This window comes from Citrobacter sp. S46_ASV_140 (genome assembly GCF_018919545.1).
GTDB classification, from domain to species: Bacteria; Pseudomonadota; Gammaproteobacteria; order Enterobacterales; family Enterobacteriaceae; genus Citrobacter; species Citrobacter braakii.
This window is the reverse complement of sequence record NZ_JAHLRC010000020.1, coordinates 1-57523: the sequence shown is the minus strand read 5'-3', so window position 1 is coordinate 57523 and position 57523 is coordinate 1. Positions and strand designations below refer to the sequence as shown.

The window sequence follows — 57523 nt, the reverse complement described above, 5'->3', positions numbered from 1 at the left end:
ACGACGCTACCCGCTGCGTAGAAAACGCCTACTTTATCAAAGAGCAAGAGCAGGGCTTTGAGAACAAGAGCATCGCCGAGATCGTGCATGAGATGTTCAGCTACGCCGACGGTTGCACCATGAGTGGTAAAAAAGACTGTCTGGTGAACATCGGCGGCTTCCTGTGCATGAACGATGACGAAATGTTCTCTTCTGCCAAAGAGTTAGTCGTTGTCTACGAAGGCATGCCATCTTACGGCGGCCTGGCCGGACGCGACATGGAAGCTATGGCGATTGGTCTGCGCGAAGCCATGCAGTATGAGTACATCGAGCACCGCGTGAAGCAGGTTCGCTATCTGGGCGATAAACTGAAAGCCGCTGGTGTACCGATTGTTGAACCGGTGGGCGGTCACGCGGTATTCCTTGATGCGCGTCGCTTCTGTGAGCATCTGACGCAGGACGAGTTCCCGGCACAAAGCCTGGCTGCCAGTATCTATGTGGAAACCGGCGTACGTAGTATGGAGCGCGGAATTATCTCTGCGGGCCGTAATAACGTGACCGGTGAACACCACAGGCCGAAACTGGAAACCGTGCGTCTGACTATTCCGCGCCGCGTTTATACTTACGCGCATATGGATGTAGTGGCTGACGGTATTATTAAACTTTACCAGCACAAAGAAGATATTCGCGGGCTGAAGTTTATTTACGAGCCGAAGCAGCTCCGTTTCTTTACTGCACGCTTTGACTATATCTAAATAATAATTATGGCCCCATCTCAGGATGGGGCTTTTTTGTATTTCTTTTCCATGAACAGGAAGCCTTTGCGGTGCCCGTTACCGTGACATAACTACAAAAGTAAACCCTGACTCCGACATTTTTATTATCCGCATGATGTACAAATGACAGCTGTAATTATAACGAATAGTCTACAGGAACATTTATCATGGATATTAATGCCATTGAGCGACAGAGTAGTACCCCCGGACTGATTAGCGGAACCATGTTGGTTATCGCGACCGTAGTGGGTGGAGGGATGTTTTCCCTGCCGATTGCGATGGCTGGCGTATGGTTCCCCGGTGCGTCAGTTATTCTTCTGTTTATCGCCATCATGATGTTATTAACCGGTCTGATGCTGGTCGAAGTTAACCTGCATTATGGCGCTGGTGCCAGTTTTAATACTTTTACTCAGGATTTATTAGGCCGAAAGTGGAATATTGTGGTCGGTATCGCTTTCGGCTTTGTGCTGTATATTCTGACCTATGCCTATATCTCTGGTTCGTCGGCGGTGATGGCGCAAACCGTGTTCAAATACAGCGGCGTGCGCTTTCCGGCGAATATCTCGGTGGTGATCGTCAGTATGCTGGTCGGGGCGATTGCCTGGTACAGCTCCTTGTTGGTTGGACGTATTACTACCGTGTTGATTATCGGTAAGTTTATAGCGTTCTTTGCCACCTTCTCTGGCCTGGTGGGGCATATCGAAGTGGCGAAACTTGTCGACAGCGTGGCGGTGGCGCTGCCCAATTCGCAGTACCTGCCATATATCCTGATGACGCTGCCGTTCTGCATTATCTCGTTTGGTTTTCACGGTAACGTGCCGAGCCTGGTGAAGCTGTATGGCACGAGCGGGATCTCGAATATTACGCGTTCGATTATCATCGGCACGCTGTTTGCCCTGCTGCTGTATATCTTCTGGCTGGGTGTCACGATGGGCAACATCAGTCGTTCCTCATTCCCGCCAATTATCGCCAAAGGCGGCAATATCGACGTGTTTGTCGAGGCCATCAGCGGGCTGTTCACCAGCCGTTATATGGATCTGATCCTGACCTTCTTCGGCAACTTTGCGGTAGCCAGTTCCCTGCTGGCGGCGACGCTTGGCCTGTTCGATTACATCGCCGACCTGTTTCACTTCCCGGATGACGGCATGGGTCGCCTGAAAACCGCGCTGGTGACCTACTTCCCGCCAGCCGCTGTGTGCTTCTTCTTCCCGAACGGGTTTGTCCACGCCATTGGTTACGCCGGTCTGGCCTTTACCATCTGGAGCGTGATCCTGCCGCCGTTCCTGGTGAAAGCGGCGCGGAAACGTTTTCCGACCGCCAGCTATACCGCGCCGTGTAATAACACCGTGCTCAATCTGGTCATTGTCTGTGGGGCGGTTGTCTATCTGACGGTTGTTCTGGACGTATTTGGTCTGCTGCCAACGTTTCGCTAGACGGAGTCAAAATGAAAAACGTGTTGTCTGTTCAGTCGTCAGTCGTTTATGGCTATGCCGGAAATAAAGCCGCCGTGTTGCCGATGCAGCTCTCGGGGATCGATGTCTGGCCGTTTTACACCGTACAGTTTTCCAACCACACCCAGTACGGGATGTGGCAGGGCATGGCGATGCCGCATGGCGAGCTGAGCGCCATCATCTGCGGGCTGGATGACCTGCAAAAACTGGCGCAATGCGATGCCGTGCTGTCCGGGTATCTCGGGGACAAACGCCATTGCGAAGAGGTGAAGCTCGCGGTCACCACCATTCGCCAGCGTAATCCCCAGGCGCTCTATTTTTGCGATCCGGTGATGGGCGACCCGCAAAAAGGCTGCATCGTCGCGCAGGGCGTGGAGTCCTTTTTTGTCGATGACGCCATTCAACTGGCTGATGTGATGGGGCCGAATCTCTATGAGCTGGGCGTGCTGACGGGCAGACAACTACGTAGTTTTGACGAGGTGGTGGCAGCGGCGCAGCAGCTGGTGGCGTGGGGCGTGAAGAAGGTGCTGGTGAAACATCTCGGCGACTGCTCGCGCGACAAAAAGGCGTTTGAAATGCTGCTGGTGACGGCGGAACAGACGTTACACATCGCCCGGCCGCTGTATACCTTTGCCAAAATGCCAGTGGGCGTTGGGGATCTGATTTGCAGCGTGATGCTGGCCTCACTGCTCAACGGTTATGAGGACAAGCAGGCGCTGGAGCGGACCACCAGTGTCGTCGACGCGGTGATGCGGCTGACGAAAGAGCACGACTCGTATGAACTGCGGCTGATAGACGCGCGTCACCAGATAATGGAGCCGCAAATTCGCTATCAGGCAACGGTGCTGTAGCGCCGCAAGGAGGCTCTATGTTTCTGACACTGCTACGATTTCAGCATCCGCTGATCTACCGTTTTGCATGGCTTCGTCTGTGGGTCAGGGTGTTAAGAGCGTGCGGGCTGCGTAAGTGAAAGGGGAGAACATTTTTCTCTGCTGCCGGATGCGGCGCTTGCGCCTTATCCGGCCTACAAATGAGCGTGAAACGTAGGCCCGATAAGCGAAGCGCCATCAGGCATTAGCGCCAGGCATTACACGCGGAAGTAGCGTGGTGGGATCAACGCGGAAAAGGCGTCGAACTTCTTCACCATCTTTTTCCAGAACAACATAACAACAATCCTCGATTTGAAACATCGGCGCTATTTTAGTCAGCGCCGACAAATCGTAAAGCCAGTCGCTTCGTTTCGATCCTGAAGCGGTGTAAACCTTTTTGGTCACCACGTCGTCAAATACGGTTGCCGTGAATTTGACGGGGTTGACAATGGATTACGCCATAAACCAGTAATAAAAGAGACCGACTTTCAGGCCGAGGATCACAATATAGGCGCAGCAGTATTTCATGGTGCCAGACATTATCTGGTTGGCCTGTCCGTCCATTTTGGTGGCTGAAACCGCAATGGCGATACTCTGCGGCGAAATCATTTTCCCCCCCGTTGCACCAGAAGTATTCGCCGCCGCGAGCCAGTTGGGATCGATATGCAGTTTACTGGCGGCAATGGTTTGCAGTTTGCCGAACAAAATATTCGAGTTGGTATCGCTGCCGGTAACAAACGTGCCCAGCGCGCCAATCACCGGGGCGAGGAAGACGTAGGAACTGCCGGTCAGATCGACAATCGACTGGGCCAGCGTGGAGATAATCCCGCTGAGATCCATCACCGTGGCCAGCGCGACAATCGCCATAATCGCCACAATGGAATTTTTAAGCTGGAAAATGGTTTTGATAAACACTTCCAGCATCCCGCGCGCGGACGCTCCCTGAATAAAACCGCCGATAAGGGTCGCAAAGATGATCAGCATCCCCGGCGTGGTCACCCATTCAACTTTCAGCGCCAGCGTGTTGCCGTCGGCGAGCGTGAAATGCAGCACCGAGGCCAGTTGGGACGCCGCGCCTTTGATCGTCGGGAACAGCGGTGAGCACAGTAGGATAAAAACAAAAATAAACAGATAGATAGAGCCTACGCGGAACAACACTTTTGCCGAGCGCGGCGTGGTTTCGCGGGTATGGCTGACCTCAATGCGCCACTCGGGATCGGTTTTCCCTTTGCGCAGGCGGCTGACCATCGCCACGGCAAACAGGCTGACCAGGCTACCGGCAAAGGCGGGCAATTCCGCGCCAAGATGAATGGCGACAAAATATTGCGGAACCAGCGTGGTGATGCCGCAAATCAGCGTGATCAGAAATACGCCACGAATGGCTTTCAGGCCGCCGCCAATAATGCAGACAATGACAAACGGCAGCAGGATATTAAACAGCGCGAGCTGCAGAATAATGGTTCCGCCTAAGGTATACACCGGCAGATTAACCTGTTCCGCCAGAATAGAAACCGGGATCCCGACCGCGCCGAACGCGGTGGGAACGGTATTCGCCACGAGAGAAGCGATCGCCGCCTTCAGCGGGTTGAATCCCAGCGCAATAAGAATGCCGATCGGAATGGCGACCGCCGTGCCATAACCTGCCGCGGCTTCAAGGAATCCGCCGAAGCACCATGAAATCAGTAGCACCTGAATACGCTTATCTTCGCTAATGCTGGCGAGAATATCGCGCAGAATATCCAGCGCTTTGGTTGCCTGCATGACGTTATAACTGAAGATGGCGCCGAGGATCACAATCACAATCGGCCATAACCCCTTCAGGGCGCCATAGCCTATCGCGGCTTTCAGATTCTGTACGGGCATTTCCCAGAATATGGCCGACAGCGCGGCAGTGAATACCAAAGAGATCAACACGGAATAATGGATGGGCATTTTCAATTTCAATATTAAAAATACCATCAGTAGTAAAGGAGAGAGTGCCAGGGCAAACATAAAATATTCGTTCATTGCTATTCCTGATTGGTTCATTAAACCTGATTTATATTTATGGTGGGGAGGCTACATTGCTGGGTTAATAAAGTATGTAAACTGAATCGCTTCAGTGAATAAAGTAATTATGATTTGTAGTTTTGTAACTATTGTAATCTTTTAATTAAAATCCAATGCCAGGTAAATATACTTAAGAGTAAGCTGAATACCTATAAATAGTTATTTGATAACCTTTTTAATAATGCTGGTGATGAGAATAGTAAGCACCTGAAACTGTTTTTAAGGTGTTCATAACGCTGTGGTTTTAAATATAAAAATGTGAGCGAGACCGAAAGAAATAAACCTGGTTGTTGCATATGGGGGTTGATTAGGGGATTATTTGGTTTTGTCATACAAATGAAAATACAGACATATGCGACTGTCCTGACTTAAGAAGCGGAGAGTCGGTATCAAAGGAAAACGACCCGAGCATCACCATGAACCCAGGCATTAGTAAAAACAGCAAACAGAAAACTGGGCGTGAAATACGGCTGAACCTTTGCTTGATATCGCGATATCAAGCGCAATAAACAGAAATGAAGCAATGGAGTAGTTATTGTGAATGTAAATTTCTTTGTTACCTGCATTGGTGACGCACTGAAATCACGGATGGCACGAGACTCCGTATTGCTGCTGGAAAAACTCGGTTGCCGCGTTAATTTCCCCGAGAAGCAAGGGTGTTGCGGTCAGCCAGCCATCAACAGCGGTTACATCAAAGAGGCGATCCCTGGGATGAAAAACCTGATCGCCGCCCTGGAAGATAACGACGATCCGATTATCTCGCCAGCAGGCTCCTGTACCTACGCGGTAAAAAGCTATCCGACGTATCTGGCCGATGAACCGGAATGGGCGCTGCGTGCCGAAAAGGTTGCCGCGCGTATGCAGGATCTCACCTCCTTTATCGTCAACAAGCTGGGCGTGGTGGACGTCGGCGCCAGCCTGCAGGGCCGCGCTGTCTATCATCCCTCTTGTAGCCTGACTCGGAAGCTGGGGGTGAAGGAAGAGCCGCTCACGCTGCTGAAAAACGTGCGCGGGTTGGAGCTGCTGACGTTTGCCGATCAGGATACCTGCTGCGGCTTTGGCGGGACGTTTTCGGTCAAAATGGCCGAGATATCCGGCGAGATGGTGAAAGAGAAAGTCTTACATTTGATGGATGCGCAGCCGGAATATTTGATTGGCGCAGACGTCAGTTGCCTGCTGAACATTGGCGGTCGACTGCAACGGGAAGGCCAGCCGGTCAAAGTGATGCATATTGCTGAAGTGCTGATGAGCCGCTGAGGGGAAAGAGATGTCGATAAAAACCAGCGATGTAGAATTTAAACTGCGCATTCGTCAGCAGATAGAAGATCCGATCATGCGCAAAGCCGTGGCCAATGCGCAGGAACGTATTGGCGCAAATCGACAAAAAATGGTCGATGAGTTAGGCCACTGGGAAGACTGGCGCGATCGTGCCAGCCAGATCCGCGATCACGTGCTGAGCAACCTCGACGCTTACCTGTATCAACTCTCCGAGAAAGTGACGCAAAACGGCGGCCACGTCTATTTCGCCAAAACCAAAGAAGAGGCCACCGCTTACATTCTGCAGGTCGCGCGAAGCAAAAACGCGAAGAAGGTGGTGAAGTCCAAGTCGATGGTGACCGAGGAGATCGGCGTCAACCATGTCCTGCAGGATGCGGGAATTCAGGTGATCGAAACCGATCTCGGGGAATACATCCTGCAATTGGATCAGGATCCACCTTCGCACGTCGTGGTCCCGGCTATTCATAAAGATCGCTATCAGATCCGCCGCGTGCTGAACGAGCGTCTGGGGTATGACGGCCCGGAAACCCCGGAAGCCATGACCTTGTTCATTCGCCAGAAGATCCGCGAGGATTTCCTGAGTGCCGAAATCGGTATTACCGGCTGTAACTTTGCCGTGGCGGAAACCGGTTCAGTATGCCTGGTGACCAACGAAGGCAACGCGCGCATGTGCACCACGCTGCCGAAAACACACATTGCGGTGATGGGCATGGAGCGTATCGCGCCAACCTTTGCTGATGTGGATGTGCTGATCACCATGCTGGCGCGCAGCGCCGTGGGCGCTCGTCTGACGGGCTATAACACCTGGCTGACCGGCCCGCGTGAGGCGGATAACGTGGACGGACCGGAAGAGTTCCATCTGGTGATTGTCGATAACGGTCGCTCGCAGGTGCTGGGCTCTGAGTTTCGCGATGTGCTGCGCTGCATCCGCTGCGGGGCCTGTATGAACACCTGCCCGGCGTACCGCCACATCGGCGGGCACGGCTATGGCTCTATCTATCCTGGACCTATCGGCGCGGTGATTTCTCCGCTGCTCGGCGGCTATAAAGATTTTAAAGACCTGCCGTACGCCTGTTCTTTATGCACGGCCTGTGACAGCGTCTGCCCGGTGCGTATTCCGCTGTCAAAACTGATCCTGCGTCATCGTCGGGTGATGGCCGAGGAGGGCATTACCCCGAAAGCCGAGCGACGGGCGATCAAAATGTTCGCTTATGCCAATAGCCATCCGGGGCTGTGGAAAGTGGGGATGATGGCGGGCGCGCATGCGGCAAGCTGGTTTATCAATGGCGGGAAAACCCCGCTCAAGGTTGGCGCGATTGGTGACTGGATGGAGGCGCGCGATCTGCCTGATGCTGACGGCGAGAGCTTCCGCAGCTGGTTTAAGAAACATCAGGCGCAGGAGAAAAAGAATGGATAACCGTACCGCGTTTTTAAACACCATCGCCCAGGCGCTGGGTCGCCCGCCGCGTTTCGAACCGCAAGCGGATGCCGCGCCGGTTAACAATTATGCCAACGAGCGCCTGACCGAACTTAGCCCGCAGCAGCGCTGCGATGCGTTTATCCAGTTCGCCAGCGAAGTGATGCTGGCCCGCTGTGAACTGACTCGCGAGGACCAGGCCGCAGAAGCAGCGCTACGCCTGTGTGAAGAATTGGGTCAGCCGGTAGTGCTGAGCGGCGACAGCCGACTGGTGGCGCTGGGCATCACCGAACGTTTGCAGCAGGAATGCAACGCCGTGGTCTGGGATCCGGCGCGAGGCAGCGAAAATATTACCGAGGCCGAGCAGGCGAAAGTCGGCGTAGTGTATGCCGAGTATGGCCTGACTGAGTCCGGCGGTGTGGTGCTGTTTTCCGCGCCGGAGCGCGGGCGTTCTTTGAGCCTGTTGCCGGAGTCCTCGATTTTCGTGCTGCGTAAAAGCACCATCCTGCCGCGCGTGGCGCAACTGGCAGAAAAACTGCATCAGAAAGCGCAGACCGGTGAGCGTATGCCGTCGTGCATTAATATTATCAGTGGACCCAGCTCGACGGCGGATATTGAGCTTATCAAGGTGGTTGGGGTGCATGGCCCGGTGAAGGCGGTGTATCTGATTATTGAGGATTGTTAAGGCAGGAGAAAGAACCGCTCTGGGCTGTGGGCCAGAGCGGTATCGACGTTATGCAATCATGCTGATGATCAACACGATAATCAGACCAACCACGGAGTTCACCAGCTCCAGCAGACCCCAGGTTTTCAGCGTATCCTTCACCGACAGGTCGAAGTAGCCTTTGAACAGCCAGAACGAGGCATCGTTGATATGGGTCAGGGTGTTGGAGCCAGCCGCCGTCGCCAGTACCAGCAACGCCGGATCGACGCCCACCAGTTGACCGGTTGCCGGGTCGAGAATGGCTGCGCTGATAATCCCCGCCGCCGTCATGGCTGAGACCACGCCCTGACCGGTTGCCAGACGAATAAGCACGGTTATCAACCACGCCATGATGTATGGCGAAATATTGCCGTGCGACATCAGCATACCGATGGTATCGCCAATGCCGGTATCGATAATGGTCTGCTTCAGTACGCCGCCCGCGCCGATGATCAGGATCACCATGGCGATGCTTTTCACCGCGTTTTCAAAGGCGTTCATCACCCACTGCATGTCGTGACCACGCGCGGTACCAAACAGCACGAAGGCGACAATCATGGCGATAAACATCGCAATTGGCGAGGAGCCTAAGAAGTTGACCACTTCCCACGCCTGCGTTCCTTTCACCAGCCAGATGTTGGCGATGGTGGTGGAGATCATGATGATCGCCGGGATCAGCGGAACCAGAATAGAGATGCCGAAAGACGGTAGATTGTTCTGGTCAACCGGTACGTCGGCCTTCATGAATGACGGCGTCGGGCGATCGAGGTTGCCGAGGAACTTCGGCAGGATAATCCCGGCGCAGATCACGCTCGGAATAGTCACCAGTATACCGTAGATGTAGACCATACCCATGTCAGCGCCGTAGGCGTTAACCAGCGCGACCGGGCCTGGCTGCGGCGGGAACAGAGAGTGGGCGGTGGTGGCGGCGGCAACGGCAGGAATCGCCAGCTTGAGGAACGGGATCTTCGCTTCTGCGGCAATGACGATCACCAGCGGCGCCAGCATAATAAACGCCACTTCATAGAACATCGCCAGGCCGAAAATCAGACCAATAATGATCACCGACAGTTGCACATAGCGCAGCCCGAGTCGCGCCAGCAGCGTATGAGCAATCTGATGCGCCGCGCCGGAATCGACCATCAGCTTACCGATGACTGCCCCGAATACCACGATAATCGCCAACTCCCCCAGCGTGCTGCCAAAGCCGGATTTCATGGTGTGCAGCAGCGCCATTAAGTCCATACCCGCCAGCATGCCGACCGAGAGCGCCGCCAGCAGCAGGGCGACCATCGAGTTTATTTTGAATCTTAGATTGAGCACCAGCATCAGACCGATGCCGAATACGACCCACAGAATATTGAGAACATGCATATAACGTCTACCTTTATTGGTTGAACTATTATGATTTTGGTTGAGATGTTATCCGTATTGGTTAACCATTGATGCGATGAATGTCACATTGCGTTACATGTTTACATCTTTACTGCGCTTCCTGGCCGCAAAATGGCGATCTAATCAGCAAAAATCGTGATTTGGTTAACCAATTCACTCCTTCAGGTTGACATGTCATACCAAAAGGAGGAATTTATGTGCCATATCGTCGAGTCCATAACGTAAATGAGGAATAAAAGATGGAACAGACATGGCGCTGGTATGGTCCTAACGATCCGGTCACCTTAGCGGATGTACGTCAGGCGGGTGCCACGGGCGTGGTCACCGCCTTGCACCATATCCCGAACGGGGAAGTGTGGACGGTTGATGAGATCCTAAAACGCAAAGCCATTATTGAGCAGGCGGGCCTGGTCTGGTCGGTCGTCGAAAGCGTACCGATCCACGAAGACATTAAAACCCGTTCTGGTAACTATCAGCAGTGGATCGCCAACTACCAGCAAAGCCTGCGTAACCTGGCCCAGTGCGGCATTCGTACCGTGTGCTACAACTTCATGCCGGTTCTCGACTGGACCCGTACCGACCTGGAATACGTCCTGCCGGACGGCTCCAAAGCGCTGCGTTTTGACCAGATTGAATTTGCCGCCTTTGAGCTGCACATCCTCAAACGTTCGGGCGCGGAAGCGGATTACACCGCCGAAGAGATTGCTCAGGCGAATGAACGCTTCGCCACCATGAGCGATGAAGACAAAGCGCGTCTGACCCGCAATATCATCGCCGGTCTGCCGGGCGCGGAAGAGGGCTATACGCTTGACCAGTTCCGCCAGCATCTTGCGCGTTATAAAGATATCGATAAAGCCGCACTGCGCGAGAACTTTGCCGTCTTCCTGAAAGCAATTATTCCTGTGGCGGAAGAAGCAGGCGTGCGGATGGCGGTACACCCGGACGATCCGCCGCGCCCAATCCTCGGCCTGCCGCGCATTGTTTCCACCGTGGAAGATATGCAATGGATGGTCGATACGGTCAACAGCATGGCGAACGGTTTTACCATGTGCACCGGCTCCTACGGCGTCCGGGCGGACAACGATCTGGTCAACATGATCAAACAGTTTGGCCCACGTATTTACTTCACCCATCTGCGCTCCACGCTGCGTGAAGATAACCCGAAAACCTTCCATGAAGCGGCGCATCTTAACGGCGACGTCGATATGTACGAAGTCGTGAAAGCGATCGTTGAGGAAGAGCAGCGCCGTAAAGCCGAGGGTAAAGAGGACCTGATCCCAATGCGTCCGGACCACGGCCATCAGATGCTTGACGATCTGAAAAAGAAAACCAACCCAGGCTACTCCGCGATTGGTCGCCTGAAAGGGCTGGCGGAAGTGCGTGGCGTTGAGATGGCTATCCAGCGCGCTTTCTTTAGCCGCTAAAGCGAGTTGCCGGTCACCTGTCTGGCCGGCTTTTTCTTTTCTCTTCCGTTGGTCATTCAACGGGTTCTGGAGTTCACGATGACAACGACAATTGCCAATAGCAACCTGCCGGTTGCTCGCCCTGCATGGGACAGCTCGCGCCTGCAATCCCGCATTGTTCACCTGGGATGCGGCGCATTTCACCGCGCGCATCAGGCGCTGTACACCCATCATCTGCTGGAAACCACCGACAGCGACTGGGGGATCTGTGAAGTTAACCTGATGCCGGGTAACGATCGCGTCCTGATTGAAAACCTGCGCAAACAGCAACTGCTGTATACCGTGGCGGAAAAAGGCGCGGACAACACCGTGCTGAAAGTGATTGGCTCGATGAAAGAAGCGTTGCACCCGGAGCTTGACGGCTGTGATGGTATTTTACAGGCTATGGCGCGCCCGCAGACGGCAATTGTCTCGCTGACGGTCACGGAAAAAGGCTACTGCACCGATGCTGCCAGCGGACAGTTAGATCTCAATAACCCGCTGATTAAACACGATCTGGCGAATCCAGGCACGCCGAAATCGGCGATTGGTTACATCGTGCAGGCGCTGCATCTGCGTCGTGAGCAAGGGCTTGCAGCCTTTACCGTGATGTCTTGCGATAACGTGCGTGAAAATGGTCATGTGGCGAAAGTCGCGGTGCTGGGTCTGGCGCAGGCGCGCGACCCGCAGCTGGCGCAGTGGATTGAGGCTAACACCACTTTCCCGTGCACCATGGTAGACCGCATTGTTCCGGCGGCGACGCCAGAAACGTTGCAAGAGATTGCCGACCAGTTGGGCGTGTACGATCCGTGTGCTATCGCCTGTGAGCCATTCCGTCAGTGGGTTATCGAAGATAACTTTGTCAACGGTCGCCCTGACTGGGATAACGTTGGTGCGCAGTTCGTTGCCGATGTGGTGCCGTTTGAAATGATGAAACTGCGTATGCTCAACGGCAGCCACTCTTTCCTCGCGTATTTGGGCTATCTCGGCGGCTATGAAACTATCGCTGATACCATGACAAATCCGGCGTACCGCAAAGCGGCGTTCGCGCTGATGATGCAGGAGCAAGCGCCGACGCTGTCGATGCCGGAAGGCACCGATCTTAACGCCTATGCGACGCTGCTCATTGAGCGTTTCAGCAACCCATCACTGCGTCACCGCACCTGGCAGATTGCGATGGACGGCAGCCAGAAATTGCCGCAGCGCCTGCTGGATCCGGTGCGTCTGCATCTGCAAAACGCCAGCGACTGGCGTCACCTGGCGCTGGGCGTGGCGGGCTGGATGCGCTACACCCGTGGCGTGGATGAACAGGGGCAGGCCATTGATGTTGTCGACCCCTTGCTGGCTGAGTTCCAGCGCATTAACCAACAGTTCCAGGGGGCCGAACGCGTGACGGCGCTGCTGGGGCTGAGCGGCATTTTTGGCCATGATCTGGCGGAAAACGCTGATTTTGTTGAGACAATTATCGCGACGTATCAACAGCTGTGTGAACACGGCGCACGTGAGTGCGTTGCGGCGTTAGGCGCTGACGCATAATCCCCGAAGTATGACGGGTCAATCAAAATGCTGATTTGGTTGACCCGTTTTCTGTTTTTGGCTTCCCGCAAATGCTATAGTTCAGGCGAAAAAACGTTTTTTGTAGGCTTGATAAGATGCGTCAGCGTCGCCATCAGCCAACGGCACAGGTGCCGGATGGCAGCGCATGTGCCTTATCCGGCCTACGGATCTGAATTGACGCATCTGACGGACATAACACGATGAAATCGAACACTTCTCAACAAAGACCCTACCAGGAAGTGGGTGCAATGATCCGCGATCTGATTGTCCAGACGCCGTACCAGCCCGGCGAGCGTTTGCCGCCGGAACGTGAAATTGCTGAGATGCTCAACGTCACTCGCACGGTGGTTCGCGAAGCGTTAATTATGCTGGAAATTAAAGGTCTGGTGGACGTGCGTCGCGGTGCCGGGATCTACGTACTCGACAATGCAGATGCGCAGACCATCGACAGTACGGATGTCAATCATTGCAATGACGCGGGTCCGTTTGAGCTGCTGCAGGCGCGACAGCTGCTGGAAAGCAATATCGCCGAATTCGCCGCGCTGCAGGCTACCCGTGAAGATATCGTTAAAATGCGCCAGGCGTTACAACTGGAAGAGCGGGAGCTGGCCTCCAGCGAAGCGAACGGTTCTGAAAGCGGCGACATGCAGTTCCATCTCGCCATAGCCGAAGCCACGCATAACAGCATGCTGGTGGAGCTGTTTCGCCAGTCATGGCAGTGGCGTGAAAACAACCCGATGTGGATCCAGCTCCATAGCCACCTTGACGATACCCATTACCGTAAAGAGTGGATGGGGGACCACAAACAGATCCTGGCGGCATTAATCAAAAAGGATGCCCGCGCAGCCAAGCTGGCAATGTGGCAGCATCTGGAAAACGTCAAACAGCGCCTGCTGGAGTTTTCAAATGTTGATGACATCGACTTTGATGGTTATCTGTTTGATTCCTGGCCGCTGGATAAAGTTAACGCCTGATTTTCTTTCCTCTCCTATGCGGGCTGTTGCAGCCCGCGCGACACTTTTCAGCACAAAAGCTTATTGCATAACAACGCTTTTTTCTCGTCATGAACGTCACGTAAAAAAAGGTTTCCATCACCTCAGATGATGATTTTTCCTCCGTCGTTACGCGGTGAAAATTGATTTATATCAATTAAAAACAACTTATTTTTGCATGCGAAAAAATGCATTGTTTACCTTATTTTTACCTTTCCGTGCTTATTTTTAGACAAAATGGGTCTGTGTTAAGTGAGAATCAAACTGATTTCCGCGGTGGTCAGAGCGAGGCAGCCTGGAATAACAGTGCATAAAAACAGGCGCTTCACGGAAATATAGACATTAATAACGGCACGTAACTTATTGGCTGTAATGATGTTTTGATTTGATGTCATGTTTATTGTCAATAGTTCTGGCTTTTTTAATCAAATGAATAAAAGTGAATATATGTAAAGTTAAAATTACACATTATTCTATAATCAAGTTATCTTTCATTTGAAATGCTGTTCCAGTTTTTTGTCCGTTATTAACAGTTTCATTACTATTGTCACTGTATTTTGCCGTTGACATGTTTTTACACTGACTGCATATTTCATCGCCATAAGCGTGTTTGCGTTCAGGAGATGATAATGCCCTCTCGAGATTACCCCGATATTAGAAAGGCCAGGGGTACCCGTTCAAAAGATATGGTTCTTTTAAGTGCCCGTGTCGATACCTCTCTGTGGGAATATGTTCGTACGCTGGCATTTGAAACCCGTAAAAGTAAACAAGATATTATTGCCGAAGCAATAATGTTATATCGCTCTGTTAATGAGAGCGTAAACGAAGAATCCAAGTAATTACTCTCTGTTCGGGTTTTATTTAACCCAAAATGATATGTGTCTTGCCACTTTATTATTACCTTCATTGGTGTGTTAGAGGTTTTCCCCTTTTCCATAGGGGGCTTTTTTATGCGGGTATTCTGCCTTCATAACAAAGTTGATAGCAAAATTCACAATTAAAAGTGAGTAATAACATGAAAAAGTCAGCAGTGGCATTAGCTGTAATGGTATTAGGGGTAACCTCCGTTCATGCAGCGGAAATTTATAATAAAGATGGCAACAAACTGGATCTGTACGGCAAAGTAAAAGCGGTCCATTCCTGGACTGGCGGCACCGATGCCGACGGTACATACGCGCGTCTGGGTTTTCGCGGTGAGACACAAATCAACGATCAACTGACCGGTTATGGCCAATTTGAAAGTCAGTTTGATGCCTCTAAAGCAGAAGGTTCTCAGAATGGCGTCAATACACGTCTGGCGTTTGCTGGCCTGGATTATGGCCATGACGTTAGCTTTGACTACGGTCGTAACTACGGTATTGCTTATGACGTGGGAGCTTACACTGACACTCTTTCAGAGTTCGGCGGCGACTCCTTTGAAGATACTGACCGCTTCCTTACTACACGTACTGCTGGCGTTGCAACACTCCGCACCAAAAATCTGTTTGGAGCCGTTGATGGTCTGAACATTGGCGCGCAATACCAGGGCCAGGATGACACTAACATTAGCCCGGCAAAACAGCATGGCAATGGTTATGGCTTCTCCCTGGGTTATGACAATATTGCGGATTCCGGCGTATCTGCGATTGCGGCCTACACCACCAGTGCGGTGACTGCTCTGCAGAAACGAAGCGGCTGGGATGGCGAAAACGCAGAGTTCTGGGGCGCGGGTCTGAAATATGATGCTAATGCCATCTACGTCGCGACCATGTACGGCGAGTCCCACAACCTGATTCAGGATGCGGATAAAGCTGAGCACTTTGAAGCAATGGCTGCGTATGTGTTTGATTTTGGTCTGCGTCCGAACGTGGGTTACGTTCACGCGCGTGACAACAACAATAATGACCTGACTGAATACGTAGCGTTGGGCACGGATTACTACTTCAACAAAAACATCGTGGCTGATGTGGGTTACAAAATTAACCTGCTCGACGGCAAAGACGACGACAACCAGGTTGTTGCAGGTCTGACCTATCAGTTCTAATTTGTTGTACTAGCATAAAAGGCGTCTTAGTTAAGACGCCTTTTTTACCTCTGCCGTGTTTAAACTGGCTGACTCTCTTTCACCTGTCCACCGCTAAACAGCCATTGCCAGATGCTCACTTTTACCCATGCGACCACGCAGAGAATCAGGTAAAAAAGTGGATTATGCGTAATGGTAACGTACATGACCTCCATTAAATCCACATGCAAATTACCGGCAATTGCCATATTGATAACAAAAATTGAGGCTACCGCGCTGGCCAGTAAAATAAATACGGCCTGAAGCTGGGTTATCTCTGGTAACCTGCCAGAGGCCCACTGCCATAAAAATGTTGTTGTTAACAGGAATATAAGAAACAATCCTAACGCGCCAAACAGGCCAAAGTCTTTATAATCCTTTAGCGTGCCAATTAAACCCCCCAAAATAATTAACCCCAGTAGTATTTTTTTAAACCATGACATGTACTTTTCCCGAAGATAGTGTTGATGCTGAGTTAATATGTCCATTTTTACGCATTTTAAATTGAGTTTATAAATGAACAGCCGGGGATTATAAATTGTCTGGCGGGTAATTGCCGATTATTTGTGGTTTATTAAATGTTGACATTTGATTGCGGACTAATCCTAAGATACCTGTTTATAAGGTTGTCGATTATACCCTTTTGGGGGAGGCAAAACGCTGTTTGTATAATTGTGTGAGGCTGATCAGTGCCGCAATAAACAAGGCGACGGCACCGCATAGCGTGGCATTAACGATCGCTTGAGCGCCGCTTCCCAGCAGGCTGGTTAATAGCGGCCCGAGTATTTGACCAATGCCGTAAGTCAGGGTGACCAGGCCCAGCAGATTAATATTGCGCGGTACGCTAAGTTGACGGGCGAGCGGCATGACCAGCGAAGTGGTCCCCATAAACGTTGCGCCAAAACCCACGCTGCTTATCACCAGCAGCGGCAAGGAGTCGCTGGCGAGCGTCATGACCACGCAGGCACTTTGGATCAGTAAATTCGCCGTCAGGCATTGCAATACCCCCCAGCGTCGGGCAGCCCACAGCCAGGCGAAACAACCCGGAATAATCGATATGCCGACCAACGACCAGAGATGGGCCGTCAGCAGCGGCGACCCGGCACTTTTCGCCATCAGTGGCAGGTATGTAGCGACAATGATGTAGCCAAATCCGGCTAATCCATACAGTAGCGCCAGCAGCCACCAGGACATAGGCTGATGCTCTGTTTTTACCGGTGCTGCGGCGGGGAGCGCATGGTCGCGAGATGGCAAGAGCATAACGAGTAGCACAAAGAACAGCGCGGAGGCTGCCGCTGCCCCCAGCCAGAGCGTGTGCGATGACAGCGCAAAATGCAGACCGCTGATGACATATTCATTGCCCAGCAAAATGCCTGCGCCAACGCCGGAGAACAACGCCGCGATCACGAAGGGATGCCGGGTATGATGCAGGACGATCATCGAACCAAAGATCATCATACCGGCACTGGCGACGCCTGCCAGAAAACGGATCATCATCACCAGCGCGGGTTGCTTAACGCTTGCCATTGCCAGAATCAACCCTGCGGTAGCGAGCGCAGAAGTTAACAACATCGGGCGTAAACGTGAGGGAAGATGGAAGAGCCCGAAGGAGAAGAGCAGGCTTCCCGCCAGATATCCGGCGTAGTTGGCGCTGGCAATCCAGGAGAGCTGGTCAAACGTAAACTGACCTTCCGACAGCAGTACCGGGAGCATCGGCGTATACAGAAAGCGTCCAATTCCCATGCCCAGCGTTAAGACCAGCATGCCAAAGAGCGCGACGCTGATGGCATGACGATTTGAATCGGGGCTTCCCTGGGACATACGGACTCTCATTTCACGCTGTTAGTTTGATAATTGTTATATTACATGTGCAAATGATAATAAAAAGTAAAATAAAAATGGGGGTTTTACTTTCTCCTTAAAAATTCGCCAGCGTCAGCAGGGAAGGAATTTGCGACAACAGATATAACACCAGCCCAATAGAACCGCCGACCAGCGTGCCGTTGATGCGGATAAACTGTAAATCTTTGCCGATGTTTAGCTCAATTTGCTGCGACATATCGCGCGCATCCCAGCTTTTCACCGTGTCGCTGATGTGGCGTGTCAGGAAGGTGGCGAACTCCGGCGCAACTTTATACGCGGCCTGCTCCAGATGCCCATTCAGTGAGGCGCGCAGGGCGCTGTCGGCAACCAGTGTTTCGCCGAACCACTGTCCGGCGCTGGCGATGCGCTGCTTCACGCGCGAATCGTCAGCGTTAATGTCGGCTTTCACCCACTGGCGCAGGTCTGCCCACAGTTCGCCAAGATAACGGTTGAAGGCTTCGTCTTCCTTCAGATAGTTTTTCATGCTTTCGGCCCGCACGGCCATCTCCGGATCGTGTTTGAGCTTATCGATTAGCTTAAACGTGGCGCGATCGAAGGCGTGGCGGATCTGATGCGCCCGATCGTGGCTGATGTCATCCAGTAAGGAATTAACGGCATCAGACACCAGTTCGGCGCTGTGCTCGCCCAGCCATTCAGTCGGCAGGATCTTCGCTTTCATCGGATGCTCGGTCTCCAGCCAGTGCACGATCTGTCGGGCGATAAACGCCCGCGAGCTGTCGCGCTGGAGCAGGGCGATAAGTTGGGCGATCAATGTGTCGAGCAACACCTGATGGCGATTGTTTTTGGTCATGCTTTCCAGCATCAGCGCGCTGGTACCAGAGAGATCGACCTTGTCGATGGCTTTGTGCACCGCCCGCTTGATCAGCCGCTGAATGCGGGCGTCGTCGGTGAGTTCGAGAAAACCGCTCATGATCTGCAGCAGATGCTGGCCAATTCGCTGGGCGTTTTCCGGCTGGCTGAACCAGTTACCGATCAACAACGCCGGTTCATGGCGGCGGATCAGGGCGATCAGGGACTGGGTGTCGAGAAATTTTTCCTGCACAAACTGACCGAGATTCTCCCCGATCCGATCCTTATTGCGCGGGATAATCGCCGTATGTTGCGAGATGAACGGGATTGGTACCCGACGAAAAAGCGCCACCACGGCGAACCAGTCCGCCAGCGCGCCGACCATCGCCGCTTCGGCGATCGCTTTGATCCCGAGCACCCAGAAGTTAGGCGGCAGAAACAGCGTGATGACGAAGGTAGCGGCGGCAATCAGCAGCAATGAGAGTGCCAGTCGCTTGGCGCGTTTGAGTTCAGCAATTTTATTCATAGGCTTAAGGATAGAGCCAGACGGGGGGATCGCGCAAAAAATGTGGAGCGCCTCCCATTTTCAGACGAGCAAAGCTTACTCCGGGATCCAGTTGTCCCAGGCGGGTAAGGGGCCGAGTTCCGCCACCAGAAAATCGATAAACGATCGCACCTTCGGATTGCTGTACTTACTGGGAAAATAGAGCGCATACAGGGCGTGGGTTTCGCAGGTGATGGTGCCGTCGAGCATCAGCGGTGTTATCTCTTCTTTTTGAATATGATCGCCAATCAGATAGGTGGGCAAATACGCCACTCCCTGATCTTCTAACACCGATTTCAGCAATACCAGACTGCTGTTGGCCTGGATTGGCATATGCAGTTTTAACTGATGCAGACGATCCTGTTCATCCGCCACCTTCAGCACCGGCGTGAGACCTGGGTAAACCAGGCAATCATGATTGACCAGATCGCTACGACGCTGGGGCATGCCTTTTTTGGCAAGGTAGCCGGGTGAGGCGCAGTACGCCCAGCGGACAGGCACCAGCTTGCGCATTGCGTAGTTCTGCGGTGGTGCGGTGGAGATTCGCAGCGCGATGTCGAAATCCGTTTCGTTCAGATTCACGAAGTTATCGTTGAGATCGATATACAGATTCACATCTGGGAACTGGGAACGATATTTATCCACCAGGTTCACCAGCCGGGAATAACCAAACGCAATTGAGCAGGTTATGCGTAATTCACCCTGCGGGCTGTGGTAATAACCGGAGGTGGTATTCAGCGTTTCATCGAATTCTTTCAAAAGCTTATTGGCGCGGTTAAAGAGATATTGCCCGGCATCGGTCAGGGTAATACTGCGGGTGGTACGTTTAATTAATGTCGTGCCTAACGTATCTTCCATTGCTGCCAGGCTTTTGCTGACCGCAGATGGCGAGACGTTGAGCTGCGCCGCGGCTTCTGACAATCCTCCGCAGTCGACGATTTTAATGAAAAACTCCAGATGCTTGAGTGAAATCGGCGTACTCATAGTTTCCTTTTATTCACAAGTGATTTGCAAAAACGGTACGAATAGGCCGTTACATTCGCGTTTTAAACATGCAACTATTGAATCACAGGAAACAACTTGCTGGCAAAATGAAAAAATAACAACTTAGGTGAGTTACGTCACAAAATAAAAGGAGGCGAAACGGAAACTCATCACATTGTGAATTTAATCTCATTAAATATTATTCTAAAGGTACCGATTATGTGGTCACGACTCGAACCCTACAGATCGTCGATTATTTTATTAGTTGCTCTGGTGATTGGCGGCTTATTAGGTATTTATGCCCCCTCGTTTGCAAGTAAACTCCAGCCAATCGGCCAGATATTCTTAAATCTGCTATTTATGATTATTGTGCCGCTGGTGGGGATCAGCGTCATGTCTTCGATCGCCAGTATGACCGACCTGAAAAGGCTGGGGCGCATTATGGCGATTATCTTTATTGTTTCGATCGCAATGGCCTTTATTCCGGCTGCCGGGATCGTTGCGCTGGCGCTATGGTATAACCCGGCGCAGGGCGTCACTATCGATCTTTCGCAGTCGGTGCAGGCGGGCAGCGGTAAGATGGATTTTGTCAGCATGATCACGACCAGCGACTTTATCGGGCTGTTTTCTAAGTCCAATATTCTGGCGCTGATTGTGATGGCGATTATTGCTGGTGTGGCGATTGGTCAATCGGATCAGGCCGGTAAGCGTATTGCGTCGTTGCTGGAAGATGCCAATACCGTGATCATGAAGATCGTCTCGATCATTATGAAGGTCGCACCGATTGGCCTGGGCTGCTATTTCGCTGCCACTATGGCCAGTCAGGACTCTGCACTGCTGCTGACCTTTGCTCGCGCCATCGGCCTGTTCATGGTGGCCACGCTGGTCTACTTTGTTTTTGGCTCGATTCTCTATTCGTATATTGGCGGCGGTATTCCGGCGGTCAAAGCCTTCTGGCGTAATGCGATTGAACCGTCTGCGACTGCGCTGGGAACCTGCTCTTCGCTGGGGACTCTCCCGGTGACGCTGCGTGCCGGTAAGGCGATGGGGATTAACCCGGAAATCGTTGATGTCTCCATTCCGCTACTGGTTAACCTGAACAAAGGTGGCGTGGCGATGATTGCCGCGCTGAAAATTGTCTTTATCTATTCCGTGCTGGGCATGGAGTTCACCACCGAGACCTTCTTCCTGACCATGCTGATTGCGGTGCTCTCCGCCATTATCGTCGGCGGCGTACCGGGCGGGGCATTCCTCGGTGAAATCTTTATCGTCACTACGCTGGGCCTACCAATGGAAGCGATCCCGATGTTGGTAGTGCTGGGCACGATTACCGATGCGCCTGCCACACTGATTAACGTTATCCATGATTTGAATGCGGCGCAGATTGTTGAACGGTTCGCTGGAAAAAAGCAGACCAACACTGAAATAAACTCTACTGCTGCGGTGGTATAGGTTTCACTCGGATTAAGAACAGGAGATGTTATGAAAGACGCAATGAAGCTTGAGACGCAATTAGTTGTTGCGGGTCGCGACAAACGCTACACCCAGGGAGCGGTGAATCCGGTTATCCAGCGCGCCTCTTCACTGGTGTTTGATACCGTGAAAGACAAAAAATTCGCCACCGCCAATCGCGCAAATGGCGAGCTGTTTTATGGTCGCCGCGGAACCTACACCCACTTTGCCTTCCAGAAGGCAATGAGCGAACTGGAAGGCGGCGTTGGCTGCGCGCTTTACCCGTGCGGCGCTGCGGCGGTGACCAATGCGATTCTGGCGTTTGTCCAGGGTGGCGATCATATTTTGATGACGGGCGCGGCCTACGAGCCAACCCAGGATTTTTGCAATAAGATCCTGAGTAAATTCAATGTGGAAACAACGTATTACGATCCGTTGATTGGTGCTGGTATCGTTGACCTTCTGCGTCCGGAAACGAAAGTTGTATTCCTCGAATCGCCAAGTTCGATCACCATGGAAGTCCAGGATGTACCGGGGATGGTGAAAGCTATCCGCGCGGTTAATCCGGAGATTGTCATTATGATCGACAACACCTGGGCGGCGGGCGTACTGTTCAAAGCGCTGGAATATGGCGTGGATATTTCCATTCAGGCGGGAACGAAGTACACCATCGGTCATTCGGATGGCATGCTGGGCACGGCGGTGTCCAACGCGCGTTGTTGGGATCGTCTGCGCGAGAACTCCTATTTGATGGGGCAAACGCTGGATGCCGATACGGCCTACAACGGCAGCCGCGGATTGCGCACCCTGGCGGTACGTCTTAAGCAGCATCAGGAGAGCAGTATCCATATTGCCCGCTGGCTGTCGGCAAGGCCGGAAGTGGCGCGGGTGAATCATCCGGCACTACCGGAATGCCCGGGGCACGAGTATTTTCAGCGTGACTTTGCCGGAAGCTCAGGCCTGTTCTCGTTTGTGCTGAAAAAGAGACTGACCGACGAGCAGATGGCGAATTTCCTCGATAACTTCTCGCTGTTCCATATGGCCTATTCGTGGGGCGGATTTGAGTCGCTTATTCTGGCGAATCAGCCAGAAGAGCTGAACAGCATTCGCCCAGCCGGAGAGGTGGATTTCAGCGGCACCCTGGTCAGGGTGCATATTGGTCTTGAGGATATTGGCGACCTGATTGCCGATCTGGAAGCAGGGTTTGCGCGCATTGCTTAAGATAATGTGATGGTTGCCGGATGCGGCGCAGGCGCCTTATCCGGCCTATCACTACGACATAGGCCGGATAAGCGTCAGTGCCATCCGGCTGGTTAGTTTTCAGTGGCTAACGTTGTTGTTTCATGCTGGCGAACCCGTTTCAGTAAGCCTGCCAGGGTAAAGACGACAGCAATACCAGCCGCAACCGCCAACAGATGAAACGAAATCCTGCCGCCGTTAAACCACAGCCAACGTCCGATTTCGACAGAAACCGCCATTACCGTCAGGATGACCATATTCAGCGACGCCGATACCGTACCCTTCGGTAAGTTGTTGGAAAACAGCGTAAAGCGGAACAGCGTCGGAAAGATCATACCAATGCCAAACGCATACAGGCTGGTTCCCAGCACCGACCACAGCCAGACGTGCGGCCACAGCAAATTGCCGGCAATCAGCACCGCCAGTCCGCTCAGTTGAATGGGTGCCGCCCGCCAGATAAAACGTGGCTGGGTTGGATCCTTCACAAAACGAACAACCACCATATTGGCGACGATCACCGCGCCAAACACCGGTGCCTGCGCCCAGGCGAACTCTGATGTGCTCATACCGCCAGCGTCGATCAGGATCACCGGCGAGACCGCCACCCAGCTCATCATCGGGATATAGCTTAGCGACAGCGTGGCTGCGCCAAACAAGAACACCCGGTTGCGGAAAACGTCGCGGAAATCACGCAGTACGCCGCGTGCACTGAACGGCACCGCGCCGCGCTTAACGGTTTCCGGCATTGCTAACGCTAGCCCTATCAGGGCGATAAGCCCCATGGCGGCGATAATGGCAAACAGGACTTTCCAGTGTACAAAGTGCATCAGCGCTGCGCCGGAGAGCGGGCCGATAACTGGCGCAACCAGCACAATGGAGGTGATTATCGCCATTAACTTAATGGCCTTCGTTTGCCCAAACGCCTCCTGAACCGTGACATAGCCAACGGTAGCGATAAAGCAGATGCTGGTGCCCTGTACAAATCGGGCGACCAGAAATTGCGTCATTGAGGTGGTCAATAGCGTGGCGGCGCAGGCGAGCGTAAAAATTAACGCCCCCGCAATCAGCACCGGTCGACGGCCAATCCGGTCGGAGAGCGGTCCCAGCAGCCATTGCAGCGCCATGCCGCCAGCCAGATAGAGGCTCACCGCAGCGGGGGCCAGGCTGACGTCGGCGTTGAAATCACGCACCACATTGATGATGCCTGGCTGGATCAGGTCCGTCGACAGATAAGCGGCGAAGTCATATAAAATCAACGCGACAGGAAAAAATAGCGTCGTGGTGCGTTGGGAGAAAAACGCGAGAATCCGTTGCATAAAACAGCTCCTTTTCGGGAGAAAACCCTCAACGGGAATAGCGAAATTCAATACCGTCTTTGAGACGTCAGACCGATGACAGAAAAAAGCAGACTGCAAATGTACTGAATTTCATGTAATCAAAAACGCTGCCTGCGCGAGGCGCAAACAGGAGAAACGTTTTCAGACTCGGGTCAGAAAACGTAACGATTACAGGTAACAATCAGCACATCGCACCTCGGGAAGAATTGGTTGAATGGATAATAGCCACCCAAAGTGTAATGCGGATTGGATATTAATTAAACGAGTTTATCCGCTTTATTTGCAGAAAATCGTCACGCTTATCAGAAAGTGACGCTCTGCAGAAAACGCAGCGCGATCGCACTGCCGAAGACGATCAGCACGCCGCCGGCGATACGCTCGATCCACACGATCCCTCGGGTTAACCGCCGCTGGATCTGCGGTAAGCCGATGAACATCACGATCAGCAGATCCCAGAACAACACCACGCTGGTCATCCAGATCCCGCTCATGGTTTGTTGCAGCAGCGTCACCGACGGGCCGAGCAGGGCGGTCATCAGCGCCAGATAGAACAGCGCATTTTTTGGGTTAAGCAGCGACGAACCTAATCCCAGCAGCAACTGTTTGCCAAATCCTGGACAGGTAGACTGGGCGTCTGCTCCGGTCAGGGTTTGCGGGCGGCTGCGTATCAGTAGGCTGCCTATCCACAATAAATAGAGCGCGCCCAGCAGCTCAATAACCGTAAACAGCAGGGGAAGCTGGCGCAGGATCCCCCAACCAATAATCGCCAGCAGGATATACAGCCCGTTGCCGATGGCGATCCCCACGCACAGCCCGGCGCTGCCGCGCATCCGGTAACGTACGGCGTAACCGACCAGTAAAAAGAAGTCCGGCCCTGGGCTGAGTAGTGCAACAAAATGCGCCAGCGCCAGCGCGGGAAAAGCAGACGGAAAAAGTTCAGCAAGCAGCGACATAGCGACCTCAGAAAATGAAACAGAGATCAGCGTACGCCTGACGCAACGCTAATTATTGTCTGATATTGATCGTCCCAGTGCGTACTGGCGCGGTGTGGCTGCTGTGTAGCGAACAAAGGTGCGATGGAAATGGCTCTGGTCGGCAAACCCGCTCTGGTAGCCGACATCGACAATCTCGTCCCCGGCCCGTAGCCGCTGACGGGCATAGTCAATCCTCACGATGTTCAGATAATTTCCCGGCGTCAGCCCGGTGTCCTGCTTAAAGGTCCGAATCAGCGTCTCTTTACGCATGTGACACTCATCTGCCAGCTCATCCAGCGAGGGTGGGGAGAGCAGACTGGACTGCAACCGCTCGCGCAGATACTGGCTGGTGACGCTTAGGTTTTCCGGTGTTACCGACTGCAATGGCAGCGAGCGCAGCAATGCTTGTGCGGCATCAGTTATCTGCGTCGTTTGCCGTTGCGGCATGAGCGCCACAAGGTGCATGTAGCACTGGAATAATTGCGGATCGCGGATAACAGGAGTGCGCGTGCAAAGCCGTTGATTGCTGTTCAGCGCTGGCAGATGGGCAAGGCACCACCGGGCATCAAGATAAAGCATGTGATAGCTGCGAAATTGCCCGTTGACGGGATTACAGCTGTGAGGTGCCAGTGGTGGGATCACAATGAGATCGCCCACCTTCAGATGGTATTCCTTGTCATCGCACAGGCAGCAGGTTCCTCCCTCGAGAATTGCCCCAATCGAGAGCTGAGAGTGGTGATGGCGCTTATAGGCCTGCTGACTTTGCCAGGTGCTGCGAAGCTCCAGCCACGGCAGTTGCTCATCACGCCAGAACGATTGTGGAATATCTCGGGTATGCGTCACATCGTGTCCTCCATGAAAGTGATGATTTGTTATAGCACAGGCCCTGCGGTGAAAAAGCGGGAATGTGCATTGAGGTCGTGATTCTGCGTGATACGTTCCAGACAAATGCAGACGTTACAAAGGGGCGTTTTTATCCCGGAAATCGCCTCGCAAAGAGAGAAAGTTACAGGTGAGAGTGTGGTTTACCAGCGCTACAGTCACGGCATCTTATTTCCAGGTGATGGATCGCCATGAACAAAGTACCGACTTCCACCCCGCATGATGCAGTCTTTAAAACATTTTTGCGCCACCCTGAGACAGCTCGGGATTTTCTACAAATACATCTTCCCGCTTCGCTGCGCAAACTTATGGGGCTGGTCGAGCAAATTGTTTCCCTGCTACTTACCGGACTGACTAATGACAGCCAGATAAAGACGCTGTTTAATTATATTTTACGAACTGGCGATGCGCCTCGATTCAGTGAGTTTATTCGTGAGGTTGCCGAACGTTCACCGCAGCATAAGGAGCATTTGATGACGATCGCCGACAGATTGCATGAGGCAGGGCTACAAAAAGGCAGGCTGGAAGGGTTACAAGAAGGGCTTATAGAAGGACGACGTGATGAGGCGCTCCGTATTGCCCACACTATGCTGGCAGACGGTATTGATATCTGCACGGTACAAAAAATTACCCGGCTTTCCGCAGAAGATATTCAGGGTTTAAGTCATTAGATATGACTTAACTCGCATAATCGTCTGGCCGAAATCACCGGGCGGTCCGGTTTACTCTATCGCCATCTTTACCGCCTCGCCGAGCTTTTGCATCACTTCCTGATGCTTCTCGTTTGGCGGCAACGCGCAGTTGATGCGTACGCAGTTGCGATACTTTCCGGATGCGGAGAACAGCGATCCCGGTGCGACCTGGATTTTCAGGCGACAGAGCTGCTTAGCGACGCAGACCATATCGACCTGGAGCGGCAGCTCGACCCACAGCATAAAGCCGCCTTTCGGTCGGGTGACGCAGATCCCGCAGGGAAAATATTCCCGTACCCAGCAGGTGTAGATCTCCATATTACGCTGATAAATCTGGCGCATACGCCGGATATGCCGATGGTAATGACCTTCGCGCACAAAGGAGGCTGCTGCCAGCTGCGTAGCGGGAACGTTAGTACCAATGACGGCGTACTTCATGTGTAGCAGTTTGTTGTAATAGCGACCGGGAACCACCCAACCCACGCGCAGTCCTGGGGCTACGGATTTGGTAAACGAACTGCAGAGTATTACCCGGCCGTCACTGTCCCAGGAGTGGATCGTACGCGGGCGCGGATACTCTGTGGCCAGTTCGCCATACACATCATCTTCAAAAATGACGATGTCGTGACGCTGGGCGAGGGCGAGCACCGCCCGCTTACGCGCATCCGGCATAATGAACCCGAGAGGGTTGTTGCAGTTGGGAACCAGCAGCACGCCTTTGATCGGCCACTGATCCAGCGCCAGCTCCAGCGCTTCAATGCTGATCCCGGTATCCGGATCGGTTGGGATCTCAATCACCTTGATCCCCAGGCCGCGCAGTAGCTGCATTGTGCCGTAGTAGGTGGGGGATTCAACGGCGACAATGTCTCCTGGCTGACAAACCGCCAGCAGCGCCAGCGACATTCCGCTCTGGCTCCCGTTAGTTATCACAATATCATCGGCGTTGAGGACTGAACCGCTATCCAGCATCAGACGGGCGATCTGCTGGCGTAGATCCTGGCTGCCGGGAAGCTTGTCGTACCCCAGCACTGCCTTCAGGTTATGCTGCACTACGCGGCTGAGTTCGCGCCAGAGCGGTTTCAGGCTCGGTTGACTGACATCTGGCGCGCCGCTGCTGAAGGGGATCACAGATTTATCGCTATGCCCTTTTAGCATATCCAGCACCAGATCCCACTGCGTTATCTCGACCGGACGCTGCACCGGGCGTGACATCGGCGGTACGGGCGGCAGCGCTTTTTGCGGGGCGACAAAATAACCGGAACGCGGCTGCGGGGTGATCAGCTGTCGCTGTTCCAGCATCTGATACGCCTGCTGGACGGTGCTGATACTGACCCCGTGTTCCTGACTCAGGTTACGTACCGAAGGCAGTTTTTCGCCATGGCGATACAACCCCTGCTCAATGCGTTCGGCCAGCAGATTGGCCAGATGTTGATAACGCGTCATGCTGTATACCTCATGGGTACCATACAGATTAAAAAACCAGTACAGATTGGCGTGAAAAAAGCGATGCAGAACTCTTTTTAACCAATCTGTATGTTAAATAAAAGTACTTTGTGAGTCTGTATTGCTTAGGGCCAAATCCGTGAAGATAAAGCCTCAGACAAGGCGGGGAGGCAAGGTATGGAATTTCATGAGAATAAAGCAAAGCAGCCATTTATTGGGTTTGTTCTGATCTGGCGGGCATATAAGGCGTGGAGGTTACGGGCGCAAACGCGGCGCGTATTGCAACAGATGAGTAATGAGCGGCTGCGGGACGTCGGGCTGCGACGCGATCAGATAGAGTGATTTTCTTCCATCGACAGAGGCTGGAGGGTTATCACCCGGCCTCTTTTGTATTCACATTATTTATCAATTCATGCTTCTGGATAGCCTGTTTCTTGATACTTATCCTGATAAGTATTATTTTCTTCTCAGCGATGAGGGGAAAGTAAGATGACGGAAGATGAACTGTTTGCCCGCCGTCCGATGGGGATGCGCATGGCAATGGTGGTGCGCCAGTGGCGAGCCATTATTGATGCTGCCATCACCGATACTGGCCTGACGCAGTCAAGCTGGACGGTACTGATGCAACTGTATCAACTGGGAGACAACGTCTCGGTCAGTGAACTGGCACAAATGCAGGGCATTGAACTGCCGCCGCTGATGCGCACCCTTTCGCAACTGGAAAAGCAGGGATATCTGCTGCGTTCCACATCGCCTTATGACAAACGCATCCGTCTGCTAACGCTGACCGCGCAAGGCCGCTCAAGGCTTGAAGAACTTAACCGGGTGATTGAGACATATCAACATCGCGTCACCTGCACCATTCCTGAAGCGGAGCTTGCCTTATTCAGCGCGACCTTAAATCAACTCGCCTGCAATTTGCGGACAATCCGCGAAGAAGACAATCAACACTAAAAACTATGATGACCCCAGAACAAAAATTTGCCCGTTGGGTAAGGGTGAGTATTGCCGCTTTCCTGGTAATATTCGCCTGGTTTATCGTTGCCGATATCTGGATCCCGCTGACGCCGGACTCCACGGTGATGCGCGTGGTAACGCCTGTTTCTTCACGCGTATCCGGTTACGTCTCGCAGGTGCATGTACACAATAATAGCCAGGTGAAGAAGGGTGATTTTCTGTATGAACTGGATCCGACGCCGTTTATCAATAAGGTCGAGGCTGCGCAAATCGCCCTTGAGCAGGCGAAGTTGAGCAATCAACAGCTGGATGCGCAGATAGCCTCCGCGCGCGCCAACCTGCGTACCGCGCAATTCAACGCCCGTAACGATAAGACCACCTTTGACCGCTATCAGCGCCTGGCCACCATGCAGAACGTGTCGCAATCCGATCTCGACAAGGTGCGTACCGCCTGGCAAACCAGCGAGCAGTCGGTGGCGGCGCTGAATGCCAGCATTCAGAACCTGCTGATCCAGCGCGGCGAGCGCGATGACAAGCGTAACGTGACGCTGCAAAAATACCGTAATGCGCTGGAAGAGGCACAGCTGAACCTCGGTTGGAGCAAAGTGTATGCACAGACCGACGGTACGGTGAGTAACCTTCAGCTTAGTCCCGGACTTTACGCTACTGCGGCCACGCCGCTGCTGGCGCTGGTCAGCCATCAGACCGATATCGTGGCCGACTTTCGCGAGAAAAGCCTGCGCCACACTCGGGTAGATACCGATGCCGCCGTGGTGTTCGACGCCTTGCCGGGCAAAGTTTTCTCTGCCCGCGTCACCAGCAGCGATGCCGGTATTCTGGCGGGTCAGGAACAGGTTAACGGTCTGCTGTCGCAACCGGAACAGTCCACCCGCTGGGTGCGCGATGCCCAGCGTATGCGCATTCACGTAGCACTGAACGAACCGCTCGACACGCCGTTACCGACCGGGGCGCGCGCCACGGTGCAGCTGTATAACAGTGAGGGGATGTTCGCCCGTACCTTTGCCGGGGCGCAGATCCACCTCGTCAGCTGGCTGCATTATGTCTATTAACACTCTGGCCCACGTCTTTACGCCGCATGGGAACATTGTCTACACCGCCAATGATTTTCGCCAGACCTTGCGTATCTCCGTTGCCGGGACGATAGCACTGAGTATCTCGACCTTCTACACCGTACAGTACGGCGTATTTTTTGTGGTTTATCCGCTGATGCTGCTGTCGCTGGTGCCGGTGTTCAACCGCCATGTGGCAAAACAGTTCGTGTTCAGCGCGGCGGTGAACTGTGTCGAAATGGTGCTAATCGTCGGCTATCTTTCACAGTGGCCGCTGATTATGACGCTGGTGGTGTTTGGCCTGTATGTGATGCGTTTTCGCTTGATGAGCAAAGGGCCGCTGTTTCTGCTTGGTTCGATGGGCGTGGTGTGTCAGAGCACGATGCTCAACTTTATGAGCTATCCCACCACCAACTGGCATACGCTGATGTTCTCCAATATGGAAGCCTGCATCATGGCGGTGGCGCTGAGTGCGCTGCTGCATTATCTGATCCCGGACGTGGAACCCCGCCAGCTACCGCCGCGCATTGAGAAAGATGCCACCCGGGTGCGCCACGAGTCGCTGCTTTCCGGTACGGTGGCGACGATGATTTTTGTTGTCTTCCAGATCTGTGATTTGAGCGATTCGCTGTCGGCACTGATGGCGGGCATTTTGATCCTGTTTCCTATGCACTATCGCGGCGCGGTGTTGAGCTCGCTCTGGCGCGTGGTCGGCGTGGTGCTGGCCTGCCTGTATATTCTGTTGGTGCAGCTGCTTATCTATGATTTCAGCAACCATATGCTGCTGATGATGCCGCTGATCGGCCTCGGGCTGGCGTTCAGCGCCCGCCTGCACGTAATGGAAAAAGTCGGCGCGGGGGTGGGTTTTGCCAGTATCACCACCATCGGGATTATGTTCGGCCAGAACCTGCATCCGGACAGCGATCTGGTGTTCAGCGATTTATACCGCATCACCTCTGTTACCGTCGCGCTGGTGGCAACGCTAACGATGGTATTTCTGGTACACCGGGTTTTGAACTGCTTTACCGCGACGCGGTTTGTGATTACCGAGTGAGTGGGGAGTGAGTGCCGGATGGCGGCTGCGCCTTATCCGGCCTATGAGAAGCAGAATTTGTAGACCCGGTAAGCGTCGTGCCACCGGGTGTTTTCAGATTGCCTGCTGCTTCCCCGTTATCTAATTATTCAGAATACGATTTATTTGTTCGAGAAATAAAGATGTATGAATTATAAATATTTTGAATTTTAATAATTGTGACTTTATGAATATATTTAATTTTACAATTAAATATGATAAGCATAATTATTATATTTTAAAGGATGTAAATCATATGACATGGGAATATAAAGTATCGACAGGTATACTGAGCCATAACGGTAAATTAATTGCTTATTGCTACAGTGGTGCTGGTGAATCAAAGGATAAACCGAACTGTGAACACATACGTAACAAGGGCCCCATTCCACGAGGCGTTTATTTTATTGCTGGATGGAATAATCATAAAAGTCCCTCCGCTATTATCCTCGAACCTATTGCAGGGACAAATACTTTTGGCAGAGATCATTTCGAAATTCATGGTGATAAAAAAGGGCAGCCACCGGGAACGGCATCTGCAGTATGTATCATTATGAATGGACAAGATAAGCGCCAAACCATTTACGATTCGGGTGACACAATTTTGGTGGTAAGATAATGAAATTTATTTTTATCTCCTTTCTATTTATTCTTTCGGGTGCTCCCTGTGCTGCAGTGCATACTGCAGCACAGCTTCTGCAGATGATAAATGAAAAAGGAGCAAATACCGTTGTACACGAACTTTATGATGGCAGTGAGTCAGAATGGTGGAACCATATTATTCCTGAAATTAGCAAAGGTAATAATGACTGGTTAACGGTAGCAAGTGCTCTTGAATCCGGAGTTGATGCCAGTACGGCGGAAGATTTACAGGGGGCGGTCTCTGAAGCCATTCCACATAACCCAGTCGGTGTTCTGGCTATCCTTAACGATAACAGACCATTGCTGAATATTGAGCAGATATGCGCATTTACCTCTTACCCTGAGTCAGAAGAAGAAATGAATAAGCTATTTGTTAATTCCATCAGGGAAATGTATAAGGTCAAAACGACAGAAGGGAAGCGGTGTATTGCGGTTATGATCAATAATGTTGAGAATTCTATTCCATTTAACAAGGATTTATAAATGGCTATCCCCGGATATATGTCATTAATCGATGATGCTGGTAATATTATCAAAGGTAGTGTAATGGTAAAAGACCGTGAAAATTAGATCGAGATTTTAGGTCTGTATCATAATGTGAGCTACAACTCTGATTTGCATAATGGGAGGGTGTTGAATAAACGCCAACATCGTCCATTTTTAATTGAAAAGGAAATTGATGCTTCTAGTGTGCTTTTGTACAAATCATTAAGTACCGGAGAAACATTAAGGAAAGCGGTTATTGACCTCTATCGAATAAATTATGCTGGTCAGGAAGAGGTCTATTTTACGATAACCCTGGAAAATGTGAAAGTCGTTACGCTTTTTTCACTGATGCACGATGTTAAAGATCCTTATTACGAAAAACAGACCCATCTTGAACTTGCTCAGCTCCGTTACAAGAAGATTACCTGGCACTATCATGATGGGAATATAGTCCACTATGATGATTGGGATTATCGCTTAGGGTCTTGAGTAAACGGCTCCGGATAAAATGATGTTACCCAGAGCTGTAATGCAATCAATACACGGCGCTTATACTCATGAGCGCCGTCTGGCATCCGGGCGGTTATTTCTGCCTGACAGGCTTCGCCGAAATCACGTCGATAAACTCCTGCACCTGCTGTTGCTTACGCGCGGACAGCTTGCACACCCGACGCAGCGACTGCAGTAACGCCGGTTCTTCCGGTTCCGGCAGCTTGGCCGTCAGCACAATGCAGCTGGGCATCACTCTGACATCGAATTTGCAGCCGGTGGCGAAACCGGCTGCCTCCAGCCACTGGCCTTTCATAATAATTGCCGGAACATGCGTGTAATCCGGATAACGCGACTTTGCCGTCCCGGAGTTTGACCTCTTGTCTGATTTGCGTTGTGTCGTTCCAGCCAGCGCCAAGGATGGCGGGCATTACGCGTTTGGTGATGATGTCTGCTTCCGTCAGGGTACTCAGGTTCAGGTCAGCCATGTCCGTTCTCAACCGATAATGAGATTGCTCTGATTTTACACAATATTGTTATGCAAGCCATGAACAGAAATGGCTGTGCTACAGCGTCTGGCACGTTATTCAATCTCCAGCTCATCAAACAGCTGTAAATCCACATCCAGCAATTCCACTGCGTTGCTGCGTCGAATGCCGACGTTGTTTTCAATCAACAGCTCCAGCAGGCGATCGCCGTCGATTAAGGTAATCGGCGCAGCGCCTGGGAACAGCGCCGCTTCTGCACACTTAGCGGCGAACTTACCGGTAGTGATCAGCGTGCCGCGAATGGCTTTGTGGTAAGGCAGTGCGCCGCGTAGCTGGTCGATATACGGGCGCGTGATGGTGTTCTGCATCCGTTTTACCTGCACCACTTCGGTAATGGTGGTGATGCCCACCTGAACCTTACCAATCACATCCACGCCTTTATCGCCGGAGGCTTTGGTCACTTCAACCTGCTCGTAGCCCATTGTTTCAAGTAGCTGAGCCACCAGATGTTCAAATTTGTACGGATTCATGGTGGAGAGCTGGTCGCGCAATAGCTCTTTTTGCTGCTGGTTATAGCGTTTTACCGCATCCAGCAACTCCTTACGTGGATCGGTTCGACGTTCAGGCAGTGCCTTACCGAGCCATTTTCGGCCAGTCTCGGTAATTTTGTAGCTCATCCCTTCACGGGCTACCAGATCGCGCTCGACCAGGTTGTACAGCCGGGCGTAGAGCGTAGTTTTGACTGAACTGGGGGAGGCAAATTTTGAGTGCTGATGTAAGAATGCCTGCCACTCGGGTAGCAGATCAGCGCGTCTGGCCTGCTCCCGGCCGGCGAGCAGTTCCAGTAGTTGCAACATGCCTTCTGTATCGTCGAGTTTACGCAGTGTGGCTTCATCGTTATCCAGAAATAATCGCCCCTGTTCGCTGGGGTACCAGCCGCCGTCTTCGTGGGTCTGCATAAGATCGAACAAAGGGTTATTGATAAACATGTAGCAGCCATAGCTGTGGCGGGGGTTGAGAATATGGTTATCCATCTTCCAGATCTGCCAGGCTATTTTGGCATCTTCGCCGCTGAGCCGTTCTTTAATCCAGTTATCCGGCTCTGACCAGTCAACCGGGTTTTGTGGCGTACCCGTTTGCTCCTGAATGGCGGTGATCATATTACGCACCGCTTTGACTGAACATCCAGCCACGGCATTCATCATGGCTCGGGTCTGATCATAAGTTGGAAAAAGCGGGGTAATCACTTTGTACTTTTTCACGTTGGTCCCTTAACGAGTGCAATGGCAATAGCTTGCCATACCAGATGAAAAATTCCATGGGATGAATCACTTATCGGAATGAAAACTGCCAGTGCCGGATGGCGGCTGCGCCTTATCCGGCCTACTAACTTCACTCTATTAAAAGCAAAATGTGATGTTATTTCCAACAATTTCGCTATAATCGTAAGATAATTGTATATACACTTTTGTATATACAATTAGGGAAAGAACATGCCAATGGAGTTTGAGTGGGATGCAAACAAGGCACAAAGTAACCACCGTAAACATGGTGTTCGCTTTGAGGACGCAATATTGGTTTTCGACGATCCCCAACATCTGTCGCGGCAGGATCGGTATGAGAACAGTGAGTATCGCTGGCAGACCATCGGTCTTGTTCATGGCATTGTGGTTATTCTGGTTGCCCATAGCGTTAGGTTTGAAAGTGGCTTTGAAGTCATTCGTATCATCAGTGCCAGAAAAGCAGATCGTAAAGAGAGGAATCGTTATGAGCATAGTTAAACATAAACGCGGCAGCGTATCCGCGCTGAGTGCTCAGCATGAGGCTGAACTGAAGGCGCTGGCGAATAAACCGGACGATGATATTGATTACAGCGACATTCCCGTGACCGAGGATAAGCAGTGGTCAGAGGCCATTCGCGGTAAGTTTTTTCGTCCGTTGAAAACGCAGGCGTCGGTGCGCATTGATGCCGATGTGATGGAGTGGCTGAAACGCCCAGGAAAAGGATATCAGACGCGCCTTAATGCCATTTTGCGCGAAGCGATGCTGCGCGAGCAAAATAAGAAATAGTCAGAATATGCAGGGACTGTGAGTGCCGGATGGCGGCTGTGCCTGATCCGGTCTACGGGAAGCGGAATTTCCAGGCCCGGTAAGTGTAGCGCCACCGGGCATCTGCGAGGTTATTTCTGCTGCGGTTCTCCGCTAAAACAACCGCAGCTGTCAAATTAGTGGAACACCTGCGGCATCATGCCGAGATGACAGACCGATTACCACCGGTGAACAGTGGGTTGTAACGCAACAGGGCGTGTTGAAATAGGATTCACCCCTCTCCGCTGTAGGGAGAGGGGAATGTTTACGGATTCCTGGCGTGGCTCCGTTAGATCACCTTTGCGCTATTTTCGTAGGTGTTGATAAGATGGTCGCGCAAGCTCCCTGTTCCGTGCATTGTCACCAAAAGATTCTGGCGCGCGCGGGTAAATCCGACATACAAACGCTTGATGTCGTCACTCAGATCTTCCTCATCCCTTTCCTTTGCGGCATCCATAATAGCCACTGAGTGAAATTCAAGCCCCTTACTGCTTGGTAAAGGCATTACACAAAGGAGATCATTTTGCGGCGACCAGTGCTTTTTGTCATCGCTGGTCACAATCATTTGGTAGGGGATGCTACGCGCCGCGAGACGTGGCCCCAGCATCCCCGAAATGCTGTATGTTGAAGGGCACAGTATGGCGATCTCTGACCATGCAATACCTTGTTGTCGCTGCTTTGTCACCCAATCGAGCACGTGAGTAATCTCCTCGTCCTGATTACCAAAGCTGGCCAGTGCCGGGTAAGTGCCGGACAAGCCTCCAGCATCGGGTTGCTGGTATTTGAGCGCCTCTTCAATGTGATTATTGAGATAATTAAAGGCAATGTTGCTGGCAAAATGGAGTATTTGCCGGGTATTACGATAGTTGGTATTCAGGATCGTAGTGCGGCCGAGGGCCTTAATATTGACACTAGAGAGTGTGAAGTCGAGGGCTTTCTTTTTCTGGTAGATAGACTGGGCGTCATCGTAGAGGAAAAGAAGGGAGTTATCTTTGTTGTCTGGCATACGTGCGAGTATTCTCAGCCACTCCGGTTTAAAATCGTGTCCCTCGTCTATTAGGACTGCGCTGTATTGCTCCGGTTTTATAATCCCCTCTTCAAATGCCACCGTCAGTGCATTTTCCATCAGCTCAATAAAGTTTTTGCTTTTCGGCGGAAGACAATGATGTGCATTTAACTGTTGATAACACCAGGCATGAAAATGGATGACTTCGACGGGAAGTCTTAAAGTGTGCTGCTCAAGCTGTGATTTGAGTTTTTTGGCCAGCGTGATGTTGTAGCAAATCACCAGGATCGGCTTGGTGTTTTCAATATTGTTGGCAAGCTCAATACAACGGTGGTGCAAAATGAGCGTTTTACCGGATCCTGCCACGCCATGAATAACACGGTGTCCTGCACCCATGCTTCTGGCGAGTTGTTCCTGGTTCCTGTCCATCATGCAAACCACATCGGGGGTGTGGAACGTAAAATTGTTCAAATCAACCTGCGTAACGGATGCGTTAATGCGTACATCGGGATATAGATGCCATCGGATACGGTCGAGTTGCTGTGGTGTAGTGTGATGAGCGTAGTTATGTCTGAGAAGGGATTCGAGCCGGGCAGAGATTTGTTCCTTGGTCATAAACTCGCTGAGTTCGTCTTTGCAAATAACCTGGTTGGCTGGGAATAGTTCATTTATCGCTTCGGGTGGAAAACTCTTTTCTAGCTGTGCTCGGGTGATATTGCTCAAATAAACACCAAATCCATACGGCATAATAAAGCTGCCTTCATAATCACCTTGTTGCTGGCGAAGCAGCGGATCTTTTTTTAGGCTATTGATAGTGTGAAAGGTATATTGACGAACCTGTTCGAGTGGATTCTTGAACGGTTGAATGCCGTCTTTAGTTTCATAATGAATATGTGATTTGTTGGCAGATTTAATTTTTGTAATAAACCAGTCTTTTACTTCTATAAATAACAAACCTTTTTCGGGGGTTAGAATTACAAAATCCGGATGCTCTTGCTTGTCTCCCATTCGGGTGTCATACCAGCAGGTACACTGTTCGCTGAGTCCCCCCTCAAGAAGTCTTGCCAGTCTTTTTTCGCCGGCAGTAATTTTCTCGCTACAACTGCTTATTGTGGGAATAATGATTGCCATGTTACGCCTACCAATTCATGAAAATTATATAAATATGCTAAATTAATATTCCGAGAGATATTAATAAAAACATGAATTCATCATGGATAATGACATTAACAGACAATATTACAAACAGAAAGGGTGATGCGAGATATTTGTTTCAGAGATATTTGCTCCCTTTCACAAATAAAAGGGAGCGGCTGTTTACTTCTTCAACCCCGCAAACGCTGCTCGGATCTCGTCTTCCGGCAGATTAATGCCGATAAACACCAGCAGGCTGTGCGGTTGTTCGTCGTCCCACGGGCGATCCCAGTCGGCACTGTACAGACGCTGAACGCCCTGGAACAGCAGGCGGTTTGGCTCGCCGTCAATCCACAGCATGCCTTTGTAGCGCAGCAGCTTCTCGGCGGATTCCAGCAGCAGATTTTCCATTACCCGCGACACGTCACTGATGTTTACCGGGTAATCCAGCTCGACGACGATCGAGGAGATATCATTTTGCTTATCGGCGATAAAGTGGAAGCGTGGTTTGGCGCTGACCACGTTCTCCTCGAGCATGAAACCGTTGGTATCGAACAGCAGGGAGAGGTCGATATCACCATGCGTGACGGTATACACCGGGGCGCGGGCGTTGATGCGCGCCAGGCGCTCACGCAGTTTCTCGCTTTCACCCGCCACGTCGGTTTTGGTCAGCAGGATGCGGTCAGCGTAGCCTACCTGTGACTGAGCGATGGTGAACTGGTTCATCTGCTCGTCGGCATGTACTGCGTCAACCAGCGCAATCACACCGTCCAACAGGTAGCGTTCGCAAATCACTTCATGGGAGAAAAAGGTCTGGATAATCGGGCCGGGGTCGGCCATGCCGGTGCACTCGATCACCAAACGGTCGAAATGGATGGCGCCTTTGTCGAGGTTGTCGAGCAGATCTAACAGTGCGTCTTCCAGCTCACTGGAGCGGGTACAGCAAATGCAGCCGTTGGTCAGGGTTTTGATCTGCGTGGCGCGGTCGCCAATCAGCTGATCGTCCACCGAGACTTCGCCGAATTCGTTTTCGATAACGGCAATCTTATAGCCGTGCTGCTCGTTGAGAATATGGCGCAGCAGGGTGGTTTTACCCGCGCCAAGAAAACCGGTGAGTAGGGTAACTGCAATCGGGGTCATTCATTTCTCCTTCTAACAGCAACTGCTTCCGCCGCTACCGTAGCGGGCTTCCTGGCGCTCGCGGAAGAATTCTTCGTAGGTCATGTACGGCTTATCGGGATGGTTGGTCTTCATGTGCTCGACGTAGTTGTCGTAGTCCGGAATGCCAATCAGCATCTTTGCCGCCTGACCGAGGTATTTTTTTGCCTGACCTAAAGTACCAAACATAAACAATCCTGATAAGCGAAAAGCCCCGCCGAAGCGGGGCTGAATACGGTTAGTGATGTGAAGAGGTCTTCACGCCGCCTTCCGGCACCGGTACATACGGCGTCTCTTTATCAGAGCGACCGTTGATGGCGCGGGCTTTCTGCCAGGTACGGAACCCGTAGAAAATGATGCTGTACACCACCACCAGGAACAGAATACTCAGGCCTGCGTTGGTGTAGTTGTTGACAACGATGTGGTTCATGTTGGCAATCTGCTGAGCGGTCAGTTCGCCGCCGTTAGCAATCTTCTCTTTGTACTGATTCGCCATGAAGAAGAAGCCTTCCATCTGCGGGTTGGTGCTGAACAGTTTCAGACCCAGCGCCCAGGTGGTGCAGATAAGCAGCCATACTGCTGGAACAACGGTAACCCAGATGTATTTGGTGCGCTGCATTTTAACCAGTACCACGGTGCCGAGAACCAGCGCCACGGCAGCCAGCATCTGGTTAGAGATACCGAACAGCGGCCACAGGCTCTTAACGCCGCCCAACGGGTCAACAACGCCTTGATACAGCAGGTAACCCCACAGGCCTACGCAGCCCGCAGTACCGATGATACCCGCAACCAGAGAGTCGGTTTTCTTCAGGAACGGAACGAAGTTCCCCAGTAAATCCTGCAGCATAAAGCGGCCAGAGCGGGTACCAGCATCCAGTGCGGTCAGGATGAACAGTGCTTCAAACAGAATACCGAAGTGGTACCAGAAGCCCATATCAGCCATTGGCAGCACTTTGTGGAACACGTGAGCGATACCAACGGCCAGCGTCGGTGCGCCACCTGCGCGGTTCAGAACGGACGGTTCACCGATGTCTTTCGCGGTCTGCAGGATCTGCTCAGGCGAAATGACGAAGCCCCAGGAACTGACGGTCGCCGCCGCATGTGCGGTTACGTCTTTCAGCTGCGCCATAATCAGCGGGGCGTTCTCGCCGCTCATTTCATGCAGGTTCGGCATGGTGATGCCAAGGCCCGCAGGCGGGGTGTTCATTGCGAAGTACAGACCCGGTTCGATGATAGATGCGGCAACCAGCGCCATAATCGCCACGAAGGATTCCATCAGCATGGCGCCGTAACCGATAAAGCGCGCGTCGGTTTCACAGGCCAGCAGCTTCGGTGTGGTACCAGAAGCGATCAGCGCGTGGAAGCCAGATACCGCACCACACGCGATGGTGATGAACAGGAACGGGAACAGAGCGCCTTTCCACAGCGGACCAGTACCATCAACGTACTGAGTCATTGCCGGCATTTTCAGTTCCGGGTTGAGGATAACAATCCCCACCGCCAGACCGACGATAACGCCGATTTTCAGGAAGGTAGCCAGATAGTCGCGCGGCGCGAGGATCAGCCATACCGGCAGCAGCGCAGAGATAAACGCGTAGCCGATCAGGGTAAAGGTAATGGTGGTGTCTTTAAAGGTCAGCGCCGGGCCCCAGTACGGGTCGTGAGCAATCACGCCGCCGAAGTAGATAGACGCAACCAGCAGCACAATACCAATCACCGACACTTCGCCCACACGACCCGGTCGCAGGAATCGCATGTAGATCCCCATGAATAGCGCGATAGGTACGGTTGAGCAGACGGTGAACACACCCCACGGGCTTTCAGCCAGCGCTTTCACCACGATCAGCGCCAGTACCGCAAGGATGATGATCATGATTAAGAAGCAGCCGAACAGCGCAATGGTTCCCGGGATCGGGCCCATCTCTTCTTTGATCATCTCACCCAGAGATGCGCCGTTACGGCGTGAAGAGATAAACAGCACCATGAAGTCCTGCACCGCACCGGCCAGCACGACACCCGCCAGCAGCCACAGCGTACCGGGCAGATAGCCCATCTGCGCGGCCAGTACCGGCCCAACCAGCGGACCCGCACCTGCGATAGCGGCAAAGTGGTGGCCAAACAATACGTTACGGTTGGTTGGAACGTAGTTCAGACCGTCATTGTTGATGACCGCCGGCGTGGCACGCGTCGGGTCAAGTTTCATCACCTTTTGGGCGATGTACAGACTGTAGTAACGATAGGCCACCAGATAAACAGAAACTGAGGCGACCACGATCCACAGGGCACTGATGTGCTCACCCCGACGTAATGCCACTACCGAGAGGCAGAATGCACCGATGATTCCGAGAATCACCCAGGGTATGTGCTTGAATATCTTTTTCGTATCCATAGTAAAACCTGGTATCTAATTAATAATTGGCCGAAGCCGCGTGGGTTTGATCTTGTGTTTGAGGAGGTAAATTGACTGCTATGTTGGGGGGATCTTGCCAGAGAAATACGCGCGTAAAGTAAGGTAAATAAGTGAGCGGTTGTATGTCAGCTTAAGCGGTCCCAAGTGTCAGTGAGCGGTAAGCAATGGGGGGGAGTGGGGGAATTTATGTGATTGAGATCACTAATAAACCCGCTTAGCGCTTTGGCAGACGGCGTGGATCGACGAATCATCGATGCTGAGATCGATTCAACTAGCACAAATTTCATAAAGTTTTCCCTTTCCAGGCCGAAAATTCTGACATCTGTCTAGCGGAAAGAGAAAACATGTTAAAACGTATGAAGATTGTTACCAGCTTACTGCTGGTATTGGCGCTATTTGGCCTTTTACAGCTCGCCTCCGGCGGCTTGTTTTTTAACTCACTTAAGAATGACAAAGAGAACTTTACCGTTCTGCAAACCATTCGCCAGCAGCAGTCTGCGCTGAATGCCACCTGGGTTGAGCTGCTGCAAACGCGTAATACCCTGAACCGGGCGGGTATTCGCTACATGATGGATCAGAGCAATATCGGCAGCGGTGCGACCGTTGCTGAGCTGATGCAGGTAGCCAGCACGGCGCTGAAACTGACGGAAAAAAACTGGGCGATTTACGAGTCGCTCCCGCGCGATCCGCGTCAAAGCGAAGCCGCGTTCCAGGAGATCAACCGCACCTATGACATCTATCACGGCGCGCTGGCGGAGCTGATCCAGTTACTGGGTGACGGGAAGATCAACGCGTTCTTTGATCAACCCACGCAGAGCTATCAGGATGGTTTTGAGAAGACATACATCAACTACATGCAGCAGAACGATCACCTGTATGACATTGCGGTAGCAGATAACAACAGCTCTTACAGTCAGGCGATGTGGGTACTGGTCTGTGTGCTGATTACCGTACTGGCGGCAATTATTGCGGTCTGGTTCGGCATCAAATTGACTCTTATCTCCCCAATGAACCGTCTGATCGACAGCATTCGTCATATCGCCAGCGGCGACCTGGTGAAGCGTATTGAGGTGGAAGGTTCCAACGAGATTGGCCAACTGGCGGAAAGCCTGCGTCATATGCAGGGTGAGCTGATGAACACCGTGGGTGATGTGCGTAACGGTGCCAACGCGATTTACAGCGGGGCCAGCGAGATTGCGATGGGCAACAACGATCTCTCCTCGCGTACCGAGCAGCAGGCTGCATCTCTGGAAGAAACCGCAGCCAGCATGGAACAGCTGACGGCGACCGTGAAGCAGAACGCCGAAAACGCGCGTCAGGCCAGCCATCTGGCCCTGAGCGCTTCTGAAACTGCGCAGAAAGGCGGCAAAGTGGTGGATAACGTGGTGCAAACCATGCGCGACATCGCTTCCAGTTCGCAGAAAATCGCCGACATTATCAGCGTCATCGACGGCATTGCCTTCCAGACCAACATTCTGGCGCTCAACGCCGCGGTAGAAGCTGCGCGTGCGGGCGAGCAGGGCCGTGGTTTTGCGGTGGTTGCGGGTGAAGTTCGTAACCTGGCCCAGCGTAGTGCGCAGGCCGCGCGCGAGATCAAGAGCCTGATTGAAGACTCGGTCAGCCGTGTGGATGTGGGTTCAACGCTGGTAGAAAGCGCTGGTGAAACCATGGATGAGATCGTCAATGCGGTAACCCGCGTGACCGATATCATGGGTGAAATCGCCTCTGCTTCTGATGAACAGAGCCGCGGTATCGACCAGGTCGGTCTGGCCGTTGCAGAGATGGATCGTGTGACGCAGCAGAACGCCTCGCTGGTGGAAGAATCCGCCGCCGCCGCTGCGGCGCTGGAAGAGCAGGCTAGTCGTCTGACCCAGGCCGTTGCCGTGTTCCGTATTCAGCATGACCAACAGCGCGCGCGTGACGTTGCTGCCGCTAAACCGGTTTCAACAGTCCATCCGCGTAAAGCTGCGGTAACGGATGCCGGGGATAACTGGGAAACGTTCTAAGTTGGTAATGCCCGATAAGGCGTAGCCGCCCGCGGGCAATTAACGCAGCATCAGGCGCATGGCGCAGCGTAGTTCGTACGTCTGCCCGTGCGCCGCTTCGTCTTCTCTTTTCTGGCGCAGCAGTGCAGGAAGCGTCTCGTCAGCCAGCATTTCAAACCCCAATCGTGCGTACAATGGCGCATTCCACGGCACATCGCGAAAGGTGGTCAGCGTGAGCGATGTATAACCTTTCTCGCGCGCCTGTTCGGCAACATAGCCAATCAATCTGCGACCAATACCTTTTCCCTGCCACTCCAGATGCAGTGAAAGTTCAGCAATAAACAGCGATGACCCCAGCGTTTCGGCAACTAAAAAACCGACCGGATGCTCATCGACCTGCGCCAGCCAGCTCATGCCAGTGGCGGCAAATGCCCGATGCTGGTCAGCCGATATAATCTGGTCGTCAGCAATCCACGCCAGTTCGGGGATGAGTAAAAAACGTTGCCCCGCAGATCGTTCGATGGCGGGAAGAGCGGCAGTTTCTGCCAGAGTGGTGGAGCGTAAGGTGATGTTCATTTGTCGAGCATAACATGCCCGATAAGCGCGGTGTTATCGGGCATCATGAGGATTAATCTTTACGCGGATCGCTGATGGGTTGGCGCACCAGGAAGATGTAGGCGAGGGCTCCCACCATGGTGACGCAGCCACAGATGATCAGCGCCAGACGGAAAGAGTTGGTGGTATCAACAATAAATCCGGTGACGATTGGTGCAAACGACGCGCAGATAAAGCTGGCAAAGTTCTGGATACTGCCCACGGAGGCGGTCATGCGTGAGGCGACGGCTACGTGGATCAGACCCCAGCACGAGGTGCCGGCGAAGTGGATACAGAACAGCGCCATACCGATCAGTAAGACGGCGGCCATCGACGTTGTGGCCTGCGGCACGATGAAAGTGAAGGCCGCAGAACAGAACATCCCGGCGATAATACAAATCTTACGGCTCTTAATCGGTGCCATACCGCCTTTCACCAGCCAGTCGGTGACAAAACCGTTAATTAACATGCCGGCTGCGCCAAACAGGAATGGGATCGCCGCCATTAATCCGGTGCTTTTTAAATCCAGGTTGTAGGAGGTTTGCAGGTAGCCTGGCAGCCACGCCAGATATAACCACGCGGTGTAGTTGATGCCGCTAAAGCCCAGCATCATGCCCCACATAGTGCGGTTGCGGAACAGGCTGCGCCATTCGGCAAAGCTCAGCGGATCGCGGCGGGCATTGACGCTACCGGCGTTCAGATACGCTTGTTCAGTAGCGCTCAGCGCAATCTGCTCGCGGTTGCGATACAACATGTACCAGCCGATGGCGAGGAAAATACCCAGCACGCCGATGGTAATAAACATCCAACGCCAGCCCATCACCAGCATCATGGCAGCCAGAATCGGCGGGCTAATGGCAACACCGATGGTGGAAGCGGCGTTGAATAACCCCATTGGGCGACCGCGCTCTTTGATGTTAAACCAGTCGTTGATGACCTTTACGCCGCACGGGTTCATGGGCGCTTCGCCGATCCCCATCCCGATACGCACGAGAACAAACTGAGTGAAGCTGTGAACCATGCCAGACATCGCCTGAAACAGCGACCAGAAGAACATCCCCAGCCCCAGCATAATGCGCGGACCTTTGCGATCCAGCAGCGGGCCGCAGGGCAGCTGTGCAATACCGTAAGCGAGAGAAAACACTGACAGCAGTACGCCGATTTGCGTGGCGCTCAGCCCCAGTTCTTCACGAATCGTTAAGTTGGCGACCGACAGTGAACTGCGGTCGAGATAATTAATCACCGCAGCAAAAAATAATAAAATCATTGCTGTGGTCTGAATACGTTTTATTCGGCTACTGCGTTGCACCATGCCCTCAGGCGGAACGTTAATATCCGCAGATGACGACGTGCCAAACGAAGAACTCGGGTCGAGGGTAATATTATTTTTTTCCACGCCGGACTCCTGAACCTCAATAATTTATTTTCACACAGCCGGGCTGTGCAGTATTGAAAAAATACCAGTGATGAATCAATTTGCTCATCACCGCTCACAAAAGTTTTTAATGCAGTCGACTTAGCGTGAGCATAGGCAAGCGGTATTTTTCCGGCGTTTTTATTTTTATAAAATCGTGCTCCCGGTAATGGTTTGCTGTTTTTTATCGGTACTTAATGAGCGGCGCTATGGCTTTGGTTGATGGAGCGAATCATCGATTGTTTGGCTGAATTCAAATGGTTACAGAGCGCCAGGGTGGCATCCAGGTCGCTGCGGCAAATCAGTGCGCTGAGGATGGTCATATGCTCATCAATGGCAATGATATTGCGCTGCTTGAGGTCGCTTTCATCCCACTGATAATGAAAGTGGAAAATCACGGAGATGATTTCAAGTGATTGATTAAAAAATATATTATCTGCTGCGGAGAGCAGTAAAGCATGAAACTCACGGTCTAACTGCGAGAACATACGAAAGCTGCTGCCGATGCTGTCGCGCAGGACCCGGTGACGCTCCAGCAGTGTTTTAGCCTGCAGCCAGCGCGGGTCATCGTCGGGCAGATTGAGAAAATGCTGCAGGGAATGGGTTTCCAGCATCTCTCTGAGTTCAAACAGCTGTTCCGCATAGGCCTGATCGAACTGCTTCATGCTCCAATGGCCGCGTTTTTCGTTTTTGATCAGATTGTAACGTTCGAATTTTAAAAGATATTCTCTCACCACCACCGGGCTGACCCCTGCAGCTCTGGCAAGCTGAAGTTCGGAGAAACTCTCCCCTGCGCGTAGCTGACGCTGGTTGATCATGGTGAAAAAAGCCTGCTCAAAAATCCGGTTTTGCTCAGTCATGGAGGCGGTGGTACAGGCAAAACCGTCGTCATGGTCGGGTTTACGTACGATGACATAGTGGCTGCCGACCTGGGTCAGCACGCCGCACTCGCCTAAGTGGCTCAGCATATGGCGCACGGTGGTGCGGCTGATGTTGTACATCTCCGCCAGCGCGCTTTGCGACGGGAGGGGGGAAGGGATATGACCACGCGCCATATCATCGATTATCTGGTTAATCACATTGTGGCGTAAGTTCTGTGAACGGCTCATGGCTTCTCCTTTTTGCGTATTAAAACCCGATTTAAAACATTTTTATGCGCTGGGATTCACAGATTGTGTTTCTGCTTTCTCCGGCTTTTTTATTTTCGTTGATATCTGAGGCAACAAAAAAACAGGAGAGCAGAATCATGTCTACGATGAATACGTTGATTTGCCAGGAACCTAAAAAATTAGTCTGGAAAGAGCGTGAAATACCTATTCCGGGTGAGGGTGAAGCATTAATAAAAATTAAATCAGTCGGGATTTGTGGGACCGATATTCATGCCTGGGGCGGCAATCAGCCATTTTTCAGCTATCCACGTGTGCTGGGTCATGAAATATGTGGGGAAATTGTCGGGCTGGGCAAAAATATACAGAATCTGAAAAATGGTCAGCAGGTGGCGGTTATTCCTTACGTGGCCTGCCAGCAGTGTCCGGCCTGTCTGAGCGGGCGCACTAACTGCTGCGAGAAGATTTCGGTGATTGGCGTGCATCAGGATGGCGGCTTCAGCGAATACCTGTCCGTACCGGTCACCAACCTGTTGGATGCGCAGGGAATTGATCCGCAGGCGGCGGCGCTGATTGAGCCTTATGCCATTAGTGCGCATGCGGTACGCCGGGCGGTGGTGGCTCCGGGTGAGCAGGTGCTGGTGGTCGGTGCCGGTCCGATTGGTCTGGGCGCGGCGGCGATTGCCAAAGCCGATGGCGCACAGGTGGTGGTCGCCGATACCAGTCCGGCTCGCCGGGAGCATGTGGTTTCCCGGTTGGGGCTCCCGGTTATCGATCCGTCTGCAGAAGATTTTGATGCGCAGTTGCGTGACCAGTTTGGCGGTTCGCTGGCGCAAAAGGTCATTGATGCCACGGGCAATCAGCATGCGATGAACAACACGGTGAATTTGATTCGCCATGGCGGCAGCATTGTTTTCGTTGGGCTATTCAAAGGCGATTTGCAGTTCTCCGATCCGGAGTTCCACAAGAAAGAGACCACCATGATGGGCAGTCGCAACGCCACACCGGAAGATTTCGCCAAAGTGGGCCGCCTGATGTCGGAAGGCAAACTGACCGCCGACATGATGCTCACGCACCGTTACGCGTTTGCCACACTGGCAGAAATCTACGAACGGGATGTGATTAACAACCGTGAGCTGATTAAAGGCGTGATCACGTTCTGAGAGGGTAAATGCGATGAAGACATTGAATCGACGTGATTTTCCGGGGGCAAGCTACCCAACGCGCGTGATCCAGTTTGGTGAAGGGAATTTCCTGCGAGCGTTTGTCGACTGGCAACTGGATATCCTCAACGAGCAAACCTTTCTGAACGCTGGCGTGACCATCGTTCGCCCGATCAATACCGATTTTCCACCGTCGCTGAATACCCAGGACGGGTTGTACACCACGCTTATTCGCGGTCTAAACGCGCAGGGCGAAGCGGTGAGTGAGGCGCGGCTTATCCGTTCCGTGAATAACGAAATCAATCCGTATCAGGACTTCGCGGCGTATCTGGCGCTGGCCCACAATGCGGATATTCGCTTTGTGTTTTCGAATACCACCGAAGCTGGAATTAGCTATCACGCGGCAGACCGGGTCGATGATGCGCCGCCGGTAAGCTTTCCGGCTAAACTGACGCGTCTGCTGCTGGAGCGTTTTAATCATTTTGAGGGCGCAGTGGATAAGGGCTGGGTCATTATCCCGTGCGAGCTTATCGACTATAACGGTGAGGCGCTCAAAACGCTGGTACTGCAGTATGCGCAGGAGTGGCAACTTCCCCCGGCGTTTGCCGACTGGGTGGCGACGGCAAACACCTTCTGTTCCACGCTGGTCGACCGCATTGTCACCGGCTACCCGCGAGAAGAAGCCGCCGCGCTGGAAGCTTCGCTTGGCTATCACGATGCGTTTCTCGATACCGCGGAGCATTTTTACCTGTTTGTGATTCAGGGGCCGCAGTGGCTGGCCGAGGAGCTGAAGCTGGCGCAGTGCCCGCTGAACATACGGGTAGTGAGCGATATCAAACCGTACAAAGAGCGTAAGGTCGCCATTCTCAATGGCGCGCATACGGCGTTGGTGCCGGTGGCCTGGCTGTGTGGCCTGGAGACCGTCGGCGAAGCGATGCAGGATGCCGATGTCCGTCACTTTGTCGAGCGGGCGATTAGCGAGGAAATTATACCGGTATTGGATCTCCCGGCGGATGAACTGCGTGAATTTGCCGACGCAGTGAGTGGGCGTTTTCAAAACCCCTACATTCGTCACCAGTTGCTTTCCATTGCGCTTAACGGGATGACCAAATTCCGTACCCGAATTTTGCCGCAACTGCTGGCGGGCCAGCAAAATGGGCGCTGGCCCGTGCGGTTAACGTTCGCCCTCGCGGCGCTGCTGGCGTTTTATCGCGCAGAGCGGGAGGGAGAACGCTATCCGATACAGGATGATGAGCAGTGGGTTAGCCTGTATGCCAGTCTGTGGCCGCGAGTTGGCAAAGATTTAACGCTGCGTGAACTGGTGGATACTGTGCTCGGCGATGCGGCGCACTGGGGTGAAGATTTGACGTTGCTGCCCGGGCTTGCCGGGCAGGTGACGGCAAACCTGGAAATGATTCTGGTGCAGGGTATGCGCCAGACAGTGAAAAGTCTGGAATAAGGTTGCCATGCAGCGCCCGGTGTGGTGTTGGGCGCTGTTTTTTTTCTGACAATAAATGCGGCTGGCTGTAAGGCTGATAAGCGAAGCGCCATCAGCCATTTCATGTTACGAGCCCTGAGCGACCACTTTGATTTCAACCATCCCGATCCCCAGCTTACGCGGCGAGTGGCCGAGAATATTGCCCTCGTTGGTGGCGACCGGATCGGGCGGGACAATCACCAGCGTATCGGCATCTGCCGGGTTATCAAAATGCAAGGTTGTGGTAGTGACATCATGGCCTAACACCAGCGTCTGTTCCTCGCGGCCAACGCGCACGGGAATAGGACGATTGGCATTGTCGCCGAAGGCTTTCGCGGTGATGACCAGATCGAATTTCTTCGGCAGCGGGGCCTTGTACTCGATGGTCACCTCTTTGCTGAGCTGCGCATTGGACCAGCGCCCCCAGGATTCGGGGCGTGATATGCCGCTAAACTGTTTAACCTCTTCCGGCGCGCCCGCCACGTTGAAGACGAAGCTGTCGGCTTTGTAGCGAATGTCGTTATCGACAATTTTCAGCGTATCAACGTTACCTTTGTAGCGCTCCATGTCGATCACCGTGTCTTTGAACACGGTTTTACTTTTCCATTTGGCTTTGTCGACGTGCTGCACGATTTGCTGTCCGCCTAACTGGCCTTGCGATACGCACCAGTCGGTGGAGAGCGCCAGCTCCGGGGCCCATAGCTGCGCCATTTTGTAGCAGCGATCAACCCAGACAAAGTTATCTCGCGGCGCGAAATCTGCCAGTTGGAAGCGCAGCGGGGCCGAGTATTCGCTTTCCGGCAGCGGCTCGACGCGTTTGTCCGATACGCGTAGCAACAACGGCAGGCGGAAATGGCTGCCGGAGAAAGAGATCATGTTTTTGTCCTGGTCGACGGTGAACTCTTTCATCTCTTTCGGAAAATTCCACAGGCGAATGATATCGGGCTTCCACGCCAGCATTTTTTCTTTGATGTTCAGGAACACTTCAGACACGGATTCGCTCGACAAACTGCTGCGGCCAAGACCGATAAAGTTATCGCCACCGAGAATATCCAGTACCGTTGCCCCGTTATCCATCGTGTTACGCTTCACCGCCAGCGTCTCCTGCTGTGGCTGGTCGCCGCGCAGCACGAAGAACAGGTTGTTGCGATCCTGCTTGTTCAGATACTTCCATGCGGTGTTGTTCATCGCCAGATGATCGGAAGAAACCACGATAACGGTATCTTTGAACCACGGTGAGGCTTTGATCTTATTGATAAATTCGGCAATGTTTTCCTGGCTGCAGCTGACTGCGCTGAAGGACTGGTTGGCCTTCCCGTCGATGTCATAACGTTTACGGTTGCAGCTACGTGAGATAAATCCGTCTGGATGATGGGTATCCACGGTCAGCGTAAACAGTGAAAAGCGCTGGCCCGAACGTGAAAGCTCTTCGAATTTTTTCCATGCTTCATCCAGCACGGTATCGTCGTAGAAGCCCCAGTCGTTGCGATAGGCTGGGTCCGCAACCACGCTTTTTAACTCTTCCGCACCGTAGAGATGATCAAAACCGTGAGATTTCAGGAACACGTCTTTGCCGGCAAAGCGCAGGTTGGCTCCCTGCACAAAGTAGTTTTGATAGCCGGAGTTTTTCAGGATATCGCCCAGACAGATATTGTTGGGGAAGAAGCTGGAGACCGACGCCGAGGCGTTGCCTTCAAACGGCGCAAATAGCGGAATACCACACTGGGAGGCGACCATGCCAGCGATGGTGTAATCGGTACCCGGCAGTTGCATGGTATTGCTGAAATCCAGACCTTCGTTTTTCAACGCACCGAGTTCCGGGGTCAGATCCGGAAACGCGTCGTTGTTAAAATAGGTGCGCTCGAGGCTTTCGCCATAGATATAAACCAGATTCAGCTTCGGGTTGGGAATCGTTTTTGACGGCTCTTTATAATAGGTTGGGAAATCCGGATCGCCATCGCGCGACTGCGACTTTACCAGTTCGGTTATCTGGTGAAACGCCGGGCTGGCATCTACGGAGGCCAGCGCCAGCAGCAGGGCCAGCAGACTGTAACCCACATGATGCGGATGATGGCGACGGCGGCGCAGAATCCAGCCGAGAGCGACAAAAACGGTCGTCAGGACCAGCGCAATCCCGACGCCAGGTAAGATATATTTTCCAATTCCCGCGCCGGTCAGGCTGTTGGTCAGCGTGTACAGAACCGCGTCATTGATACCGTCGCCGGTGAAATAATCACTGGCATACAGCGTGATATTCAAGACAATAAAAATCCCCAGCACCGTTAACGTGGCAGCAAACCACCAGGTATTGCGACCCGCTTTCCAGGCGTAAATCAGCACTGAAGCGAGAAACAGAGTAATGGAGATGAGTTCTGACAACGATCGATCCTCAGTTAACCGGGCAAACGCCAGGCAGGCTAATGATTTTGGGAAAGCACAATGTAATAGCGATGTTGCATTGCTGCAATTGTAGTGACATTAAATTACGTTGTTATTCAGAATTGGTTTAGATATGCGTGTTTTTTGCGGGGGATTTACTGATTATTTGACGTGTGAATTTTATGGGGAACAGGTTGATGCCGCGCAGGGTATACGCGGCATATCGTGCGTCAGGAAATGAAGTTCATACCCTGTTTTAACACCAGATCGCAGGCCTTGGTTTTTACCTGCTTCGCCAGCGAGCTGTTGCCAATTGTGTTCAGGTCCAGTTGTTGACCATCTTTGGCGTTGAGCAGCCCCTGAATGCCGTCCATATAGTTGGTGTCTTGTTTCTGCTCCGGAGCACTGAGGCCCAGTTTATCCAGCACCTGGTTTTTGACGTTCTGCGTGTCGGTGACCGAGGCCAGTTTCTGTTTCGCGCAATATTCCAGGATTCCGGCGGCGTTATTCATGCTGCTGGAGGTCAGCGACTGATTGCTGCCATTCAGTAGACTGGTCAGGGAAGAGAGCGACGAGCCGCCCTGCGAGCCGGAGCTTTGTTTGCTCAGTTCGCTGGCCGCGCTGGAGAGCGAATCCTGCCAGGAGGCGGCGAAAACGCTGGTCGAGATGAGCGTGCTGGCGGCAAGCGCACAGCACAGCAGACGTTTGGTTGTTTTCATCATTATATGCAACTCGTGTTATGCCTTTTCAGCGCAGTATAGCGCCGGCAGTCTTAGGAGTGGTCCTAATACGTTAATACTCTTTACCGGTTACCCGACTACGGTAGCTTTCCCAGTTAAAAATCACCCACAGGCTGTTGCCAAGGCGCATACGGTCCATTACCCGCTCGCCCAGCAGTTTGTTCATTTCGTCCATATTGCTGTTGGTCAACATACCGGTCGGGCGTTTTGAAGACGAGCGGCGATCGACGATCTGGTTGATGATCACCTTTTCATAGCGGGATTCGGTCTGCACGCCGATTTCGTCGATCACCAGCAAATCGACATTGCTGAGATCGTTGAGTAGCTGTTCTTCGCTGGTTTCACGGTTGCTGAAGGTATCTTTCATGGCTGACATAATGTCCGCAACGGTGATAATCAGCACCGACTTGCCGCGCAGCAGCAGTTCGTTGCAGATAGCGGCGGCCAGATGGTTTTTGCCGGTGCCGGGCTTGCCAGAGAAAATAAAGCTGGCGATGTTGCCGTCAAACTCTTCAACGTACTGGCGAGCTTTGCTCAGGGCGTTCATCTGACCTTCGCATTCCACCCGATAGTTATCGAACGAACAGTTCTGATGCAGTGGACGAATACCGGAACGGTTGAATGTGCGCTGCATTTTCATGGCCCGGTTTTCACGGGCCAGCGCTGCGGCGCGAATTTCACCTTGCTCTTTTTGCCATGCCAGCAGCTCCTCGCCCGTTTTAAAGGCTGGCTCGACATTAGCCGGCATCATTTTTTGCAGACGTTTCATCAGGTCGCCAACGTTTTTCATCGTTATCCTCTAAAACCCGGTGGAATATGGTTGTCAGGCTCGCTGACACTGTTCACATCGCGCTTCGGCATTCCGCCATTGCTGGCCCGGCCAATCTGGATGCTGCGTGCCAGTTTTTGCTGCCACTGAATATGGTGAAAGACTTTGCCTTCGGCCTGCCAGTAGGCGACAAATGAGGCCAGTTCCTCGGCGGTGACCGGTTCTCTTAACGCCACGCCCCACAGGGCGGCCTGGCGCTGAAAGTCGGCATCGGGCTGCCAGTCAGCGTACATCGCAAATTTCCCCATTGGCACGACAACGGGAGCGGTTTGCGGCTCTTCATAAAATTGTGCATCCAGCGTCACATCGCTTCCCGGGCGTGACAGCTTCTCTTCAAGCGCCAACAACTCGGCCAGTCGTGCAGGCGTCACCGCGTAAAATGCTGGCGCGTTATTGGCGAATACGGCTACGGCGCCGCCCGCAGACCTGGCCAGCACCGTATGGTGATCGTGTAGTAAGGCGTCAATGCTAGTGACGTCCGGCGTCAAAATTTTGCTGGGCATAATGTTTCTCAATACTGAACAACAACCGAGAAGGGGACTGCTTTTATAGTAACACAGAGAAGAAGGAGAGCAGCAGATGAGGGGGCGATTCCCCTCTCTGCGAGGAGCTAACAAAGCGTGCCGCTAAACGCGCGGGCGTTTGCGATACAGCCATAATCCCGGTACGGATAGCCCGATGGAGAGCGCTCCGACAATCGATGAGGCTTTCAGGAAATTGGTCAACAGCGTGATCATCAGCGCTTCGCTGTAACCAAAATGGCCGATTTTTACCGCCGAGATCATGGCGGTATAGGCAGAGATCCCAGGGAACATGGGGATTACTGCCGCAACGGTGAAGACTTTCGGATGCGCCAGATACCAGCGTGACCACTGGATCCCAATGCAGCCCACCAGTAGCGACGCCATAAAGGTTGACCATTCGATATTAAACCCTGCGCTCATCATCACCATTCGTGAACCATGGCCGAGAGCGCCGAGTAACGCGCACCAGGGGAGCGCCCGATGTGGTACGTTAAATACCATGGCAAAACCAAGCGCAGGTATTGCCGACAGGATCATGTCCTGCATTAGCGCCAAAATGAAATCGATCACGCCCATCCGCGCAGCCCCCATAAGGTCATCGACATGACTACGCCAATGCAGGTCGCCAGCGTCAGCAGACTGGCAATAGCCCAGCGAGCGAGCCCAGTATTAATGTGTCCCTTAAACATATCCGCGACGGAGTTGATCAACGGAAAACCCGGAACCAACAGCAGCACGCTGGCGGCCATGGCGATGGTTGGAGTGTGGTTAAACGTCGGCAACGTCAGCAGCAGACCAGAAATCGAGGTTGCCACAAACGCAGTAATGCAGAAGTTGATTTGCGGGTGCAAATGCCGGGACGCCAGAATCTGGCGAATATACATTGCCACCATACTGGCGAAAAAGGTGATCACCGCGCCATCCCATCCGCCATTATTGAGTTTACAAAAGCAGGCACAGGACAAGCCGACCATAAAGGCGACCAACCATCTTGGATAGCGCAGCGGCTTAATCTGGCTAAAGCGTTTCTCAACGCCTTTAACATCCAGCAGTTTGTGTTCCGCCAGAATAACGATGTGCTGCACCTCCGTCACGACGTGCATGTTAATTCCGCGATCCTGATTTTTTCGCGTTGAAGTCAGGCACTGCCCGTCTTTAATGGTGGTCAGGACGATGGCGTTAGAGGAGATAGCGCTTTCTACGCTATCCATGCCAAGCGCCAGCCCGAGGCGGGTGGATAGCTCGTCAACCAGCGCACTTTCTGCCCCATGCTGCAGTAAAAAAAGACCGCATTGAATACATAACCGTGTAACCGTTCGCTGTGACGACTGCTCTGTTTGCATGACTCGCTCTGACTGAAAAGGATCTCTTTGCGTGGCGGATGTCTTCTTTTTATCATGAAGCATGATCCTGTTGGCTCTGGCTAAGATCAATCTTTGCGTCGAAAAAAGATGCAGATTGTACGTCTGATGCGTTTGCATACCTCACTTGCTTATCAATAAAGACAGCGCTTATGAAAATGTAGTGCTATTTATCAGGATGGAAAATACGTAAGCAACGCTAACGATCTATTGTAGTTCTTTTAATTGTACAAAGAGTGTATTTATGAGTAATTATTGGCATGATGGTTCAATAGTTTGATGCTACTGGGATTGTAGCGGTGTAACTTTATTTATAAATAAAAGCCAAGGATAAACAATTCACCTCGTCTATTGTTTAGGGTTTCCTGTTAATTAATGTTTTTAATTTATCAGGGGATTTTTAATACGTGCGAATACGGACTGGTGAATGTGGAGGAGATATGTTGCCAGGACGCTGCAAAAACGCAATTATTATTAGTAAATTACCGATCGTACAAACCGGACTTAAAGGTGTAATGCAGGGGCAGTTCGCTGATTATGAACTTACCTACTGCCGCTCCGTCGAAGAACTGACGTTGCTGCAGCTGCGTTGTGCCGATTTGGTGATTGCTGACTTATCCGGAGACTGTAATCATCCACGTTCAGTCTGCGAACAGTATTATTCTTTATTATCTCAATACCGCGATATTCACTGGGTATTTCTCGTTTCTCGTGTTTTTTATCCGCTGGCCATTGAATTGCTGATGTGCCCTGTCAGTTCGCTGTTATCTGATGCCGAGACGATTGAAAGTTTGGTGAATGTTATTCACGCAGGAAATAGCCGTGCCGAGAGAATTAGCAAGTCGCTGCTCTCTCCGCCCGTGATGCCAGAATTAGCAGACCATAGCGCCCGCTCAATTGTACTTACCCTCTCGGAGAGGAAAGTGCTGAGACTCCTGGGAAAAGGTTGGGGAATTAATCAGATTGCGACATTGCTGAAGAAAAGCAATAAAACGATTAGCGCCCAAAAGAACAGTGCTATGCGCCGCTTGTCGATACATAGCAATGCAGAAATGTACGCCTGGATAAACAGTTCTCAAGGATCGCGAGAATTGAATTTACCTTCAGTTTATGGAGAAACCACGGAATGGAAAGCCGAAGCATCAAAAGAAACGTTGCGCTGGTAGAGAAGTGCGCGATGAGTAGCGTCGGTATTAAGAGCCTGTTTAATACCATGCCGGATAATCAATACGAACTTCATATCTTTTCGAGCCAGCCTGCATTTAGTCAGGTGATGTTAAAAACGTCGTTTTCGGCGGTTATTTTCTCCCTCTCTGCAATCAGAACCGATCGCAGGGCCGGGTTAGCTTATCTGACGGAATTGGCGGTAAATTTTCCGCGTATTCGCCGGGTGGTGATTGCTGATGATGACGCTGAAGCGCGATTAATCGGCTCTTTGTCGCCGTTGCCGTTAGATGGCGTTGTGAGCAAATCTTCTTCATTAACGGTACTGCAGGACGCGTTATTTACGGTATTGAACGGTCCCAACCGGGGAACCGAAGGTTCTAAAAACCATTGGTATATCAATCAAAGCCGTATGCTCAGTCCAACAGAACGAGAAATACTGCGCTTTATGTCGAATGGCTATTCAATGCCGCAGATCGCTGCTCAGTTAGAGCGGAATATTAAAACCATTCGGGCACATAAATTTAATGTGATGTCCAAGCTGGGCGTGAGCTCAGATGCCGGACTGCTGGATGCTGCAGATATCCTGCTGTACCTGCGTGCAGGTGAACCTGCACCTTTTCTACAGGCGGCTTCTTAACGGGTAATGTTAGATCGTTTCGTGCCGGGTTTCGTTATCGGCACGGAACGTGAATCATCCCTGACACACATCCACCCAGGTGGCGGAAGTCAGCTCAGCCATCCTTTCTGGCGTGATACGAACGGCGCTGTGGATGGCGCCTGCGGCGGGAAGCACTTCAGCGTAATGCTTCAACGAAACGTCGCAGTACACTGAAATCGGCGTTTCCAGTCCGAAAGGGCAAACGCCGCCAACAGGATGGCCCGTCGCGTTCACCACTTCATCGCTACTCAACATCCGGGCTTTGGCACCGAAAGTGCTCTTTAGCTTTTTGTTATCCAGTCGGGCATCACCTTTGGCGACGACCAGAATAATGTCGTTCTTGACCTTCAGAGAAAGCGTTTTCGCGATCTGGCCAGGTTCGACGTTATGGGCTTTCGCTGCCAGATCGACGGTAGCTGTGCTCTGATCTAATTCGATAATCTCAATATCTGGTGCATATTGCGCTAAAAATTGGCGTACTGATTGCAAACTCATTCTTCTCTCCAAATCGCCTACAGGTAGCTCCATACAGCAGAAAACCGCATGGCGTAATTTGTCATAGGGGCAAGCTCGCTGTAAATATTTTAATGTAACAACATGGCAACATTGGCAGTTTTTCGATCGTCTTCACAATCAAAGAAACCGGTTACAGTAACCGGTTGCAGAATGCTCAAATGGCGATTAATACTGAAGTTGTCACTTCCTATGTATTACATAATAAGAGCCATCTATGAAACTGAACTCAAAATGCAGTAGCGCTGGCGTTCCTCCCGGCACGGTTGCGAAAAGCAGTAATGGGCTTTACGTGGTGGTGTTGATACCAGCACGGTTGCAGGGTTTTGCACAACGGGAGAACGGCTATGTCTACTAATCATGCTGTGTTTAATGTGATTTTCCGCTTCGTTGAAAATTACGTCAGCCCTGTTGCCGGGCGCATCTCTTCACAACGTCATGTGA

The 57523-nt window shown here is 52.3% G+C and carries 54 protein-coding genes and 2 pseudogenes (1 of these 56 cut by a window edge); 29 read left to right on the top strand and 27 right to left on the bottom strand.

From position 1 onward, the window contains the following. The 3 genes from KQJ19_RS08340 to pdxY form a co-directional block, all read left to right on the top strand. Positions 1-734, top strand: part of the annotated coding region (locus KQJ19_RS08340; RefSeq protein WP_216403536.1) for a tyrosine phenol-lyase (this coding region is incomplete at its 5' end). The annotated region extends 634 nt beyond the left edge of the window; 734 of its 1368 annotated nt are in view. 188 nt (positions 735-922) lie between these two features. After that, the gene (locus KQJ19_RS08335; RefSeq protein WP_016151548.1) at positions 923-2188 is read left to right on the top strand and encodes an aromatic amino acid transporter; all 1266 of its coding nucleotides are present in this window, start codon (positions 923-925) and stop codon (positions 2186-2188) included. 11 nt (positions 2189-2199) lie between these two features. Next, positions 2200-3057 (top strand): pyridoxal kinase PdxY, encoded by an 858-nt coding sequence (pdxY, locus tag KQJ19_RS08330; protein WP_216403535.1) that lies wholly within the window; start codon positions 2200-2202, stop codon positions 3055-3057. Positions 3058-3528: 471 nt separating this feature from the next. Here pdxY and KQJ19_RS08325 read toward each other — a convergent pair whose 3' ends face one another. Further along, positions 3529-5082: an L-lactate permease gene (locus tag KQJ19_RS08325; RefSeq protein WP_016151550.1), complete on the bottom strand. Its 1554-nt coding sequence runs from the start codon at positions 5080-5082 to the stop codon at positions 3529-3531. Positions 5083-5661: 579 nt separating this feature from the next. Between KQJ19_RS08325 and KQJ19_RS08320 the strand changes: the two genes are divergently transcribed. Genes KQJ19_RS08320 through KQJ19_RS08310 form a run of 3 tightly spaced genes read left to right on the top strand, consistent with a single transcriptional unit; the run spans position 5662 to position 8504 of the window. Continuing rightward, on the top strand, positions 5662-6381 hold the full coding sequence (locus tag KQJ19_RS08320) for a (Fe-S)-binding protein (protein WP_016155592.1): 720 nt from the start codon (positions 5662-5664) through the stop codon (positions 6379-6381). Positions 6382-6391: 10 nt separating this feature from the next. Then, positions 6392-7819: a LutB/LldF family L-lactate oxidation iron-sulfur protein gene (locus KQJ19_RS08315; protein ID WP_016151552.1), complete on the top strand. Its 1428-nt coding sequence runs from the start codon at positions 6392-6394 to the stop codon at positions 7817-7819. Beyond that, positions 7812-8504: a lactate utilization protein C gene (locus tag KQJ19_RS08310; RefSeq protein ID WP_216403534.1), complete on the top strand. Its 693-nt coding sequence runs from the start codon at positions 7812-7814 to the stop codon at positions 8502-8504. The genes KQJ19_RS08315 and KQJ19_RS08310 overlap by 8 nt, the downstream gene beginning before the upstream one ends. A 48-nt stretch (positions 8505-8552) precedes the next feature. Here the strand turns inward: KQJ19_RS08310 and gntP are convergent, their stop codons facing one another. Further along, positions 8553-9896, bottom strand: a complete 1344-nt coding sequence (gene gntP, locus KQJ19_RS08305; RefSeq protein ID WP_131347536.1) for a gluconate permease GntP — start codon at positions 9894-9896, stop codon at positions 8553-8555. 260 nt (positions 9897-10156) lie between these two features. Between gntP and uxuA the strand changes: the two genes are divergently transcribed. The 5 genes from uxuA to KQJ19_RS08280 all read left to right on the top strand — a co-directional run bounded on the left by uxuA (position 10157) and on the right by KQJ19_RS08280 (position 15931). Next, the gene (gene uxuA / locus KQJ19_RS08300; protein ID WP_047414556.1) at positions 10157-11341 is read left to right on the top strand and encodes a mannonate dehydratase; all 1185 of its coding nucleotides are present in this window, start codon (positions 10157-10159) and stop codon (positions 11339-11341) included. Between the two features lie 78 nt (positions 11342-11419). Continuing rightward, the gene (locus KQJ19_RS08295; protein ID WP_216403533.1) at positions 11420-12895 is read left to right on the top strand and encodes a fructuronate reductase; all 1476 of its coding nucleotides are present in this window, start codon (positions 11420-11422) and stop codon (positions 12893-12895) included. 221 nt (positions 12896-13116) lie between these two features. Next, positions 13117-13890, top strand: a complete 774-nt coding sequence (gene uxuR / locus KQJ19_RS08290) for a Uxu operon transcriptional regulator (RefSeq protein WP_029139754.1) — start codon at positions 13117-13119, stop codon at positions 13888-13890. 647 nt (positions 13891-14537) lie between these two features. Then, positions 14538-14747 (top strand): hypothetical protein, encoded by a 210-nt coding sequence (locus KQJ19_RS08285; RefSeq protein WP_016151558.1) that lies wholly within the window; start codon positions 14538-14540, stop codon positions 14745-14747. A gap of 176 nt (positions 14748-14923) precedes the next feature. Next, positions 14924-15931: a porin gene (locus KQJ19_RS08280; RefSeq protein WP_016155597.1), complete on the top strand. Its 1008-nt coding sequence runs from the start codon at positions 14924-14926 to the stop codon at positions 15929-15931. A 59-nt stretch (positions 15932-15990) separates the two neighbouring features. Here the strand turns inward: KQJ19_RS08280 and KQJ19_RS08275 are convergent, their stop codons facing one another. The 4 genes from KQJ19_RS08275 to KQJ19_RS08260 all read right to left on the bottom strand — a co-directional run bounded on the left by KQJ19_RS08275 (position 15991) and on the right by KQJ19_RS08260 (position 20150). Next, on the bottom strand, positions 15991-16392 hold the full coding sequence (locus KQJ19_RS08275) for a hypothetical protein (RefSeq protein ID WP_216403532.1): 402 nt from the start codon (positions 16390-16392) through the stop codon (positions 15991-15993). A gap of 190 nt (positions 16393-16582) precedes the next feature. Continuing rightward, the gene (locus KQJ19_RS08270; RefSeq protein ID WP_216403531.1) at positions 16583-17770 is read right to left on the bottom strand and encodes an MFS transporter; all 1188 of its coding nucleotides are present in this window, start codon (positions 17768-17770) and stop codon (positions 16583-16585) included. A gap of 97 nt (positions 17771-17867) precedes the next feature. Further along, positions 17868-19148 (bottom strand): DUF445 domain-containing protein, encoded by a 1281-nt coding sequence (locus KQJ19_RS08265; protein WP_047500797.1) that lies wholly within the window; start codon positions 19146-19148, stop codon positions 17868-17870. 75 nt (positions 19149-19223) lie between these two features. After that, a complete protein-coding gene (locus KQJ19_RS08260; RefSeq protein WP_016151563.1) occupies positions 19224-20150 on the bottom strand; it encodes a LysR family transcriptional regulator in 927 nt (308 codons plus the stop codon). A 219-nt stretch (positions 20151-20369) separates the two neighbouring features. Between KQJ19_RS08260 and KQJ19_RS08255 the strand changes: the two genes are divergently transcribed. Together KQJ19_RS08255 and metC are read left to right on the top strand one after the other, a co-directional pair. Then, positions 20370-21602 (top strand): dicarboxylate/amino acid:cation symporter, encoded by a 1233-nt coding sequence (locus KQJ19_RS08255; protein WP_003019196.1) that lies wholly within the window; start codon positions 20370-20372, stop codon positions 21600-21602. Positions 21603-21632: 30 nt separating this feature from the next. After that, positions 21633-22823: a cystathionine beta-lyase gene (metC, locus tag KQJ19_RS08250; protein WP_016155600.1), complete on the top strand. Its 1191-nt coding sequence runs from the start codon at positions 21633-21635 to the stop codon at positions 22821-22823. A 92-nt stretch (positions 22824-22915) separates the two neighbouring features. On the opposite strand, the gene mdtM is transcribed toward metC, so the two are convergent. The 3 genes from mdtM to KQJ19_RS08235 form a co-directional block, all read right to left on the bottom strand. Beyond that, on the bottom strand, positions 22916-24157 hold the full coding sequence (gene mdtM / locus KQJ19_RS08245) for a multidrug efflux MFS transporter MdtM (protein WP_016151565.1): 1242 nt from the start codon (positions 24155-24157) through the stop codon (positions 22916-22918). A gap of 323 nt (positions 24158-24480) precedes the next feature. After that, positions 24481-25131, bottom strand: coding sequence for a LysE family translocator (locus KQJ19_RS08240; protein ID WP_046275092.1), 651 nt, complete (start codon positions 25129-25131; stop codon positions 24481-24483). A 48-nt stretch (positions 25132-25179) separates the two neighbouring features. Next, complete coding sequence (locus KQJ19_RS08235; RefSeq protein ID WP_047500790.1) at positions 25180-25995, bottom strand: AraC family transcriptional regulator; 816 nt, start codon at positions 25993-25995, stop codon at positions 25180-25182. Between the two features lie 230 nt (positions 25996-26225). Here KQJ19_RS08235 and KQJ19_RS08230 point away from each other — a divergent pair, with 230 nt between their 5' ends. After that, positions 26226-26705: an Rpn family recombination-promoting nuclease/putative transposase gene (locus KQJ19_RS08230; protein ID WP_216403530.1), complete on the top strand. Its 480-nt coding sequence runs from the start codon at positions 26226-26228 to the stop codon at positions 26703-26705. Between the two features lie 51 nt (positions 26706-26756). Here KQJ19_RS08230 and KQJ19_RS08225 read toward each other — a convergent pair whose 3' ends face one another. Next, positions 26757-28169, bottom strand: coding sequence for a PLP-dependent aminotransferase family protein (locus KQJ19_RS08225; RefSeq protein WP_047358390.1), 1413 nt, complete (start codon positions 28167-28169; stop codon positions 26757-26759). A gap of 177 nt (positions 28170-28346) precedes the next feature. Between KQJ19_RS08225 and KQJ19_RS08220 the strand changes: the two genes are divergently transcribed. The 7 genes and pseudogenes from KQJ19_RS08220 to tssD all read left to right on the top strand — a co-directional run bounded on the left by KQJ19_RS08220 (position 28347) and on the right by tssD (position 32885). Next, positions 28347-28511, top strand: coding sequence for a DUF1127 domain-containing protein (locus KQJ19_RS08220; RefSeq protein ID WP_064484482.1), 165 nt, complete (start codon positions 28347-28349; stop codon positions 28509-28511). Between the two features lie 147 nt (positions 28512-28658). Next, positions 28659-29123, top strand: a complete 465-nt coding sequence (locus KQJ19_RS08215; RefSeq protein ID WP_141875872.1) for a MarR family transcriptional regulator — start codon at positions 28659-28661, stop codon at positions 29121-29123. 5 nt (positions 29124-29128) lie between these two features. Beyond that, positions 29129-30196 (top strand): HlyD family secretion protein, encoded by a 1068-nt coding sequence (locus tag KQJ19_RS08210; protein ID WP_047500784.1) that lies wholly within the window; start codon positions 29129-29131, stop codon positions 30194-30196. Beyond that, positions 30186-31250, top strand: a complete 1065-nt coding sequence (locus tag KQJ19_RS08205) for a DUF2955 domain-containing protein (RefSeq protein WP_141875873.1) — start codon at positions 30186-30188, stop codon at positions 31248-31250. The genes KQJ19_RS08210 and KQJ19_RS08205 overlap by 11 nt, the downstream gene beginning before the upstream one ends. A 205-nt stretch (positions 31251-31455) precedes the next feature. Further along, on the top strand, positions 31456-31887 hold the full coding sequence (locus KQJ19_RS08200) for a tlde1 domain-containing protein (RefSeq protein WP_253296328.1): 432 nt from the start codon (positions 31456-31458) through the stop codon (positions 31885-31887). Beyond that, positions 31887-32393, top strand: coding sequence for a hypothetical protein (locus KQJ19_RS08195; protein WP_049282567.1), 507 nt, complete (start codon positions 31887-31889; stop codon positions 32391-32393). Before KQJ19_RS08200 ends, KQJ19_RS08195 begins: the two co-directional genes overlap by 1 nt. Further along, positions 32394-32885: pseudogene (gene tssD / locus KQJ19_RS08190) on the top strand (type VI secretion system tube protein TssD). It abuts the gene before it with no gap. Positions 32886-32979: 94 nt separating this feature from the next. Here the strand turns inward: tssD and symE are convergent. The 3 genes and pseudogenes from symE to KQJ19_RS08180 form a co-directional block, all read right to left on the bottom strand. Beyond that, complete coding sequence (gene symE, locus KQJ19_RS08185; protein WP_253296331.1) at positions 32980-33297, bottom strand: endoribonuclease SymE; 318 nt, start codon at positions 33295-33297, stop codon at positions 32980-32982. Next, positions 33227-33373, bottom strand: a pseudogene (locus tag KQJ19_RS23975) (type I restriction endonuclease subunit R); the annotation flags it as partial. The gene symE and the pseudogene KQJ19_RS23975, both read right to left, overlap by 71 nt. Before the next feature lie 95 nt (positions 33374-33468). Then, the gene (locus tag KQJ19_RS08180; protein WP_216403528.1) at positions 33469-34635 is read right to left on the bottom strand and encodes a restriction endonuclease; all 1167 of its coding nucleotides are present in this window, start codon (positions 34633-34635) and stop codon (positions 33469-33471) included. Positions 34636-34866: 231 nt separating this feature from the next. Between KQJ19_RS08180 and KQJ19_RS08175 the strand changes: the two genes are divergently transcribed. Beyond that, entirely contained in the window at positions 34867-35154 is a 288-nt protein-coding gene (locus KQJ19_RS08175; protein WP_049282566.1) for a BrnT family toxin, read from the top strand. Continuing rightward, positions 35141-35443: a BrnA antitoxin family protein gene (locus tag KQJ19_RS08170; protein WP_016155614.1), complete on the top strand. Its 303-nt coding sequence runs from the start codon at positions 35141-35143 to the stop codon at positions 35441-35443. The genes KQJ19_RS08175 and KQJ19_RS08170 overlap by 14 nt, the downstream gene beginning before the upstream one ends. A gap of 307 nt (positions 35444-35750) precedes the next feature. Here the strand turns inward: KQJ19_RS08170 and KQJ19_RS08165 are convergent, their stop codons facing one another. From KQJ19_RS08165 to btsT, 4 genes are all read right to left on the bottom strand, one after another. Then, the gene (locus KQJ19_RS08165; protein ID WP_216403527.1) at positions 35751-37598 is read right to left on the bottom strand and encodes an NERD domain-containing protein/DEAD/DEAH box helicase; all 1848 of its coding nucleotides are present in this window, start codon (positions 37596-37598) and stop codon (positions 35751-35753) included. 186 nt (positions 37599-37784) lie between these two features. Next, a complete protein-coding gene (gene yjiA / locus KQJ19_RS08160) occupies positions 37785-38741 on the bottom strand; it encodes a GTPase (RefSeq protein WP_016151577.1) in 957 nt (318 codons plus the stop codon). 12 nt (positions 38742-38753) lie between these two features. After that, complete coding sequence (locus KQJ19_RS08155) at positions 38754-38948, bottom strand: YbdD/YjiX family protein (protein ID WP_003830038.1); 195 nt, start codon at positions 38946-38948, stop codon at positions 38754-38756. Positions 38949-38997: 49 nt separating this feature from the next. Continuing rightward, complete coding sequence (btsT, locus tag KQJ19_RS08150; RefSeq protein ID WP_003830033.1) at positions 38998-41148, bottom strand: pyruvate/proton symporter BtsT; 2151 nt, start codon at positions 41146-41148, stop codon at positions 38998-39000. Positions 41149-41513: 365 nt separating this feature from the next. Between btsT and tsr the strand changes: the two genes are divergently transcribed. Further along, the gene (gene tsr / locus KQJ19_RS08145) at positions 41514-43175 is read left to right on the top strand and encodes a methyl-accepting chemotaxis protein (protein WP_216403526.1); all 1662 of its coding nucleotides are present in this window, start codon (positions 41514-41516) and stop codon (positions 43173-43175) included. 39 nt (positions 43176-43214) lie between these two features. Here tsr and KQJ19_RS08140 read toward each other — a convergent pair whose 3' ends face one another. From KQJ19_RS08140 to KQJ19_RS08130, 3 genes are all read right to left on the bottom strand, one after another. Next, entirely contained in the window at positions 43215-43730 is a 516-nt protein-coding gene (locus tag KQJ19_RS08140; protein ID WP_216403525.1) for a GNAT family N-acetyltransferase, read from the bottom strand. Positions 43731-43782: 52 nt separating this feature from the next. Continuing rightward, positions 43783-45144, bottom strand: coding sequence for an MFS transporter (locus tag KQJ19_RS08135; RefSeq protein ID WP_016155619.1), 1362 nt, complete (start codon positions 45142-45144; stop codon positions 43783-43785). A 212-nt stretch (positions 45145-45356) separates the two neighbouring features. Next, complete coding sequence (locus tag KQJ19_RS08130; protein ID WP_016151582.1) at positions 45357-46271, bottom strand: GntR family transcriptional regulator; 915 nt, start codon at positions 46269-46271, stop codon at positions 45357-45359. Positions 46272-46408: 137 nt separating this feature from the next. Here KQJ19_RS08130 and KQJ19_RS08125 point away from each other — a divergent pair, with 137 nt between their 5' ends. After that, positions 46409-47431, top strand: a complete 1023-nt coding sequence (locus KQJ19_RS08125) for a zinc-binding alcohol dehydrogenase family protein (RefSeq protein ID WP_141875876.1) — start codon at positions 46409-46411, stop codon at positions 47429-47431. 13 nt (positions 47432-47444) lie between these two features. Further along, on the top strand, positions 47445-48890 hold the full coding sequence (locus KQJ19_RS08120) for a tagaturonate reductase (protein ID WP_216403524.1): 1446 nt from the start codon (positions 47445-47447) through the stop codon (positions 48888-48890). A 105-nt stretch (positions 48891-48995) separates the two neighbouring features. On the opposite strand, the gene opgB is transcribed toward KQJ19_RS08120, so the two are convergent. From opgB to KQJ19_RS08090, 6 genes are all read right to left on the bottom strand, one after another. Then, positions 48996-51287, bottom strand: coding sequence for a phosphatidylglycerol--membrane-oligosaccharide glycerophosphotransferase (gene opgB, locus KQJ19_RS08115; RefSeq protein ID WP_047500100.1), 2292 nt, complete (start codon positions 51285-51287; stop codon positions 48996-48998). 230 nt (positions 51288-51517) lie between these two features. Then, positions 51518-52009, bottom strand: coding sequence for a DUF2501 domain-containing protein (locus KQJ19_RS08110; RefSeq protein WP_016151586.1), 492 nt, complete (start codon positions 52007-52009; stop codon positions 51518-51520). 70 nt (positions 52010-52079) lie between these two features. Then, a complete protein-coding gene (gene dnaC, locus KQJ19_RS08105; RefSeq protein WP_016155623.1) occupies positions 52080-52817 on the bottom strand; it encodes a DNA replication protein DnaC in 738 nt (245 codons plus the stop codon). A 2-nt stretch (positions 52818-52819) separates the two neighbouring features. Continuing rightward, positions 52820-53359 carry a primosomal protein DnaT gene (gene dnaT, locus KQJ19_RS08100; protein ID WP_016151588.1) on the bottom strand — a complete coding sequence of 180 codons (540 nt, stop codon included), beginning with the start codon at positions 53357-53359 and terminating at the stop codon, positions 52820-52822. 123 nt (positions 53360-53482) lie between these two features. Further along, positions 53483-53956 (bottom strand): threonine/serine exporter, encoded by a 474-nt coding sequence (locus KQJ19_RS08095; protein WP_016151589.1) that lies wholly within the window; start codon positions 53954-53956, stop codon positions 53483-53485. Next, entirely contained in the window at positions 53947-54723 is a 777-nt protein-coding gene (locus KQJ19_RS08090) for a threonine/serine exporter ThrE family protein (RefSeq protein ID WP_016155624.1), read from the bottom strand. The genes KQJ19_RS08095 and KQJ19_RS08090 overlap by 10 nt, the downstream gene beginning before the upstream one ends. Before the next feature lie 458 nt (positions 54724-55181). On the opposite strand from KQJ19_RS08090, the gene KQJ19_RS08085 reads away from it, so the two are divergent. Both KQJ19_RS08085 and bglJ read left to right on the top strand, forming a co-directional pair. Further along, on the top strand, positions 55182-55907 hold the full coding sequence (locus KQJ19_RS08085; RefSeq protein WP_016151591.1) for a response regulator transcription factor: 726 nt from the start codon (positions 55182-55184) through the stop codon (positions 55905-55907). Next, on the top strand, positions 55868-56545 hold the full coding sequence (bglJ, locus tag KQJ19_RS08080) for a DNA-binding transcriptional activator BglJ (protein WP_029139757.1): 678 nt from the start codon (positions 55868-55870) through the stop codon (positions 56543-56545). The genes KQJ19_RS08085 and bglJ overlap by 40 nt, the downstream gene beginning before the upstream one ends. A gap of 54 nt (positions 56546-56599) precedes the next feature. Here the strand turns inward: bglJ and KQJ19_RS08075 are convergent, their stop codons facing one another. Beyond that, positions 56600-57061, bottom strand: a complete 462-nt coding sequence (locus KQJ19_RS08075) for a YbaK/EbsC family protein (protein ID WP_016151593.1) — start codon at positions 57059-57061, stop codon at positions 56600-56602. 365 nt (positions 57062-57426) lie between these two features. On the opposite strand from KQJ19_RS08075, the gene KQJ19_RS23970 reads away from it, so the two are divergent. After that, positions 57427-57523 (top strand): hypothetical protein (locus KQJ19_RS23970; protein ID WP_253296329.1); only part of this gene is annotated, 97 nt, incomplete at its 3' end.

What these genes read in the sequence shown, in the direction of transcription:
- KQJ19_RS08315 (WP_016151552.1), top strand. Translation starts at nt 6,392, where the DNA reads ATGTCGATAAAAACCAGCGATGTAGAATTTAAACTGCGCATTCGTCAG.
- uxuR (WP_029139754.1), top strand. Translation starts at nt 13,117, where the DNA reads ATGAAATCGAACACTTCTCAACAAAGACCCTACCAGGAAGTGGGTGCA.
- KQJ19_RS08165 (WP_216403527.1), bottom strand. Translation starts at nt 37,598, where the DNA reads ATGGCAATCATTATTCCCACAATAAGCAGTTGTAGCGAGAAAATTACT.
- yjiA (WP_016151577.1), bottom strand. Translation starts at nt 38,741, where the DNA reads ATGACCCCGATTGCAGTTACCCTACTCACCGGTTTTCTTGGCGCGGGT.
- gntP (WP_131347536.1), bottom strand. Translation starts at nt 9,896, where the DNA reads ATGCATGTTCTCAATATTCTGTGGGTCGTATTCGGCATCGGTCTGATG.
- KQJ19_RS08195 (WP_049282567.1), top strand. Translation starts at nt 31,887, where the DNA reads ATGAAATTTATTTTTATCTCCTTTCTATTTATTCTTTCGGGTGCTCCC.
- KQJ19_RS08095 (WP_016151589.1), bottom strand. Translation starts at nt 53,956, where the DNA reads ATGGGCGTGATCGATTTCATTTTGGCGCTAATGCAGGACATGATCCTG.
- KQJ19_RS08120 (WP_216403524.1), top strand. Translation starts at nt 47,445, where the DNA reads ATGAAGACATTGAATCGACGTGATTTTCCGGGGGCAAGCTACCCAACG.
- KQJ19_RS08265 (WP_047500797.1), bottom strand. Translation starts at nt 19,148, where the DNA reads ATGAATAAAATTGCTGAACTCAAACGCGCCAAGCGACTGGCACTCTCA.
- KQJ19_RS08205 (WP_141875873.1), top strand. Translation starts at nt 30,186, where the DNA reads ATGTCTATTAACACTCTGGCCCACGTCTTTACGCCGCATGGGAACATT.
- KQJ19_RS08175 (WP_049282566.1), top strand. Translation starts at nt 34,867, where the DNA reads ATGCCAATGGAGTTTGAGTGGGATGCAAACAAGGCACAAAGTAACCAC.
- KQJ19_RS08280 (WP_016155597.1), top strand. Translation starts at nt 14,924, where the DNA reads ATGAAAAAGTCAGCAGTGGCATTAGCTGTAATGGTATTAGGGGTAACC.
- dnaC (WP_016155623.1), bottom strand. Translation starts at nt 52,817, where the DNA reads ATGAAAAACGTTGGCGACCTGATGAAACGTCTGCAAAAAATGATGCCG.
- KQJ19_RS08295 (WP_216403533.1), top strand. Translation starts at nt 11,420, where the DNA reads ATGACAACGACAATTGCCAATAGCAACCTGCCGGTTGCTCGCCCTGCA.
- dnaT (WP_016151588.1), bottom strand. Translation starts at nt 53,359, where the DNA reads ATGCCCAGCAAAATTTTGACGCCGGACGTCACTAGCATTGACGCCTTA.
- uxuA (WP_047414556.1), top strand. Translation starts at nt 10,157, where the DNA reads ATGGAACAGACATGGCGCTGGTATGGTCCTAACGATCCGGTCACCTTA.
- KQJ19_RS08130 (WP_016151582.1), bottom strand. Translation starts at nt 46,271, where the DNA reads ATGAGCCGTTCACAGAACTTACGCCACAATGTGATTAACCAGATAATC.
- KQJ19_RS08090 (WP_016155624.1), bottom strand. Translation starts at nt 54,723, where the DNA reads ATGCAAACAGAGCAGTCGTCACAGCGAACGGTTACACGGTTATGTATT.
- KQJ19_RS08255 (WP_003019196.1), top strand. Translation starts at nt 20,370, where the DNA reads ATGTGGTCACGACTCGAACCCTACAGATCGTCGATTATTTTATTAGTT.
- KQJ19_RS08125 (WP_141875876.1), top strand. Translation starts at nt 46,409, where the DNA reads ATGTCTACGATGAATACGTTGATTTGCCAGGAACCTAAAAAATTAGTC.
- KQJ19_RS08260 (WP_016151563.1), bottom strand. Translation starts at nt 20,150, where the DNA reads ATGAGTACGCCGATTTCACTCAAGCATCTGGAGTTTTTCATTAAAATC.
- KQJ19_RS08335 (WP_016151548.1), top strand. Translation starts at nt 923, where the DNA reads ATGGATATTAATGCCATTGAGCGACAGAGTAGTACCCCCGGACTGATT.
- KQJ19_RS08110 (WP_016151586.1), bottom strand. Translation starts at nt 52,009, where the DNA reads ATGATGAAAACAACCAAACGTCTGCTGTGCTGTGCGCTTGCCGCCAGC.
- KQJ19_RS08140 (WP_216403525.1), bottom strand. Translation starts at nt 43,730, where the DNA reads ATGAACATCACCTTACGCTCCACCACTCTGGCAGAAACTGCCGCTCTT.
- KQJ19_RS08230 (WP_216403530.1), top strand. Translation starts at nt 26,226, where the DNA reads ATGAACAAAGTACCGACTTCCACCCCGCATGATGCAGTCTTTAAAACA.
- bglJ (WP_029139757.1), top strand. Translation starts at nt 55,868, where the DNA reads ATGGAAAGCCGAAGCATCAAAAGAAACGTTGCGCTGGTAGAGAAGTGC.
- KQJ19_RS08310 (WP_216403534.1), top strand. Translation starts at nt 7,812, where the DNA reads ATGGATAACCGTACCGCGTTTTTAAACACCATCGCCCAGGCGCTGGGT.
- pdxY (WP_216403535.1), top strand. Translation starts at nt 2,200, where the DNA reads ATGAAAAACGTGTTGTCTGTTCAGTCGTCAGTCGTTTATGGCTATGCC.
- KQJ19_RS08085 (WP_016151591.1), top strand. Translation starts at nt 55,182, where the DNA reads ATGTTGCCAGGACGCTGCAAAAACGCAATTATTATTAGTAAATTACCG.
- KQJ19_RS08210 (WP_047500784.1), top strand. Translation starts at nt 29,129, where the DNA reads ATGATGACCCCAGAACAAAAATTTGCCCGTTGGGTAAGGGTGAGTATT.
- KQJ19_RS08220 (WP_064484482.1), top strand. Translation starts at nt 28,347, where the DNA reads ATGGAATTTCATGAGAATAAAGCAAAGCAGCCATTTATTGGGTTTGTT.
- KQJ19_RS08325 (WP_016151550.1), bottom strand. Translation starts at nt 5,082, where the DNA reads ATGAACGAATATTTTATGTTTGCCCTGGCACTCTCTCCTTTACTACTG.
- KQJ19_RS08170 (WP_016155614.1), top strand. Translation starts at nt 35,141, where the DNA reads ATGAGCATAGTTAAACATAAACGCGGCAGCGTATCCGCGCTGAGTGCT.
- KQJ19_RS08285 (WP_016151558.1), top strand. Translation starts at nt 14,538, where the DNA reads ATGCCCTCTCGAGATTACCCCGATATTAGAAAGGCCAGGGGTACCCGT.
- KQJ19_RS08225 (WP_047358390.1), bottom strand. Translation starts at nt 28,169, where the DNA reads ATGACGCGTTATCAACATCTGGCCAATCTGCTGGCCGAACGCATTGAG.
- KQJ19_RS08275 (WP_216403532.1), bottom strand. Translation starts at nt 16,392, where the DNA reads ATGTCATGGTTTAAAAAAATACTACTGGGGTTAATTATTTTGGGGGGT.
- btsT (WP_003830033.1), bottom strand. Translation starts at nt 41,148, where the DNA reads ATGGATACGAAAAAGATATTCAAGCACATACCCTGGGTGATTCTCGGA.
- KQJ19_RS08270 (WP_216403531.1), bottom strand. Translation starts at nt 17,770, where the DNA reads ATGTCCCAGGGAAGCCCCGATTCAAATCGTCATGCCATCAGCGTCGCG.
- KQJ19_RS08200 (WP_253296328.1), top strand. Translation starts at nt 31,456, where the DNA reads ATGAATATATTTAATTTTACAATTAAATATGATAAGCATAATTATTAT.
- KQJ19_RS08240 (WP_046275092.1), bottom strand. Translation starts at nt 25,131, where the DNA reads ATGTCGCTGCTTGCTGAACTTTTTCCGTCTGCTTTTCCCGCGCTGGCG.
- KQJ19_RS08075 (WP_016151593.1), bottom strand. Translation starts at nt 57,061, where the DNA reads ATGAGTTTGCAATCAGTACGCCAATTTTTAGCGCAATATGCACCAGAT.
- KQJ19_RS08215 (WP_141875872.1), top strand. Translation starts at nt 28,659, where the DNA reads ATGACGGAAGATGAACTGTTTGCCCGCCGTCCGATGGGGATGCGCATG.
- metC (WP_016155600.1), top strand. Translation starts at nt 21,633, where the DNA reads ATGAAAGACGCAATGAAGCTTGAGACGCAATTAGTTGTTGCGGGTCGC.
- mdtM (WP_016151565.1), bottom strand. Translation starts at nt 24,157, where the DNA reads ATGCAACGGATTCTCGCGTTTTTCTCCCAACGCACCACGACGCTATTT.
- tsr (WP_216403526.1), top strand. Translation starts at nt 41,514, where the DNA reads ATGTTAAAACGTATGAAGATTGTTACCAGCTTACTGCTGGTATTGGCG.
- KQJ19_RS08155 (WP_003830038.1), bottom strand. Translation starts at nt 38,948, where the DNA reads ATGTTTGGTACTTTAGGTCAGGCAAAAAAATACCTCGGTCAGGCGGCA.